This window comes from Vibrio sp. EA2 (assembly GCF_033042495.1).
GTDB lineage: Bacteria > Pseudomonadota > Gammaproteobacteria > Enterobacterales > Vibrionaceae > Vibrio.
The window spans coordinates 1-57,671 of sequence record NZ_JAWLID010000008.1 but is presented as its reverse complement, the minus strand read 5'-3'; the positions used below and the strand labels follow the sequence as shown (position 1 = coordinate 57,671).

The 57,671-nt window shown below is 44.6% G+C and carries 46 protein-coding genes and 2 pseudogenes; 27 read left to right on the top strand and 21 right to left on the bottom strand.

The genetic code is table 11. The annotated features are described in order from the left end of the window. Nucleotides 1–45 precede the first annotated feature (45 nt). The gene (locus RXX31_RS16230; RefSeq protein WP_317590643.1) at nt 46–1,425 is read left to right on the top strand and encodes a GntP family permease; all 1,380 of its coding nucleotides are present in this window, start codon (nt 46–48) and stop codon (nt 1,423–1,425) included. Between the two features lie 270 nt (nt 1,426–1,695). Here the strand turns inward: RXX31_RS16230 and RXX31_RS16225 are convergent, their stop codons facing one another. The 3 genes from RXX31_RS16225 to iolB all read right to left on the bottom strand — a co-directional run bounded on the left by RXX31_RS16225 (nt 1,696) and on the right by iolB (nt 4,589). Beyond that, nucleotides 1,696–2,151, bottom strand: coding sequence for a methylglyoxal synthase (locus RXX31_RS16225; protein ID WP_317590641.1), 456 nt, complete (start codon nt 2,149–2,151; stop codon nt 1,696–1,698). 41 nt (nt 2,152–2,192) lie between these two features. Next, nucleotides 2,193–3,647: an NAD-dependent succinate-semialdehyde dehydrogenase gene (locus tag RXX31_RS16220; protein ID WP_317590640.1), complete on the bottom strand. Its 1,455-nt coding sequence runs from the start codon at nt 3,645–3,647 to the stop codon at nt 2,193–2,195. Nucleotides 3,648–3,764: 117 nt separating this feature from the next. Further along, a complete protein-coding gene (iolB, locus tag RXX31_RS16215) occupies nt 3,765–4,589 on the bottom strand; it encodes a 5-deoxy-glucuronate isomerase (protein WP_317590638.1) in 825 nt (274 codons plus the stop codon). Nucleotides 4,590–5,613: 1,024 nt separating this feature from the next. On the opposite strand from iolB, the gene RXX31_RS16210 reads away from it, so the two are divergent. After that, the gene (locus tag RXX31_RS16210) at nt 5,614–7,089 is read left to right on the top strand and encodes a sugar porter family MFS transporter (protein ID WP_317590637.1); all 1,476 of its coding nucleotides are present in this window, start codon (nt 5,614–5,616) and stop codon (nt 7,087–7,089) included. A 124-nt stretch (nt 7,090–7,213) separates the two neighbouring features. Then, a complete protein-coding gene (locus RXX31_RS16205; protein WP_317590636.1) occupies nt 7,214–8,119 on the top strand; it encodes a sugar phosphate isomerase/epimerase in 906 nt (301 codons plus the stop codon). A 66-nt stretch (nt 8,120–8,185) separates the two neighbouring features. On the opposite strand, the gene RXX31_RS16200 is transcribed toward RXX31_RS16205, so the two are convergent. Beyond that, a complete protein-coding gene (locus RXX31_RS16200; protein WP_317590634.1) occupies nt 8,186–9,193 on the bottom strand; it encodes a LacI family DNA-binding transcriptional regulator in 1,008 nt (335 codons plus the stop codon). A gap of 367 nt (nt 9,194–9,560) precedes the next feature. Between RXX31_RS16200 and RXX31_RS16195 the strand changes: the two genes are divergently transcribed. The 6 genes from RXX31_RS16195 (at nt 9,561) to RXX31_RS16170 (ending at nt 20,909) form a co-directional block, all read left to right on the top strand. Next, complete coding sequence (locus RXX31_RS16195) at nt 9,561–9,833, top strand: hypothetical protein (RefSeq protein ID WP_317590633.1); 273 nt, start codon at nt 9,561–9,563, stop codon at nt 9,831–9,833. 336 nt (nt 9,834–10,169) lie between these two features. Beyond that, on the top strand, nt 10,170–12,077 hold the full coding sequence (locus tag RXX31_RS16190; RefSeq protein ID WP_317590631.1) for a bifunctional 5-dehydro-2-deoxygluconokinase/5-dehydro-2-deoxyphosphogluconate aldolase: 1,908 nt from the start codon (nt 10,170–10,172) through the stop codon (nt 12,075–12,077). 449 nt (nt 12,078–12,526) lie between these two features. Continuing rightward, complete coding sequence (adhE, locus tag RXX31_RS16185; RefSeq protein ID WP_317590629.1) at nt 12,527–15,223, top strand: bifunctional acetaldehyde-CoA/alcohol dehydrogenase; 2,697 nt, start codon at nt 12,527–12,529, stop codon at nt 15,221–15,223. A gap of 568 nt (nt 15,224–15,791) precedes the next feature. After that, entirely contained in the window at nt 15,792–17,723 is a 1,932-nt protein-coding gene (gene iolD, locus RXX31_RS16180; RefSeq protein ID WP_317590627.1) for a 3D-(3,5/4)-trihydroxycyclohexane-1,2-dione acylhydrolase (decyclizing), read from the top strand. 426 nt (nt 17,724–18,149) lie between these two features. Further along, on the top strand, nt 18,150–20,057 hold the full coding sequence (locus RXX31_RS16175) for a bifunctional 5-dehydro-2-deoxygluconokinase/5-dehydro-2-deoxyphosphogluconate aldolase (RefSeq protein WP_014232092.1): 1,908 nt from the start codon (nt 18,150–18,152) through the stop codon (nt 20,055–20,057). Nucleotides 20,058–20,168: 111 nt separating this feature from the next. Next, nucleotides 20,169–20,909, top strand: coding sequence for a sulfite exporter TauE/SafE family protein (locus RXX31_RS16170; protein WP_317590625.1), 741 nt, complete (start codon nt 20,169–20,171; stop codon nt 20,907–20,909). A gap of 96 nt (nt 20,910–21,005) precedes the next feature. On the opposite strand, the gene RXX31_RS16165 is transcribed toward RXX31_RS16170, so the two are convergent. Further along, nucleotides 21,006–22,346, bottom strand: a complete 1,341-nt coding sequence (locus RXX31_RS16165) for a GntP family permease (RefSeq protein ID WP_317590623.1) — start codon at nt 22,344–22,346, stop codon at nt 21,006–21,008. Nucleotides 22,347–22,769: 423 nt separating this feature from the next. Here RXX31_RS16165 and RXX31_RS16160 point away from each other — a divergent pair, with 423 nt between their 5' ends. Further along, nucleotides 22,770–23,612, top strand: a complete 843-nt coding sequence (locus RXX31_RS16160) for a MurR/RpiR family transcriptional regulator (protein ID WP_317590621.1) — start codon at nt 22,770–22,772, stop codon at nt 23,610–23,612. Nucleotides 23,613–23,781: 169 nt separating this feature from the next. After that, nucleotides 23,782–24,432 (top strand): glutaredoxin 2, encoded by a 651-nt coding sequence (grxB, locus tag RXX31_RS16155; protein WP_317590620.1) that lies wholly within the window; start codon nt 23,782–23,784, stop codon nt 24,430–24,432. Nucleotides 24,433–24,485: 53 nt separating this feature from the next. Here the strand turns inward: grxB and RXX31_RS16150 are convergent, their stop codons facing one another. After that, a complete protein-coding gene (locus RXX31_RS16150; RefSeq protein ID WP_317590618.1) occupies nt 24,486–25,373 on the bottom strand; it encodes a DMT family transporter in 888 nt (295 codons plus the stop codon). A gap of 38 nt (nt 25,374–25,411) precedes the next feature. After that, the gene (locus RXX31_RS16145) at nt 25,412–26,263 is read right to left on the bottom strand and encodes a MurR/RpiR family transcriptional regulator (RefSeq protein ID WP_317590617.1); all 852 of its coding nucleotides are present in this window, start codon (nt 26,261–26,263) and stop codon (nt 25,412–25,414) included. 211 nt (nt 26,264–26,474) lie between these two features. On the opposite strand from RXX31_RS16145, the pseudogene RXX31_RS16140 reads away from it, so the two are divergent. Further along, nucleotides 26,475–27,840: pseudogene (locus RXX31_RS16140) on the top strand (ISNCY family transposase); the annotation flags it as partial. Nucleotides 27,841–28,264: 424 nt separating this feature from the next. Here RXX31_RS16140 and RXX31_RS16135 read toward each other — a convergent pair. The 4 genes from RXX31_RS16135 to RXX31_RS16120 all read right to left on the bottom strand — a co-directional run bounded on the left by RXX31_RS16135 (nt 28,265) and on the right by RXX31_RS16120 (nt 30,564). Then, nucleotides 28,265–29,473, bottom strand: coding sequence for a replication initiation protein (locus RXX31_RS16135; protein WP_317590615.1), 1,209 nt, complete (start codon nt 29,471–29,473; stop codon nt 28,265–28,267). 202 nt (nt 29,474–29,675) lie between these two features. Further along, nucleotides 29,676–29,885 (bottom strand): hypothetical protein, encoded by a 210-nt coding sequence (locus RXX31_RS16130; RefSeq protein ID WP_118120609.1) that lies wholly within the window; start codon nt 29,883–29,885, stop codon nt 29,676–29,678. Beyond that, entirely contained in the window at nt 29,882–30,292 is a 411-nt protein-coding gene (locus tag RXX31_RS16125) for a hypothetical protein (protein WP_317590614.1), read from the bottom strand. The genes RXX31_RS16130 and RXX31_RS16125 overlap by 4 nt, the downstream gene beginning before the upstream one ends. Nucleotides 30,293–30,351: 59 nt before the next feature. Continuing rightward, nucleotides 30,352–30,564, bottom strand: coding sequence for a hypothetical protein (locus RXX31_RS16120; RefSeq protein ID WP_317590613.1), 213 nt, complete (start codon nt 30,562–30,564; stop codon nt 30,352–30,354). Between the two features lie 148 nt (nt 30,565–30,712). Between RXX31_RS16120 and RXX31_RS16115 the strand changes: the two genes are divergently transcribed. From RXX31_RS16115 to RXX31_RS16095, 5 genes and pseudogenes are all read left to right on the top strand, one after another. Continuing rightward, nucleotides 30,713–31,354, top strand: coding sequence for a phage repressor protein CI (locus RXX31_RS16115; protein WP_317590612.1), 642 nt, complete (start codon nt 30,713–30,715; stop codon nt 31,352–31,354). A 29-nt stretch (nt 31,355–31,383) separates the two neighbouring features. Beyond that, nucleotides 31,384–32,214, top strand: coding sequence for a hypothetical protein (locus RXX31_RS16110; RefSeq protein ID WP_317590611.1), 831 nt, complete (start codon nt 31,384–31,386; stop codon nt 32,212–32,214). A 22-nt stretch (nt 32,215–32,236) separates the two neighbouring features. After that, nucleotides 32,237–32,356, top strand: a pseudogene (locus RXX31_RS16105) (chromosome partitioning protein ParA); the annotation flags it as partial. Further along, nucleotides 32,353–33,873, top strand: coding sequence for a hypothetical protein (locus RXX31_RS16100; protein ID WP_317590609.1), 1,521 nt, complete (start codon nt 32,353–32,355; stop codon nt 33,871–33,873). The pseudogene RXX31_RS16105 and the gene RXX31_RS16100, both read left to right, overlap by 4 nt. Before the next feature lie 6 nt (nt 33,874–33,879). Next, nucleotides 33,880–34,941, top strand: a complete 1,062-nt coding sequence (locus RXX31_RS16095) for an N-acetyltransferase (RefSeq protein WP_317590608.1) — start codon at nt 33,880–33,882, stop codon at nt 34,939–34,941. A gap of 30 nt (nt 34,942–34,971) precedes the next feature. On the opposite strand, the gene RXX31_RS16090 is transcribed toward RXX31_RS16095, so the two are convergent. Then, entirely contained in the window at nt 34,972–35,484 is a 513-nt protein-coding gene (locus RXX31_RS16090; protein ID WP_317590606.1) for an ATP-binding protein, read from the bottom strand. A 46-nt stretch (nt 35,485–35,530) separates the two neighbouring features. Further along, nucleotides 35,531–35,929: an ASCH domain-containing protein gene (locus RXX31_RS16085; RefSeq protein WP_258479787.1), complete on the bottom strand. Its 399-nt coding sequence runs from the start codon at nt 35,927–35,929 to the stop codon at nt 35,531–35,533. Nucleotides 35,930–36,086: 157 nt separating this feature from the next. Between RXX31_RS16085 and RXX31_RS16080 the strand changes: the two genes are divergently transcribed. Continuing rightward, nucleotides 36,087–37,121, top strand: coding sequence for a tyrosine-type recombinase/integrase (locus RXX31_RS16080; protein ID WP_317590604.1), 1,035 nt, complete (start codon nt 36,087–36,089; stop codon nt 37,119–37,121). Nucleotides 37,122–37,242: 121 nt separating this feature from the next. On the opposite strand, the gene RXX31_RS16075 is transcribed toward RXX31_RS16080, so the two are convergent. The 3 genes from RXX31_RS16075 to RXX31_RS16065 all read right to left on the bottom strand — a co-directional run bounded on the left by RXX31_RS16075 (nt 37,243) and on the right by RXX31_RS16065 (nt 41,227). After that, a complete protein-coding gene (locus RXX31_RS16075) occupies nt 37,243–38,286 on the bottom strand; it encodes a GMP reductase (protein ID WP_317590602.1) in 1,044 nt (347 codons plus the stop codon). 412 nt (nt 38,287–38,698) lie between these two features. Next, nucleotides 38,699–40,225 carry an NAD(P)H-hydrate dehydratase gene (locus tag RXX31_RS16070; RefSeq protein WP_317590601.1) on the bottom strand — a complete coding sequence of 509 codons (1,527 nt, stop codon included), beginning with the start codon at nt 40,223–40,225 and terminating at the stop codon, nt 38,699–38,701. Between the two features lie 93 nt (nt 40,226–40,318). Further along, nucleotides 40,319–41,227 (bottom strand): aldo/keto reductase family oxidoreductase, encoded by a 909-nt coding sequence (locus tag RXX31_RS16065; protein ID WP_317590600.1) that lies wholly within the window; start codon nt 41,225–41,227, stop codon nt 40,319–40,321. Nucleotides 41,228–41,324: 97 nt separating this feature from the next. Here RXX31_RS16065 and RXX31_RS16060 point away from each other — a divergent pair, with 97 nt between their 5' ends. After that, nucleotides 41,325–41,750 (top strand): helix-turn-helix transcriptional regulator, encoded by a 426-nt coding sequence (locus RXX31_RS16060; protein ID WP_317590599.1) that lies wholly within the window; start codon nt 41,325–41,327, stop codon nt 41,748–41,750. On the opposite strand, the gene RXX31_RS16055 is transcribed toward RXX31_RS16060, so the two are convergent. Next, on the bottom strand, nt 41,737–42,225 hold the full coding sequence (locus RXX31_RS16055; protein WP_317590597.1) for a hypothetical protein: 489 nt from the start codon (nt 42,223–42,225) through the stop codon (nt 41,737–41,739). The genes RXX31_RS16060 and RXX31_RS16055 overlap by 14 nt on opposite strands. A gap of 595 nt (nt 42,226–42,820) precedes the next feature. On the opposite strand from RXX31_RS16055, the gene clcA reads away from it, so the two are divergent. Continuing rightward, the gene (clcA, locus tag RXX31_RS16050) at nt 42,821–44,224 is read left to right on the top strand and encodes a H(+)/Cl(-) exchange transporter ClcA (RefSeq protein ID WP_317590596.1); all 1,404 of its coding nucleotides are present in this window, start codon (nt 42,821–42,823) and stop codon (nt 44,222–44,224) included. Between the two features lie 377 nt (nt 44,225–44,601). Continuing rightward, complete coding sequence (locus RXX31_RS16045) at nt 44,602–45,567, top strand: TDT family transporter (protein ID WP_317590595.1); 966 nt, start codon at nt 44,602–44,604, stop codon at nt 45,565–45,567. Nucleotides 45,568–45,608: 41 nt separating this feature from the next. Here RXX31_RS16045 and folE read toward each other — a convergent pair whose 3' ends face one another. Then, nucleotides 45,609–46,262, bottom strand: a complete 654-nt coding sequence (gene folE, locus RXX31_RS16040; protein WP_317590594.1) for a GTP cyclohydrolase I FolE — start codon at nt 46,260–46,262, stop codon at nt 45,609–45,611. Between the two features lie 349 nt (nt 46,263–46,611). Here folE and moeA point away from each other — a divergent pair, with 349 nt between their 5' ends. From moeA to RXX31_RS16020, 4 genes are all read left to right on the top strand, one after another. Continuing rightward, entirely contained in the window at nt 46,612–47,847 is a 1,236-nt protein-coding gene (gene moeA, locus RXX31_RS16035; RefSeq protein ID WP_317590592.1) for a molybdopterin molybdotransferase MoeA, read from the top strand. 9 nt (nt 47,848–47,856) lie between these two features. Further along, nucleotides 47,857–48,606 carry a molybdopterin-synthase adenylyltransferase MoeB gene (moeB, locus tag RXX31_RS16030; protein WP_317590591.1) on the top strand — a complete coding sequence of 250 codons (750 nt, stop codon included), beginning with the start codon at nt 47,857–47,859 and terminating at the stop codon, nt 48,604–48,606. 150 nt (nt 48,607–48,756) lie between these two features. Then, nucleotides 48,757–49,053 (top strand): hypothetical protein, encoded by a 297-nt coding sequence (locus RXX31_RS16025; protein ID WP_317590589.1) that lies wholly within the window; start codon nt 48,757–48,759, stop codon nt 49,051–49,053. 42 nt (nt 49,054–49,095) lie between these two features. Continuing rightward, a complete protein-coding gene (locus tag RXX31_RS16020) occupies nt 49,096–49,926 on the top strand; it encodes a sulfurtransferase (RefSeq protein WP_317590587.1) in 831 nt (276 codons plus the stop codon). A gap of 262 nt (nt 49,927–50,188) precedes the next feature. Here the strand turns inward: RXX31_RS16020 and RXX31_RS16015 are convergent, their stop codons facing one another. The 3 genes from RXX31_RS16015 to RXX31_RS16005 form a co-directional block, all read right to left on the bottom strand. Further along, on the bottom strand, nt 50,189–52,084 hold the full coding sequence (locus tag RXX31_RS16015; RefSeq protein ID WP_317590586.1) for a TRAP transporter fused permease subunit: 1,896 nt from the start codon (nt 52,082–52,084) through the stop codon (nt 50,189–50,191). A 108-nt stretch (nt 52,085–52,192) separates the two neighbouring features. Next, entirely contained in the window at nt 52,193–53,122 is a 930-nt protein-coding gene (locus RXX31_RS16010; RefSeq protein ID WP_317590585.1) for a TAXI family TRAP transporter solute-binding subunit, read from the bottom strand. Between the two features lie 670 nt (nt 53,123–53,792). Further along, nucleotides 53,793–54,794 (bottom strand): sugar-binding transcriptional regulator, encoded by a 1,002-nt coding sequence (locus RXX31_RS16005; RefSeq protein WP_317590583.1) that lies wholly within the window; start codon nt 54,792–54,794, stop codon nt 53,793–53,795. A gap of 465 nt (nt 54,795–55,259) precedes the next feature. Here RXX31_RS16005 and tal point away from each other — a divergent pair, with 465 nt between their 5' ends. Then, the gene (tal, locus tag RXX31_RS16000; protein WP_317590582.1) at nt 55,260–56,210 is read left to right on the top strand and encodes a transaldolase; all 951 of its coding nucleotides are present in this window, start codon (nt 55,260–55,262) and stop codon (nt 56,208–56,210) included. 82 nt (nt 56,211–56,292) lie between these two features. Continuing rightward, on the top strand, nt 56,293–57,671 hold a 1,379-nt coding region (tkt, locus tag RXX31_RS15995; RefSeq protein WP_317590581.1), incomplete at its 3' end, for a transketolase.

Here is a 57,671-nt window from a genome sequence, read left to right as displayed (position 1 = left end):
CGAAACATTTTGGAAATTAAATTTGATTACATATTGGAGATTACCGTGGACGTTGGAATATTGGGCATATTGCTGTCGTTAGTTTTGTTGATGTACCTCGCGTACCGAGGAATGTCAGTCATTTGGTTAGCGCCTATTTTGGCATTAGTTGCTGCTCTGTTTTCTGCCGGGACCTACATGATGGCGAGTTATACAGAAGTCTTCATGTTAAGTGCAGCGAACTACGTAAAACTCTATTTTCCGGCGTTCTTACTTGGGGCGATTTTCGGCAAAGTAATGGATGACTCTGGTGCTGCAAAATCAATCGCTAAAGTCATTGTTAATAAGGTGGGAAGTAATAATGCGATCTTAGCCGTGGTACTCGCCGTATCGGTTTTGACCTACGGCGGTGTGTCGATGTTTGTGGTTGTATTTGCAGTATACCCTATTGCAGCACAGATATTTAAAGACAGTAATGTGCCTAAGCGCCTGATTCCTGGCACGATTGCGCTCGGTTCCTTCACATTTACCATGACCGCTTTACCAGGCTCACCACAAATCCAAAATACCATCGCGATGCCTTTTTTCGGTACCACAGCATACGCTGCGCCAGGTCTTGGGTTAGTCGGCGCCGCCGCCATGTTTGGCTTGGGCATGCTATGGCTGAAACGCCGAGAAGCTGTCGCCCGAACAAATGGTGAAGGTTATGGCATTCACGATGAATCAGAAAGTGATGAAAGCGATGAGAATAATAACATTCCTTCTGCGACTCTGGCCTTTATCCCAATTCTTATCGTTCTGGTTTTAAACTTTCTGATCGTGACTTTCTATTTCCCAAGTGTCGATACCAGTTACCTTGTTAACTACGATACAACGCTGCAAAAAGTAAATGGTATGTGGAGTCTTATCATCGCCCTAACCACCGCTATTGTTGTCGCACTTTTATTATTTAAGAAATACATGAAGGACATTCGCTTCTCTCTTAACGAAGGCGGTGAGAGCTCTATCATGCCAATCATGAATACCGCTGCAGCAGTTGGGTTTGGTAATGTAATCAAATCACTGTCCTCTTTTGAGTTAGTAAAAGAAGGCATACTTTCGATACCAGGAACTCCGCTTCTATCCTTTGCTATGTCGACCAGTTTGCTCGCTGGGATAACCGGATCTGCATCCGGCGGTCTGAGTATTGCTTTGGACGCTCTTGGTCAAGTGTATATTCAAAAAGCACTGGAGTTAGGCATTAGTCTGGAGTCTTTACACCGAATCGCCTCGATAGCTTGTGGAGGGTTAGATTCACTCCCTCATAATGGCGCGGTTATTACCCTACTTGGGATTTGTGGAATGACTCACCGTGATTCATACAAAGATATTTTTGTCTGTACTCTGGCGATTCCTATGGTTGCGACTGGTGTCGTGTTGATTTTCGCGTCCATGGGCGTGGTGTAAATCACCCTAGTCACCGATATAGATACATTTCGAGAGTCGTTCATTTCCCTTAAAGCAGAGTATCCGTACTCTGCTTTTTTTCGTTTCCTCCCATACCATTATCAACAACGCGGTGTCGTTCTATATCAACGGATGATGAGCGGTTTATTCTTAGCTAAAGAATCACTTGAAAGGCTATTTAACTTAAGAGAAGAGGGCCGCTCTGCATGGGGCAATCGGTTTTTCCAATAGCCCCATGGACGGTTTCTTTTTCAGGATTGAGGGAAGTGACTAGGTTCGGTTACTCAAATACTTTTCATAATCAGGAATGTCAATTTCCACTTCTCGCGACATGAATTCGGAAGCAAACAGAAAGTCCGCTGTTGCCTGGTTTGTCGCAACGGGAATATTCCATACACTAGCGATGCGGAGTAATGCCTTAACATCTGGATCGTGAGGAACGGAGTTCAAAGGATCCCAAAAGAAGATCAACATATCCAGGCTGCCTTGCGATATTAGGCTACCTATTTGCTGATCGCCACCCATTGGGCCGCTGATCATGCTGTTGATGGTTAAATCGGTATTTTTCTGGATCATATGACCCGTAGTGCCGGTGGCATAAAGTGTGTGAGATTTTAGCTGATTTTGTTTTCCACCAACCCACTTTAAAAGCTGGGCCTTGCAGTTATCATGTGCAACTAACGCAATATGTTTTCTCGCAGGTATGATTCGAGTTGTTGTTTCCATAAGAGTGCTCTTCTGATAATAAAAGGAAAGTGAAACAGGCGTTAGTTCAGCCCGCCCATCAAAATGTACTTAACTTCCATAAACTCGGTTAAGCCCATATGCGAGCCCTCACGACCTAACCCCGACTCTTTGACCCCACCAAAAGGTGCGACCGGGGTCGAAATCAACCCCTGATTTACTCCCACAATACCAGCTTCTAGTGCTTCACTTACTCGCCAAACTCGAGAGTGAGACTCAGTATAGAGGTAAGCACTCAATCCAAAATCGGTGTCATTAGCACGAGAGATCACTTCTTCTTCCGAGTCAAAGCGAAACAACGGAGCTACCGGGCCGAACGTTTCTTCTTGTGAAACCAACATTTCATCGGTGACATTCAGAAGAACATGGGGAATTACAAAATTATTACCAAGTGGATGGCTCTCCGTACCATAACCAACCTCTGCCCCTTTTGATACCGCATCCTCAATATGGCTCTTAACTTTATCTACAGCACTGTGATTGATAAGTGGACCGATCATTGTCTCTTTCTCAAAACCGTTTCCTACTTTTAGTTTGGAAACACGTTCGATGAGTTTTTGAGCAAAGGTATCATAGACTGAATCGTGTACATAAATACGGTTGGCACACACGCAGGTTTGCCCAGCATTACGGAACTTAGCGATCATAGTGCCTTCAACTGCGGCATCTAAATCAGCATCGTCAAACACGATGAAAGGCGCATTACCACCCAACTCGAGAGACAATTTTTTTATCGATGCTGCCGATTGCTGCATCAGTATTTTCCCGACACGTGTTGAGCCAGTAAACGAAACCTTCTTCACCCGCTTATTTTCTGTAAGTTCCTTCCCTATCTCTATCGCATCCCCGGTCACAACAGACAATACACCATCAGGAAAGCCTGCTTGCTTTGCAAGCTCTGCTAGTGCTAGTGCGGTAAAAGGAGTCTCCGGCGCAGGCTTCAGTACGACGGTGCAACCAGCCGCAAATGCTGGGGCACATTTGCGGGTAATCATAGCAATAGGGAAGTTCCAGGGAGTAATCGCAGCAACCACGCCTATCGGCTCTTGTGTGGTTACGATACGAGAATCACTGCGATGAGTTGGAACAATTTCGCCATATGCTCGCTTGGCTTCCTCAGCAAACCACTCAACAAAGCTGGCTGCGTACATCACCTCACCTTTTGCTTCCTCAAAAGGCTTGCCTAATTCAGTGGTAATGATCGTAGCGAGATCGTCTATGTTCTCAACGATAAGTTGGTACCATTTTTTTAACAGCAGTGAACGTTCACCAGCTAGTGTAATTTTCCATAACTTAAACGCCACTTGAGCCGATTTAATCGCCTCTGACGTTTCACTTCTACCCATTTTAGGAACCGAACCAATAATGGTGTTATCAAAAGGGTTGAGAACATCACTGGTCTCACCGTTTTCAGCGCTGAGCCATTTCCCGTTTATAAAGCATTGTTGTTTATATAAGTTTGGATTCGATAGCTTCATAGTGTCACCTCTGAATGGTAAGAAAAAAGAAGCCATGAAAAATCATGGCTTCTAAGGCGAACTTATCCTTCGCAGTGGAATTTTAGTCGAAACAAATAGGCCCTGCTCTGTTGCAGATTAAGCATGTTTTGCTTTGTACTCCGGGCCATTAACCCAATTGTGATCTTCTTCCCAGGTAAATAACCATTTGCGGGAAGGGCCTGCCATAACATTGAGGTAGTAGCTGTCATATCCCGCAATGGTTGCAACAGGATGGTATCCTTTCGGTGCTTTTACTACGTCTTTGTTGTATGCGGCCATACACTCATCAAGAGAACGGTCATCGGTATAAACACGTTGTAGAACAAACCCTTGCTCTGGGTTTAGTCGGTGGTAATAAGTTTCCTCAAGGTAAGTCTCATTAGGCTCGTTTGCGGTATCGTGTTTGTGACTCGGGAATGAACTTGTGCAGCCTTCATCGGTGTAAACTTCAACAACCAGCAGTGTATCTGCCTCTGCATAATCTGGAAGGATATTGTGAACATAGCGTTTATTGTTACCAACGCCTCTCGCTTCAGCATCAATATTTTCCGGCGCGATCAATCGCGTTGGGTATGTGCCTTTACCTGGAGAGGTACACACTGCCAGCTCAATATCGGTTAACGCCTGCACTTCACAGTTATCACTTGGTGTCACATAAACTGCATAAGGTTTTTTGCGCTCAAATGGACACATGCGATCACCAATATTCTCGTATGTTGCCGAGTCTGTCACCACTGTTGCCTTGCCAGCAACCAGTACCAGGCAAGTCTCTACTTCTGAAGCTGGCAGAGAAAGGCTTTCACCTGCTTTTAACTCATAAGCTTTAAATCCAACATATCCCCAATCAGCATTTTCTGGGGTAATGTTTTGAGTACAACCGTCAGATGGAGACGCTTGATATTTCGATAGTAGATTAGACATTCAACTGTTCCTTATGCGTATTAATGTGCACTTCCCAAATGGGCTTTACATTTCAATTTGACCCATAATATGAAATGAAGATTTCAAAAACAATGATAAAGATCGGCTAATACCCTTATGTAGAGTCTTCTTTAAGATTTTTCCCTTCACAACTGGACTTAGATCACAAAATGATGTTCATCCCGTCACTATGACAATATATGAAATATAGTTTTCATAATTAGAGGACGGGTCACAAGTAGTATTACAGCCCTGCCTACTCCATCGCTCCTGTGTAATTTAAGTAAACTATAGTGAAGTGTCGCTAAATAGCGCCTTATGTGTGCTGCCATTAGAACCGGAAATAATCATCTCTCTCACCTATACATACTAAAAACTCAAAATCCTAAACCTAAAGCACCATTACGCAATAGGGTGATTAATAGAAAGGGCACACAATCAGAATTTTCTTACTCTCTTTTCAGTTTAAGATCACATTTTGAACAGATGGTTTATTGATGAGAAGACCCTCCCCCATTACTCTGATTGCCTCGACAACGCCCGTCACTCTTAGTAATACGTTTAAATTTCTACGCTACGAATGTAATGAAATTTAAAATTCATGCATATCCAAACATAAAACAAAAATTTCATTTTAGGTTCTACTTCACATTTGCCTATTAGCTCGAGTGATATATTTGTATCCAGGTAATCGTGCAGTGAGTTGGTTACTGATCGACTCATTAATCAAAGTTTGAATGGTGAAGCAAAGATCACCGCCCTCAGAAAACTTAATTAAGGATGAATATCATGTCGTTAAACACTACTGATTTAAAGATAGACCCAATTGGTGTTGGAGCTATAGGTATAGGCAATGAGCACATCAAACGTGTAAATTACCCCACTGGCGCTCACCTATAATTAATGTATTAGAAACTAATAATAAGTAATACCCAAGTGTATCCAGGCGCAGTGAAATGCACTCGGTTGCAAAAACCAATTCTGTTGCCCTACACATAAAAATAATATTAATTTAGGAGGATTTATGTCCACTAATCCACAACCTGTAGATACAAGCTATAATTTGCGCTATATCCTCGTCATCTGTGCCGTAGCGGCTTTAGGTGGCTTATTACTAGGTTACGACACTGCAGTAATTTCTGGTGCAATCTCCCCGATTGCTACCTACTTTGAGTTGAGCTCCATCGGCGTTGGCTGGGCTGTGTCAAACGTTGCCATTGGTTGTATCATCGGTGCATTTTTATCGGGAAAAATCGCTGACAGGTATGGTCGTAAAAAAGCATTAATTTTATCCGCTTTTCTATTCACAGTTTCCGCAATTGGTGCAGCTGTTGTTGACACGTTCTTTTGGTTTATTGTATTTCGTTTGATCGGCGGACTGGCCGTCGGTATTGCCTCTTCTGTATCACCAATGTACATGTCAGAAGTGTCGCCGAAGAAAATCCGTGGTCGTGCGTTAAGTTCGCAAAACTTTGCCATCGTATTCGGTCAAGTGGTTATCTTTGTTGTTAACTTCTTAATCGCTCAAGGCATGACTCACGAATGGCTGGTTGATGTAGGCTGGCGTATCATGATTGGTTCTGAAGCTATCCCATGTGCGCTATTTGTACTTGCATCATTCTTCATTCCTGAGTCACCTCGCTGGCTAGTACTAGTTGGCCGTGAAGAAGAAGCACTACGAGTTACAGGTAAGATCTTCAACCCTTCATACGCACCTACTGTTATAAAATCAATTCATGACTCTATCCACGAAGAGCAAAAAAATCAGGCTAAAGTTGCAAAACTCCACGTTCATAAAGAGCGCCGTTTCTGGATATTCGTTTACATTGCAGCCGCGATTGTTATCTTCCAGCAAGCTAGTGGCGTAAACGTAATGATGTACTTCGCTCCGGTCGTACTTGAAAAAGTAACCGGAGACAGCCAAGTTGCACTCTTCCTAACAATTTGGGTTGGTGTTATTCAGTTAGTGGGTACTTTCATTGGTTCACTGCTAATGGACAAAGTTGGACGTAAACCATTGTTGAGAATTGGTTCTGTCGGTGCCACATTTGGACTTATTTTAACCTCTTACTTTATTTACCAGTCAGCAGGCCTGCAGGGTGAAGCAGCAATCCAAATGGGTTATTGGACACTCTTTGGCATGATGGTCTTTATGATTTGTTTTGCATTCTCATGGAGCTTGGGGGCTTGGATTGTAGTATCTGAAATCTTCCCTAACCGCTACCGTGGTCTTGGTATGTCGTTTGCGGTTGGTAGTCTGTGGGTGAGTAACTTCCTGATTGGCCTTGTTTTCCCAGTAATGAACGACAGCCCGTTACTCAATGAGATGTTCCGTGGCGCATTCCCTATGTGGGTATTCGCTTTCTTCATGATTGCTTCTTATTTCTTCGTAAGTCGCTACCTACCAGAAACCAATGGTGTGGCACTAGAGAAAATGGAAGAGCATGTTATGGCTAACTGGAATAGAAAACAGTCTAAAAAGGTCAACGTAACCGCTTAATAGGTCAAACTACTGGTAATTTGAAGTCGATGCTTAAAACAAGGCTACAAATTACCAGATTCACTAACTATTAAACGTGAAGTCATTAATAGGTTTATTGGCGTATACTTTTTTGGAGGTTTTTATGAAAATCGCATTCGACGTTGATGTACTAGCAAAACAAATGAGTATCCCGGATATGGTGCACAAAGTTGCAGATTGGGGTTACAAGTATATCGAGCAATCACCTCACCCACGTATCAACCCGTTCTACAAGCACCCACTATTTTCTCGTGAGTGTGAAAGAGAATACAAAACTGCCCTACGTCAGGCTGGCGTTGAACTCTCTTCTTTTATCGTTGTTTATCGTTGGTCAGGCCCAACTGAAGAACGACGTAAACATGCAGTAGCAAACTGGAAAAAAATCGTAGAAATCGCTGTTAACATGGGTGTAGAAGTAATCAACACAGAGCTGGCTGGCGATCCCAACCAACAAGAAATCTGTAACGGAATGTGGTTCCGCTCTATGGATGAATTACTACCTCTATTCGAAAGAGAAGGCATTCGTGTCGAAGTGCAATCGCATCCATGGGATTTCTGTGAACTGAATAATGAAACGTGTGACCTAGTTAAGTCCTACCGTTCGGACAATCTAAAGTACGTATACTCTGCGCCTCACGGTTTCTTCTATGATCAAGGCAAAGGTGACGTTCGCTCAATGTTAGAGTATGCAGGTGACGATCTTTCTCATGTATTGTTTGCGGATACCTTCAACCAAACATTGGATTGTCGTTATATCGCTAACCCTCCTTGGTTGAACAATCAAGGCCGTAGCGATGTCGCTATCCACCAGCACTTAGCGATGGGTGAAGGCGATGTAGATTTCGATACTATGTTCTCAACACTAAGAGATATGGATTTTGCGAATAAGAAATTCGCAGTCGGTGGTGATTCAATTGCTTGTGTTTCTTATTTTGGATTCCCAGAAAAGATGGACGTGCAAGCTCCAGCGGCAAGAGAGCGTTTAGAAAGAGAATTCTTACTTCGATAATATAATAGTTCTAACTATTATCTAGGTACGGGGAAATATTATTTGTCCCGTACCATTAGAATATTATTATTGTCGATTTATTAAATGTGATTGACGTGTTATTAGCGTTCCAGGCATAAGTATTTTGTTGTTACTATTAATATCAGAATTAAGTAGTTCAACAGATTTACTAACCAAAGGGATGAGTTCCTGCCTGAATGTTGTGAGTCTATATTTAGGGGATGACGCTAGATCTATATCGTCAAATCCTACAATAGCAATGGTGTTATCAATTTTGTGGTGATGTAATGCATCCAAAGCACCTATGGCTAAAATATCATTCTCACAAAAAATAGCGTCAACTCTCTGATTAACATCGGTTGTTTTTATGTAGTCAGAAAGGCAATTAAATGCGAGGTCTCTGGCATAGTGTTTGATATTAAATCTGTGCTCGAGTGGTATATCACACTCAGAAAGTTGACTGCTAAAACCTTGAAAGCGTAGCAACCCTGTTGATTTTTGTTCTGGGCCAGACATGTAAGCCATTCTTTTATAACCTAATTTCATAAAAAGATTGGCCACTTGCTGACCCGCTGATATGCCATCAGTACTGACAGAGTGAACGTTTGGCGTATCACAATGACGATAAAGTGAAATGAGAGGGATATGCTCAATATTTTTTTCAACGATTTCTTGGGGTAAGTCTGTACCAAGAAAGATGATACCGTCGACTTGCAGCTGACCTGCTAATGTGAGAGCGTTCTGATAGTCTTTTTTGGAATGAACATTGAGAACAATCGGAATTAACCCTTTATTTTGTAATTTTGATGTGAGTTCATCAAAAACAGTCAATACAACAGGAGAACCTAACTCTGAAATAAGTATGGCAACCATATTCGTTTTGTTTTTTGCCAAGCTTCTTGCAAGTAAGTTAGGTTTGTAACCAAGTTCATCAGCTGCTTGTAGAACTTTATTCAAACTCGAATCAGAAATTGAAGAACCCTGAGTAAATGCTCGGGAAACAGTCCATTTCGATACACCGGCAAGTTTTGCCACATCACGAGCTGTAATATTTTTTGTGACTTTTTCTTTCATTGGCTCAATATTTACATCGACGGCTTATTTTCACAGAATTAAAATATAATCATGGCCCAGTGACCATATCAAATCACGTAATACCACAGAGTATCACTTGTTCTCTGATTAATCGATATATTTGATTATTGACTTCAAAACCAACCATTTTCCCGTTTGTATTTTGGACTTGCTGCGATGCTCACTGTAAAAATGTGATACTCAGCAAATTGCGTGAGAAGCGCTTCTTAACTCTATGCTATGGAATGCATCAACACTGGTTAAAATTCCTAACGCATTGAGCAAATGAGCTACCCCATCACACTTGCTCATTCCTTGTACTATCTCAATTACAGCAGCTCTCACGCTAAAAGGCTGTATCTACCACGTGCACGGTAAAGATGCTCGTATCGAACGTGGTCTAGCTGACATTGATGGCCTACTGGAGCCACGCCCAGTTGAAGACAGTGCAGACCGCACCTGGAACTACGTTGCAGTAGGTTGTGGTCAAGATCTTCAGTGGTGGAAAGAGTTTTTCTCTGTGTGTCATATGATGGGCTACAACGGTGATGTATCACTAGAGATGGAAGACCTGACCATGACAGTGGATGCTGGTGTTGAAACCTCTATCGACGCTTTGAAAGCAACAATCAGCCAGTAATCGCTATTCTCTGTTTAGGTGCTAAGCTATCGAAGCCCAAGAAACACACTGAATGAAATGACATCGAATGGAGTAGCTCATACGAGTTGCTCCATTTTTGCGTAAGAGGGTTTCGAGCACTCATTTGGTCCCCTTCCCTAGCTGGCAGAAAGTAGTGAACCAATCTCTACTCCAACCTATTTGTACGATATGGAATAAAAATTTCATCATATAATTTGTGAATTCAACACCCATCACACAATAGGAGTTTAATTTCACTTACAATTAGTAATGAAATAAAAATTCCACAAATTTAAAGCAGTTCGCTTGTTAACGCGATACCGTGAGAGGCTCAAAGTGAAAACTGAAAAGAAATTAGACCTGATTTGTATGGGACGAATCGCTGTTGACCTTTACGGCCAACAAGTCGGCTCTCGCTTAGAAGATATGGGTACGTTCGCCAAGTATCTCGGTGGCTCTTCAGGTAACGTTGCTTATGGAACTACCGTTCAAGGCCTTAAATCTTCAATGCTTGCCCGCGTTGGCGATGAACATATGGGACGTTTCTTACGTGAAGAGCTGGAAAAAGTGGGTTGCGACACCAGCCACCTTATTACCGATAAAGAACGTCTTACTGGCCTAGTCATTTTAGGCATCAAAGACGAAGACACCTTTCCACTTATCTTCTACCGTGAAAACTGCGCTGACATGGCAATCAGCAAACAGGACTTTACAGAAGAGTACATCGCATCAGCGCGCTGTCTCGCTATCACTGGTACGCACTTATCAAACCCAAAAACGCGCGACGCTGTTTTAACTGCACTTGAATATGCCCGCCGTAACGGAGTTAAAACCGCGCTTGATATTGATTATCGTCCTGTGCTGTGGGGCCTAACTTCACTGGGTGACGGTGAAACCCGTTTTATCGCATCAGATAAAGTGACGGAAGAACTGCAAGACGTTTTGGGGTTATTCGATGTAATTGTCGGAACAGAAGAAGAGTTCCACATTTGTGGCGGCTCTACAGATACCGTTGAAGCACTCAAAGCCGTACGTAAGGTTTCTGGCGCAGAATTGGTTTGTAAACGCGGTGCTCTTGGTTGTTCTGTCTACACGGATTCAATCCCAGAAACTCTGGATGAAGGCATTACTGTACACGGTGTGCGTGTGGATGTGTTGAACGTGCTTGGCGCTGGTGACGCATTCATGTCTGGTCTTCTTCGTGGCTATCTCAACGGTGAAGGATGGGAAAAAGCGTGCACTTATGCCAACGCTTGTGGCGCACTGGTGGTATCTCGTCATGGCTGTGCTCCCGCAATGCCAACCAAAGTCGAGTTAGACAACTATTTAACTCGCGCTAACGATGTTAAGCGCCCTGATTTAGATCCTCAGCTTAACCACTTGCACAGAGTAACGACACGTAAAACAGGGGCATGGGACGAATTATGTATATTAGCGTTTGATCATCGCAGCCAATTGGTCGATATGGCGAAAGAAGTCGGTGCAGATGTTGGAAAAATTCCAGCGCTGAAAAAGCTCATTCTCGAAGCGAGTCGTCAGGTAAGTAGAGAAGCCGGTTTAAAAGGTCAGTCAGGACTCCTTTGTGATAGCACCTTCGGTCAGGATGTGCTTAATGACGTAACGGGTGACAATTGGTGGATCGGTCGTCCAATCGAAATGCCTGGCTCTCGCCCTCTAGAGTTCGAACACGGCAACATTGGATCGCAACTGATCGACTGGCCTTTAGAGCATGTGGTGAAATGCCTGGTGTTCTACAGCCCGGAAGACGATGAAAGCATGCGCACTCTGCAAGAGAAGAAAATAGCAGAAGCGTACCACGCCTGTCTTAAGTCTGGACATGAACTGCTACTCGAAGTCATCCTGCCTGACGGTGTAGTGAAAGAAGATCGCTTATACATTGAAGCTGTAATCCGCTTTTACTCTTTGGGCATTAAGCCAGATTGGTGGAAATTACCGGCACTTGAAAGCGATTCATGGAACACGATGAACAGCTTAATCATCGATCAAGATCCATATTGTCGTGGTGTGGTGATTCTCGGTCTGGATGCCCCTGTAGAAGAGCTTAAAAAAGGCTTTGACCAAACAACTGGCCACGACTTAGTTAAAGGTTTTATGGTTGGCCGAACTATATTTGGTGAACCATCTAAAGAATGGTTGTCTGGAAATATTAATGACCACGCGTTTATTAACAAAATAAAATCAAATTACCTAGAAATAATCCACCTTTGGAAAAACAGAAGATAATATTCCTGAAGATGATGTGCCCTAATATTGCACATCATCTTATCCAAACAGCTAGAGCGAAAAAGAATTGAACAAGTAAGTGGGAAAACAGGTGTGCAACTCAGACTACTCAGCACGAGGCGCGCCTGAACTTTTACAAGCTTAAGCCATTGTTATTATGATATTTAATGTGCAAACCCTACCCTTCAGCACATTTAAAGCATAAGGCTTCATAAGCTTAGTAAAATTGTACATTCGTTTTCCTGTAAACCGTGAATATTGATCACCCCATAACCTCTGTGAAAACAAGGCAAATTCCGTATGGGTAAAATAATTAAACAAACAGAAACTTTCTTATTTTAATTATTTATTTTTCTGAATTAAACAATGAATTAACGAGGTCTGAATGTTTAAGTTCGGGCCGGTCACATGATTCTTAGAAATGAAACCTTAAATTATTGGAGTAATCTATGCCAGTCACTAATATTAAAGAACTAGATGCCCTCGTCACTCGCGTTAAGAAAGCGCAAGAAGAGTTCTCTACTTACTCTCAGGAGCAAGTAGACAAAATCTTCCGTGCCGCTTCTCTTGCAGCTAACCAAGCTCGTATTCCTCTAGCGCAGCAAGCGGTTGAAGAATCTGGTATGGGTATTGTTGAAGATAAAGTAATCAAGAACCACTTCGCTTCTGAGTTTATCTACAACAAATACAAAGACGAAAAAACCTGTGGCGTCCTGGAAGAGGATGACAACCTAGGTACAATGACTATCGCTGAGCCTGTAGGCATCATCTGCGGTATCGTTCCAACCACTAACCCAACATCTACAGCGATCTTCAAATCTCTAATCTCTCTGAAGACTCGTAACGGTATCATCTTCTCACCACACCCACGTGCGAAAAACTCAACTAACGATGCGGCTAAACTGGTTCTAGATGCAGCAGTAGCAGCTGGCGCACCAAAAGACATCATCGGTTGGATTGACCAGCCTTCAGTTGAGCTTTCAAACGCGCTAATGAAGCACGAAGGTATTGCACTTATCCTAGCAACTGGTGGTCCAGGCATGGTTAAAGCGGCATACTCTTCTGGTAAGCCAGCAATCGGTGTAGGTGCAGGTAACGTTCCAGTTGTTATCGACGAAACGGCTGACATCAAACGTGCGGTTGCTTCTGTTCTTATGTCAAAAACATTCGATAACGGTGTTGTTTGTGCTTCAGAGCAGGCTGTAATCGTTCATAAAGACGTATACGACGAAGTGAAAGAGCGTTTCGCTTCTCACAAAGCTCACGTACTAAGCAAAGCTGACGCTGATAAAGTTCGTAAAACAATTCTTATCGACGGTGCGCTAAACGCGAAAATCGTTGGTCAGCCAGCAGCAGCTATCGCTGAAATGGCAGGTGTTAAAGTTCCTGCAGACACTAAAGTTCTTATCGGTGAAGGTCTGGGCAAAGTTGCTTACGAAGACGAATTCGCACACGAGAAACTATCTCCATGTCTAGGTATGTTTAAAGCAGACAGCTTTGAAGACGCGGTTGCTCAAGCGGTAACTATGGTTGAAATCGGCGGTATCGGCCACACTTCTGGTCTATACACTAACCAAGACGTTAACGCAGACCGCATCCGTTACTTCGGCGACAAGCTAAAAACAGCTCGTATCCTAATCAACATCCCGACTACTCACGGTGGTATCGGTGACTTGTACAACTTCAACGTTGCACCTTCTCTAACGCTAGGTTGTGGTTCATGGGGTGGTAACTCTATCTCTGAGAACGTAGGTCCTAAACACCTAATCAACAAGAAAACTGTTGCGAAGCGAGCTGAAAACATGTTGTGGCACAAACTACCTAAGTCAATCTACTTCCGTCGTGGTAGCCTTCCAATCGCGCTTGGCGACCTAGAAGGTAAAAAACGCGCATTCCTTGTAACTGACCGTTTCCTATTCAACAACGGTTACGCAGATGACGTAGTGAAACTACTGAAAGCACAAGGCATGGAAGTTCAAACGTTCTTCGACGTTGAAGCTGACCCAACGCTATCTGTAGTAGAAAAAGGTGCCGCTCAAATGGCGAGCTACCAACCAGACGTGATCCTAGCACTAGGTGGTGGTTCACCGATGGATGCTGCGAAAATCATGTGGGTAATGTACGAGCACCCAGAAACGCACTTCGAAGAACTAGCAATGCGCTTTATGGACATCCGTAAACGTATCTACAAGTTCCCTAAAATGGGTCAAAAAGCTGAGCTTGTTTGTATCACTACGACTTCAGGTACTGGTTCAGAAGTGACACCATTCGCGGTTGTTACTGACGACAAGACTGGCGCTAAATACCCACTGGCTGATTACGAGCTAACTCCTAACATGGCTATCGTTGATGCGAACCTTGTTATGAACATGCCTAAGTCTCTAACCGCGTTCGGTGGTTACGATGCAGTAACTCACGCTCTGGAAGCTTACGTATCAGTTCTTGCGAACGAATACTCAGATGGCCAAGCTCTACAAGCACTTAAGATGCTAAAAGAGTACCTACCATCTAGCTACGCGAACGGTGCAAACGACCCAATCGCTCGTGAGAAAGTACACAACGCAGCAACTATCGCTGGTGTGGCGTTTGCGAACGCATTCCTAGGTGTATGTCACTCAATGGCGCACAAACTGGGTGCTGAGTTCCACGTACCACACGGTTTGGCTAACGCACTGCTTATCTCTAACGTTGTACGTTACAACGCGAACGATAACCCAACTAAACAAACTGCGTTCTCTCAATACGACCGTCCACAAGCACGTCGTCGTTACGCTGAAGTTGCTGACCACCTAGGCCTAAGCCAAGCTGGTGACCGCACTGCTCAGAAGATTGAACGTCTACTAGCATGGATGGATGAGCTAAAAGCTAACCTAGACATCCCAATGTCTATTCAAGCGGCTGGGATTAATGAAGCCGACTTCCTGAATAAGGTCGAACAGCTAGCGATAGAGGCATTCGATGACCAATGTACTGGTGCCAACCCTCGCTACCCACTCATTGGTGAGTTAAGAGCAATTCTCAAAGACTCTTTCTACGGACGCGCTTATACCGAGTCAGAGACAGAAAACGGCGTGACCGATAAAGAGGCCGAAAAGAAACCCGCAAAGCGTAACGTAAAAGCAACCAGCAAAGCTGCGTTGGCATAGCCACCAAAACACGCCTCCTCTACGTCGGAGGGGGCGTTAGCCTCCGGCTACATACTCTCCATCAAAGTGGTCTCTCTGATACGTCACAGCTCCACCAAACATTCTTATCAATGTACATCATCGCTTGCTTCTAAATGTCCACCACACCTATACGTTACCTATCTCATTAAAAATCGATGCCTTGATACATGACACTATTGTCGTCGCTTTTAATGTAACTTTTTAACGGCTTCAATCGACTTTATTAATGCCTTAGGAGATCGATTTTTCACACGCTCTAACGGCAAGAAGTTGGCAAATGCAAATTTTCACTCTCTTTTATCTAATGAAATGAAAATTTCGCAATTTTGCAAAAAGTATCATCCATCACACCATTATTTTGTTTTTAGTGAATCAACACGCCACAATCTAATCAGGATCACAAAAGCTAACAACATTTCAGAAAAACATTGCAATGAAATAAATGTTCCATAATATCTAAATCATTAGATTTAATATGCTAGCAAGGCATCAGGTCACAAGTTTCGTCTCACCTGCTGTCGACTAAATTATCTGGAGTAAAGTGGTTATGAACACGATTAAAATGACAACCGCACAAGCGCTGGTTAAGTTTATGAATCAACAGTATGTTGAGTTCGATGGAATAGAACATAAGTTTATTCATGGCATCTTTACCATCTTTGGTCATGGCAATGTTGTCGGCCTGGGACAAGCACTAGAAGAAGACGCTGGCTCACTCGAGGTATACCAGGGTTGTAACGAACAAGGTATGGCTCATATCGCGATGGGTTACGCGAAACAAAACAAGCGCAAAAAGATCTATGCCGTCACCTCTTCTGTCGGCCCTGGCGCAGCAAACATGGTAACAGCAGCAGCGACAGCAACAGCGAACCGCATCCCAGTGCTTTTCCTACCGGGAGATACATACGCGACTCGTCAGCCAGATCCTGTTCTACAGCAAGTTGAGCAGTATCACGATGCATCAATCAGCACCAACGACTGCTTCAAACCCGTTTCACGTTACTGGGATCGCATTACTCGCCCAGAGCAACTGATGTCTGCAATGGTCAACGCGATGCGTGTATTGACGGATCCAGCCGACACTGGCGCAGTCACGATTTGTTTACCACAAGATGTGCAGGGTGAAGCTTACGACTTCCCAGAGTACTTCTTCAAAAAACGCGTACACCGCATTGAACGTCGTCCAGCGACTAACCCAATGATTGATGACGCGGTTGCTCTAATTAAGAGCAAGAAGAAACCGATGCTTATTTGTGGTGGTGGCGTACGTTATTCAGAAGCACACGATGCATTCCGTCAGTTTGCTGAGCGACACAATATTCCTTTCGGTGAAACTCAAGCGGGTAAGAGTGCGATTGTCCACGACCACGAACTTAACTTGGGTGGCGTAGGTACCACAGGTTGTCTTGCTGCTAACCGAATTGCGCGTGATACAGACTTAGTAATTGGTGTGGGTACTCGCTTTACCGATTTCACCACATGTTCTAAATCACTATTCCAGAACCCAGATGTGGATTTCTTAACTATCAACGTCTCTGAGTTTGATGCAAGCAAATTAGATGCAACTTCGGTTGTCGCTGACGCCCATATCGCTCTTGAAGCAATCGGTGAAAAGTTAGCTCAACTTGGCTATGTGAGTGGCTACAGCGACGAAATTAAAGCTGCGAAACAAGCTTGGGACAAAGAACTAACCCGCTTATTCAATGTTCAAATAGGCGAAGGTTTCGTTCCGGAAATCGGTGGTCACTTTGATGATGAGTTGGCGGAATACCGTGAAGCACTTAATACCGACTTAGCCCAAACTCGCGTACTAGGCTTGCTAGATGAACATCTTGAACCGGATGCCATTATTGTCGGTGCAGCTGGTTCACTCCCTGGCGATCTGCAGCGTGTTTGGCGACCAAAACGTCCGGACACTTACCACATGGAGTATGGCTATTCATGCATGGGTTACGAAGTGGCCGCGTCGATTGGTGCAAAAATTGCGAATCCAGAGCAACCTGTTTATACCATGGTCGGTGACGGTTCCTACATGATGCTGCATTCAGAGCTACAAACATCGATTCAAGAAGGGGTGAAAATCAACGTACTCTTGTTTGATAACGCGGCATTTGGCTGTATCAATAACTTGCAGATGAACCATAAAATGGGCAGCTTCGGCACCGAAAACCGTTTCAAAGACCCGAAAACAGGCAAGATGAGCGGTGGATTAGTGCCTGTTGATTTTGCAAAAAACGCAGAGAGTTACGGTTGTAAAGCCTACCGAGTACATACTGAAGAAGAGCTCATCGCCGCATTGGCCGATGCAAAACAGCAAACCGTATCAACCCTGATTGATATAAAAGTGCTACCAAAAACCATGACAAACGACTACGAGTCATGGTGGCGCTGTGGTACGGCTCAAGTCGCTGCGAAACCAGAGATTGAAGCTAAAGCTCTGGAAAACGTAGAGAAATTGAAAAAAGCGCGTCAGTACTAAACGATCCAGAGCTCGGGGTAAATAAAGTCTCACTCACTTCCTCACCCTGAGCTCAGGATAAATACTAACAATAAGTTTAATCGAGCGGTTTGCCCGTCCAGCGTGACTCCTGAGACGGGCTTTTTTATTTGTCGTAGTTCGAAATATCGTCTTGGCTAGAAAGAGCCACCAGCACTTAAACCCTATCTTTCAGCTGCACGAATCCATTTTTTCAACTTCCAATAACATTTGAAATTTATTTTCCGACTTGATCACAAAACGAATCAAATATCCCACTTTAAATTGAAAATGAAACAAATATTCCGTATAAAGGTTTTATTGAAACGTGAAACGCATATGGGCATTGCCTTAACGCAGACACAAAAACTTTAGCATTGGAACCATCCTAGTGATGACGGTAAGAGTTTAAGCTCTGAGGAGAAGAATGTGAGTATTGAGAAAAAGCTAGATGTCATTTGTATGGGCCGCATTGCGGTTGATCTTTACGGTCAACAGATCGGCGCTCGTTTAGAAGACATGGGATCTTTTAATAAGTACCTTGGTGGCTCATCAGGTAATGTGGCTTACGGCACAGCAGTACAAGGATTGAAATCATCAATGCTTGCACGCGTTGGTGACGAGCACATGGGCCGTTTCCTACGTGAAGAACTCGAGCGTGTTGGCTGTGATACTAGTCACTTGATCACTGACAAAGAGCGTTTGACGGGTCTGGTTATTCTGGGCATCAAAGACGAAGATACTTTCCCTCTGATCTTCTGCCGCGAAAACTGTGCTGACATGGCAATCAGCAAAGATGACTTTACTGAAGAGTACATCGCGTCTGCTCGCTGTCTGGCAATCACTGGTACTCACCTATCCAATCCAAAAACGCGCGAAGCCGTACTTACCGCATTGAAATACGCTCGTCGCAATGGTGTAAAAACGGCGCTAGACATCGACTACCGCCCAGTACTTTGGGGTCTGACTTCACTGGGTGATGGCGAAACTCGTTACATCGCTTCAGACAAAGTGACTCAAGAACTGCAAGAAGTACTTGGCCTGTTCGATGTTATTGTCGGCACAGAAGAAGAGTTCCATATTTGTGGTGGTACAGATAACACTATCGATGCACTAAAAGCCGTACGTAAAGTTTCTGATGCTGAACTAGTGTGCAAACGCGGTGCACTAGGCTGCTCTGTATACAGCGAAGAAGTGCCAAACGATCTTGATGACGGTCTGACTATTCACGGCGTTCGCGTTGATGTACTTAACGTTCTTGGCGCTGGCGACGCATTCATGTCTGGTTTGCTACGTGGCTACCTAAACGACGAAGGCTGGGAAAAAGCATGTGCATACGCTAACGCCTGTGGTGCATTGGTGGTTTCTCGTCACGGCTGTGCTCCGGCAATGCCAACTAAGTTAGAGCTTGATAATTACATCACTCGCGCTGCTGATGTTAAACGCCCTGACCTGGATGTAGAGCTCAACCACTTACACCGCGTTACGACACGTAAAGCTCCTCAGTGGGATGAGTTATGTGTAATGGCATTTGACCACCGAAGCCAACTTGAAGACATGGCTCGTGAAGCAGGTACAGACACGGCACGTATCAAGACGCTGAAAAAACTTATCTTTAAAGCAAGCCAACAAGTCGCACAAGAAGCGAACTTAGCGGGTAAAGCAGGTTTACTGTGTGATAGCACATTCGGCCAAGATGTACTCAATGAAGTGACAGGACAAGGTTGGTGGATTGGCCGTCCTATCGAGTTACCGGGTTCACGTCCACTGCGCTTAGAGCACGGTAACATCGGTTCACAATTAATCGACTGGCCACTAGAACACGTTGTGAAATGTTTGGTGTTCTACAGCCCAGAAGACGAGCTAGATATCCGTACAGAGCAAGAAGAACTGGTTCAAGAAGTCTACCAGGCATGTTGTAAATCTGGTCATGAGTTGCTACTGGAAGTCATCCTGCCTGCTGGCGTGAAGAAAGAAGACAGACTTTACATTCAGGCTTTGGAGCGTTTCTACGACCTGGGTATCAAGCCAGACTGGTGGAAACTGCCTGCTCTTGAAGCCGATAGCTGGGACACGGTCAGCTCAGTAGTCACAGAGCGCGATGCATTCTGCCGTGGCGTAGTCATCCTAGGCCTAGATGCACCTCAGGAAGAGCTACAAAAAGGCTTTAATGCAACTGCGGGTAAAGAGATCGTAAAAGGGTTCGCGGTTGGTCGTACGCTATTTGGTGAGCCATCACGTCAATGGCTGGCGAATAGCATTAACGATGAAACGCTGATCGAAAATATCAAGCAGAACTACCACAACCTGATTGCACTTTGGCGTCAGCGTGGTTAATTCCCAATAAAAACGCTAGATAGGTATGAGAGCTTTTTCTGTTGGGCTTAAGTACCTGTTCTTAGCAACCCCAAAGCGCCCATCTGGGCGCTTTTTACATGGAGCGAAGAAATGATCATCACAGACCCTTGGTTTTATATCGTATCCATACCCGCAGTCCTCATTTACGGAATCGGTAAAGGGGGACTCGGTGGCGCATTAGGTGTCATTTCAGTACCACTAATGGCTTGGACCATCTCACCAACCCAAGCCGCTGCGATACTGCTGCCGATCTTATGTGTTATGGATTTCTTTGCCGTTAAACACCACCGCCATTTTGCAGATGTTCGGGTGATAAAACGCATGTTGCCAGCATCGGCCCTCGGAGTAGCTCTGGCTGCGTTGTATTTAGGAAGTATGACTGAGTCTAGCGTAAAGCTGATTGTTGGGCTGTTATCAGTACTATTCTTCTTTATGCACCTGTTTCAGCGCAAACAACCAAAACCCGGAGGAACGTTTTCAGCTTGGTTCTGGAGTACGTTATGCGGCTTTTCCAGTACCGCCATTCATGCTGGAGGTGGCCCTGCCAGTCTTTACCTGCTCCCGCTACGGCTCGAAAAAACCACATTGATCGCAACGATGGCCGTTCTGTTTGCCATTATCAATCTGTTTAAACTGGTGCCATTTACTTTACTTGGCACCTTCGACAGCACCAACTTGCTGACCTCTCTGGTTCTCATGCCATTGGCACCATTAGGCGTAAAAATCGGTGTGTGGTTACTGGATAAAGTCCCTCAACAGACGATCTACCAACTGTGTTACGGCTTCTTACTCTTATCCGGAACAAAATTGCTCGTTGAAGGGATAAGCTAAAACTGTTCTTTCACCCGATAATTCTTATTACAAAACGAAATGACAAAGGGAGCCAGTTTGGCTCCCTTCTATAGTATCGGCGAGAAATAAAGACGATTAACTCACGCCCATCAAGCCCAGTATAATGATGGCGACAACCGATGCTGCGGGTGCTGCGCACGTAGCCATAAACACTGGCATATAACTTTCTCGGTAAGAGCACTGAGAAACCGCCAGTACCGTAATGACCAGCCCCGAGTGTGGTAACGTATCAAGAAGGCTGCATCCAAACAGTACTAAACGATGGATCAAGCCGTGATCAATCTGATGTTCAGCCGCCAGACGCAAAAAATCATCGCCAAACACTTCCATTATGATCCCAGTTCCACCCGATACCGACCCCACCACACCAGCTAGCAAAGCCGAAGTAACAGTAATAGTTAGTAGCTTCGTCCCAGGTATTGCAAGTAGAAACCCTTTTATCAGAGCGAATGCTGACAAACTCTGGATAACATTACCGTAGCCAACCTGAACCGCCGTATTGAAGATTGCCAGCAAGGAGTCTACCGCTCCTTTCGACAGCGTGTGTAATGTCGATCGCAAATAACGGCGCATCATATAAATACTGACCACTAAAGAAGCACTAATTGAAATTGTGATTGGCCAAATTCCTTTAACGCCACCATATGGCGCGTAATACTCAATTATCTCTGGGCGAGAGAAATACTGAGTAAGCAAAAAGTTACCCACGATAACCATGATGATCGGAAAAAATGATGTAAACACGCCCGGTAGATCAGCGCTCTCTGTCTGCTCACTTTCGAATGGGTACCCTTCCCCATTGCCCTTCGCTTTGGCAATGGCTCGGTTTAAATACACGTTTGCAATCAACACCCATATCACGACCGCAATAATGCCAGGAATAATCGCGGCATAAATCGTCGTACCTAACACCGGAATTGGAATGGTATTGGAAAACTGAGCCGAGCCTGGTGCCACATAAGCAGGCATGGCACCAGCAAGAATCGCAGCTGGAATAAAACGTCTCGGCAAATTAGCCATTGCAAACAAGTTTTGCGCCACAGGAAAAGCAGCAAAGATAACAACGTATACCGCTACGCCTCCGTAAACCAATAAGAAAGAAGCGAAAATCACAGCCAAACACGCTCGAGACTCTCCCATATAAGCAGAGATAGAGTTAGCGACGGTTTTCGCAGCGCCAGAAGCGTTCATTACCACGCCAAATATCGCCCCAACCAGAAAGACCGGATAGTAAGCTTGAACAAAGTGCGCACTTCCCTCCATCAGAGGGCCCGTCCAAGCGGTCAGTACCGGCATATCATCACTGAAACTAACCGCAAGCATTGCCATTAATGGTGAAACAACCAATACCGAAAAACCGCGATAAATCATCACAATAAGTAGTATCAATGACAGAATAATGCCTAAGAGATCCATTCTAAACTCCATGAAAACGTAATGACTCTCCTATATCGCTAAAGCCCTAGCCGTATAGAAAGAAGTAAGTAGTTAGAGAAAAAGCAGGGGCCCGCACTCATTGCTCAGTTAGTGCGTCCTGCGTGGTGTATAGATGACATTGTATTTCATTTCAAAAACAAAATGAAATTATTATTTCATTTCTTTTGAGTTAGAGGAAATGAAAATTCATCAGAGAGTAAATGGATGCGAACAAGGTTTGTGTCATCAAGAAACTTATCTAAAAACTATCAACGAGCCGCAAAGATGATTTGAATTGATTCATTAGAAGTAAATGAGAAATAGATCGAATTTGTCAGATATGACAGCTATATGAACGATTTCATTTTTAAGCTAAAATGAAACACTTAAAGCAAGTCACAGAATGAATCTATGGAGAACATAATGTCAGCACCAACCACACTAAGTGAATTGCAAGACCAAATCAGGAATCGCTACGGTGATTTAAGTAAACGTCTTCAACAAGTTGCAGCTTATGTACTTGATAATAAGAGCAGTGTCGCGTTTGAAACTGTTTCTGTTATTGCTGAACAAGCCGATGTTCCGCCATCGACATTGATTCGTTTTGCCAGCGCTTTCGGCTACAGTGGCTTTAACGAAATGAAACAACTATTTCGTACAAACTTACTTGAAGAGACGTCCAGCTACACTGATCGAGTGAAACTTTCAAAAAGCATGGATGCCGACGAAGAGCCACCAGAGCGCCCTATTGATATTCTGCAAGCTTTTGCACGTGCCAACATCAGTGCAATACAACAACTTTCGACTCAAATAGACGAAGAAAGCCTTAACAAAGCGGTAAAACTGCTCTCTGAAGCAGACAATATTTACGTCATCGGCCTTGGACGCTCATTCAGTATCTCTTCATACTTAACGTACGCATTCCGTCACCTTAACAAACGTGCGTTTCTTATTGATGGGCTTGGTGGCATGTTCAAAGAGCAAATCAACATGATTCGAGAGAATGATGTTGTGGTGGCGATCAGTTTCTATCCATACGCACAAGACACCACAGACGTGAGTGATGCGTTGGCAAACACGGGCACAAAACAGATCATTCTTACCGACAGCCAGATCAGTCCGCTTGCAACCTTTAGCGATGTCTGTTTTGTTGTAAAAGAAGGCAAGGTAGATGCGTTCCGTTCTCAGGTGGCGTCACTATGCCTTGCGCAAACGTTAGCGGTTTCACTTGCTTTTCAGGAAAGCAACAACAATTCAGCAGCATAATCTAACGAGTCTGGGCGTATTAAGTTACGTCCAGCCGTCCCCCCTCTTCCTGTTTTAACTTAGTTTTTGACCTCTCACACAAACAAACAATAATAACGAAAAATTTATTTCATTTTGTTCTATAATTGAATTTTAATTCCCTGAAAAATTTTCAATAGGTAGGAGAAAGATGAAGTTATTTGTTTTTGAACATTGTCCATTTTGCATCAAGGCAATGATGCTCGCGAATCTTAAAAACATGCCTGTCGAGTTTGTGTATTTACAAAACCACGATGTGGATGCACGTATAGACAAAGTTGGCGCAAATATGGTTCCTATCCTTGAAAAAGAAGATGGTAGCTATATGGCAGAAAGCCTCGATATTGTGAAATATTTAGATGAATGGGATGGCAACCCTGTATTATCAGAGGCTGTACATCAAACTGATATCGACCGTTACAATCAGGCAGTCAAAAGTGTTGAAGGTCCACTTGTACATCCACGCTGGATGGAAATCACTTTGCCCGAGTTTGGTAGTGCAGAGGCCAAAGCATGGTTTACCACCAATAAATCAAAAATGATCGGTATGCCATTTGACCAAGCGATGGCACAAAGTAAAGAGCTTCTAGTTCAACTGAATCAGGCTCTGCTTACTCTGGAGTGGCTAACGCTACCTTCAAGTCGCGACGACGTACTCAGTTACGATGACATTAATTTCTACCCGACTCTGAGAAACCTTACTGTCATTAAAGACGTGGCGTTACCAGCAAACGTTCGTCGCTATATCGATGAAGTCACGGCGTTAACCAATATCCCGCTTTATGACCACGTAGCGGTATAACTAACGTAGCGCCCAATCACACGGGCGCTAATAATGTTAAAAAGCACATTGTTTTAAAAAGCGCGCAGCCTCTTCACCTTCACCCGCACTAAGTCCCAGCACCGATACACCATTAAAGCGGCCAGAATAAGCACAATACCGAGTATTTTATTGGTCGACATAACCTCATTTAGCCACACCACACTAATCAATACAGTCCATAAAGGCTCTAATGTCATCAGAAGCGCCGCATTCGTTGCATTGGTACCACTTTGTCCTTTAATTTGAATAAAGAAACGCAGACATGTCGCCGGAATGACACTGGCGGTAAACCACCCCAACGTACTCATACTAATTGAGGTTGGCCAGGTTTCTATACAGACTGAAAAAAGAATCGCCAACAAACCGCCAGTAAAAAACTGAACACAGGTGAGATATAGCACAGGAATGCTCTGAGAATAATGACTGTTGCAAATGAAGTGTAAAGCTACAAAGGCCGCCGCAATAAAAAAGAACAGCTCACCTGTAGACATTGAAAAGCTACCTGAGAGCGAGAGAAAATACAGTCCCGCGCTGACGAATGGAAGAGAAGCCCAAAAAGGGCGTGTTGGCCGCTGTTTAAACAGCATCCATCCCCAGATAGGTACAAATAGCATAGAAAGGCTCATGATAAATGCGCCCACACCCAGTTCATCACTGACTGAGACGGCATAAATCCACAAAGATAAAGACAAACCTTGCAGCAGCCCTATCCATCCCGCTGTGACAAACTGCTGGCGATCTCCACGAACCAGCTGCTTCATGCCGAATGGCGCGATAATCACAGCGGCACAAACAAACCGAAATCCAATAAACGCGAGTGGTGGTAACTCCGCAACAGCCTGCTTAGAAAACAACCACCCCAAACCCGCTAATATGGTGGCAGAAAACAGATACAGTTCCGCTTTTTTATTTGAAGTCATTACCGCCTCTACGTTTGTGGAAAACCAGCTACACCCTATTAAATATCCAGAGCGTCGACCTGCGTCTCTTCATTTGTGTTGTAAATAAGTGCAACCACAAGTGACTGAATCAAACATTGGGTTGCGGATAAAGTCCGATACTTTTCTAACTGCGACTCTTTCATCACAAAGCAAGCGTCACTATTGGTCGCAATAGGGCTCACCTGGCTATCAGTTATGGCTATCTTTTTGACGTTTTTTTCCGTTACGGCTTCACTAACCATGACCGATTCATCAGAATAAGGCTCACTACTGATGATAACGACCACATCACCTCTGTGGATGGTCTGCATTTGCTGCAGGTAAATTGCCCCCAACCCATCAACAAGAAACACGCGCTGGTCGATACGTCTAAGTGCGTAAACAAGGTATGATGCCATGCCAAAGCTTTGCCCGAAGCCAACCACATATATGCTATTCGCCTCGTTAAGTAACGTTACCGCGACTTGCAGTGTGTCGTGCTCAATTTGCACGTTTAAGTCTTCAAGTGAGCTGATGTTTGCCTTAGCTAACCGAGCAAGAATATTAGCAGGCGTCTCGGTATTTTCGTCATCATTGGAGCCAGTCACAAGACGGGCATACGGTGCGTAACTCTCAGTCTGTTCAGCTAAATTAATACGAAACACTTTCTTGATGTCATTGAAACCGCGATAGTGGAATGCGTGCGCAAATCGAGTCAGCGTCGACGGGGGAACGTCTGCATTACGGGCAATCTCCGACACCGAGTCAAACGCGATACTTTGCGGCTTTTCAATGACATACTTCGCAACCTGCTGTAACCGTTGACTCAAGTCTTCATACTTTGTGTATATGTCCCTTTGCAGGTCTGTCACGCTTGTTGCTGCATTCATATTCCCTCCTTGGAATACGCCCTGTTTATGAAAAAGACAACCATCAGCCATTCGGTGCAACAAATACAATCCCAGTAAGAAAAAGCCATTGTCGAAGAGAGTATCGGGATTAACACAAAAGATGATGAGGCAAGATCACATCAGTTTCATAAATAATTAATTGGAAAATTTATTCCATTTTAAAACAAAAACGAAATAACAGTCAATAAGAGAGCGTTATCTTCACCGCTATCGCCGTAAAGGCATACGCTTTGTTGTCCACGGAAATCAAGGTCGTGAGCCTGTCAATAAAACCCTTATTCACTAAAAGGACGGGGGCAGCTACTGATCCAAACTAAGTACTTCGATTTCAATTTTCAGCATCTCGCCGAATTGCTCACGGTCAATGAAGGCTTGACCATCAAGCGTGAAACCTTGCGAAAGTGGGCGCACGCTATCCATCATGTGAAGCGATCAAAGCGTCGTCTTAGCCGTGTAAGAAAACACAGAGAGCGGATGGAGCAGCCTGGACTGATGCTGCAAATGGACGGCAGTCCGCATCAATGGTTTGGTGAGCATCGCTCATGCTTGATTGCCATCATCGACGATGCGACCAGTGATATCCATGCCGAGTTCTTCCCTTCCGAAACCACGGAAGGCTGTATGAAAGTCATGAAGGCGTATATCGAAAAGCGTGGGCTGTTTAAGACGCTCTATGTCGATAGAGCGGGTATATTCGGTGGCCCAAAACGCAGTAACTTCTCTCAGCAACGCGCTTGTGAAGAGCTAGGGATCGAAATCATCTTTTCGAACTCGCCCCAAGGCAAAGGACGGGTCGAACGGGCATTCGATACGTTCCAAGACAGGCTGGTTCCAGAGCTTCGGCTGCATCATATTACCGATATTCAAAGCGCCAACGAGTATCTTCAAAACCAATTCATTCCACTGTACTGGCAACAGAAAATCGCGGTACAGGCGAAGAACCCGAGGTCGGCGTTCAAGGTTGTACCTGAACATATCAACCTTGATACGGTCTGTGTTCACAAGGAATATCGTAAGGTTCGCCGAGATCATACCTTCAGTTATAACAACAAATATATCTCATCGACTCGCCCATACGGCACTCCATCGTCAATCAGAAACTAGAAATACGCTGCCAGTTCGATGGCGCATTCTCAGCCTATTTTGGTCACCGCAAACTGCATATTACCGAGTTAGAAGAGCCTCCAAAAGCTAGTGAGTATGGGATGGAAGTCCAGCGCAAGTTGGATGTCATCGAGCTTGCCGACCGCTTGGGTAATGCGACGGAAGCCGCTCGGATCAGCGGTTGCTCACGCCGAAGTATCTATAACTATCAAAAGGTCTTAGCCGAGGAAGGCATACTTGGCCTTAAGCGCATTAACAAACCGCTACACCGCAGCAAAAACAGCATACCTGAGGAAGCCGAACACAAAATTATCGAGCTGACCTTAAACAACCCGTATCAAACCTCAGTACAGTTGAGAACCATGCTAAAGAAGGAGTACAACATCACCGTCAGCAGTTTCACGATACGAAATATCTGGAAGCGCGAGGCACTGAATACCAGAGACCGGTGAATACAGCGCTCAACGCCATTAAATAAAGAAGTCTAGCCTGTGGGCTAGACTTAAAGATGAACGACAAAGTCGCTTGGGATTTATCCCGTCAGGCTCCCTTGGTAATCACAGCTTGTGGTCTAATCTTGTGATCTAATCTGGTATGAAGAAAATGTAAGCCAGTAGTAATGACTACTGGCGTATCAATTCAGATCAATTTCATGAGAAGCGGAAAGTTATACTTTCATACCAAAGCAATGGCCATCTGGTATATCAATATTAATGCGTAATTAACCACCTAGTGCTTCTACATAACACTTTAGGGAAAGTAATTTTACATCTTTGCCATTCTTTTCTGGCTGGCAACAGTAGGTTGCTTTATACCCATAGTTTTCGCAACTTGTGCTTGTGACATTTGAACGCTTTAGCGAATCTACGAATCACGCTAGCCATCAATGACATTCAAATAAGCAGCCCACTTCTGAGGAGCTCGACTTGAACTGATGGCCTTACATTTCTCACTAGTGTCGACCAATGGGTCTTTCTCAACTGCAGTTATCTGATGTACAGCATAAGGACCACTTTTCATCAAACGTAGCAACGATGAAATGGGGAGTATCCCTACACCTTCACTGGGCTTAACGAACGAATGAATGTCATAAAAATAGCGGCGCACTGTTTTTCGGCAAAAGCGTGTAGCTTTTGCGACTGTGGTAATATTAAGTTCTTCACCTTTCTGCAATAAAAGTCGACACGCATTAATGATGCGTTCTTTTGTTTTTTCACGCCTTATTTGATGTGTTCTCGCCGCAGCTAAGCTTTGTCGTTGTTTAGTATTCAAGTCACTCGGTAAATTCATTACTCCGCGTTTAACCTTTGAACCAGCGTAATACTTATCCCAGGTCCACCGAGAGACGCTCTTAACCACAGACATGACTTCGCTATGCCTCAAAGGAGTCTTGCCTTCAAACGAGTAGTTCTTGTAGGTGGCATAATGACAGATCCGACGCTTGAAACTCTCATAGCTCCCTTCCCTGCGCTCTCCCCTGATGATCGAATAGGCATAGTGACGAGAATGTTCAAATAAGGTGCAATTCCGGGAGTGAGATACATCATTTAGGTATGCTGCCTCACCCCAAGGTAGAGGTGTTTCTAGATCTACAGAATCAGCTAACTCTCCAAGCTCATAGACTTGAGAATGAAGCTCTGTCGTTTGCCACCAAGGGTGAAAAGGTGTTTTAGCCACAGGCCCTGAATAAGCCTGATCAGCTTTCATACGCAAAGCCATGGCCTGATACACAGCTTTCAGATATTGGATGGGCTGACTTCTCGCATTGTCACTAGTACAAACAGAAACAATCGCGTAGTACAGATGAGCTTTATTATCGTGCCGATTTCGAACGATGAGATTGGGAGCTGGTAATCCTTCATCTTGCCAAATGTAAGGATTAGGAAATTCTTGGTCTTCATGGTCAATGTCGAACACTAACCAAGAGCACATATCTTTACGATTGACCTGCATATAGGGCCAACGGACAGCATAATGCCTTGGACGAACAAGCATCGCCGTTTTGTTATCGCTACATCTGGACAAGTAAGGGGCTTCACCAAGCAACCGCTGAAACGAATTGCTCGTTGTTTTTAGAGGGAGCATGACAACCTGCCTAAATGTTATTTAGTCATGATTAGGAATCAATGGAAAACCTTGACAGGCGTACACTAGCCATAGCTATCGATGGATTTTGTCACAAACAAAAATTACCACCGAGCCTAAAGCAACTGTGTTGGGAATAACGTTAAGGGGTACTATGACTTAAAGGGGCTCTTGCGTGCGCCCCTCAGCACAAATACACGAATCATTCTTCTATCTCGCTAGAGAATTTCGTTAGTGCAGCGCCCGCTTGACTGTGCACATCATGCCAAATGCGAATCAAGTTACTTTGACACGCCTCCAGCCCCTCTACCTGATTGTCTCGGTACTTAGCAATGTTTAACGCTGCTACATTTTGAAGGTGAAGTGCTTCATCAACATTAGAGATAGGGATCTGAACCGATAAATAACTCATGATTTTACTCCCATGACATCCAGACAATATTGTGCAAACTGATATAACTCTTCGTCGTCGAAGTGGCCGAAATCTCGAAGCGTCAGCATTTCAAGGAACAAACTGCGATTACTAAAATCCAAATAAGACCAGTGATGAAGTTGCGGGACACATTTGGCATTTCCAGAGCGGTACCAACTGACAAACGAATGAGAGAAGAATACACGGGCGCGGTCTCCTTCCATTGCTTCACGTATGTCAGCCAAAATATCTGATTGAGGTCGATGTACCTCAGGGGGAGACTGTTTCTTTGCAATAGCCTCTAAGTATTGCAATATCGTACGCTGCTCTTCGGCGCCTATTTGCTTAAAGCGCTGTTGTATCTGTTCTATTGATTGATTTAATAGAAATGATTCTAAGTTTTCCATACTAACCTCCTCGCAAAATCGAAAGAGTTCGTATCCGAATTTAAGTTCATTCGACCGACTCAACCTAAAACGGCAATGGCTTCACGAGCCGCCAACTCATGCATGGCGACCATGTTAATGAGCGGCTTATCGCGACGTTTGTCTTTTGGCTTGGTAATAATTCGGCCCTGCTCGACATACTGTTTGATGGTTCCCATAGCCAAACCTGAAATGCGGGAGTATTCCTCGTAAGTCACATATGGACTTAGTGGAGGTATCTTGTACGTTAACATAGTGATATCCTTGATTTTATGTCTATCTTCTTCGGCTGTCTCTTGCTTTGGTCGGCGTGACTTCCGAAACACACAAGAATTATCGATCGTCATTCCCGAACTTTCAACCATAAATGACAAATCAATTCGCAAATGAGAACTTTAAGTCATGAGCATTCGTAAAATAGAACCTTTCGATTACTTGAAAGGCACTGATTTCACAGAAAATTTGAAGCATCTGACAGGATGTAAGAACTTTCAAGAAATGGCGTTCGTATATGGCGTGCCAAAAAGCACTTTCAGCACTTGGAATACTCATAATCGAACTTCTCATGAACTCATGGTTAGAGCTCATTTAGCTTTGGGAATTCCAATGGTGGAGTTGGCGTTAAAGCCAGAGGATCGGTTTAAGGCTCACTCAGCGACAAAATGTACTGCCGAAGAAGCAAGCGCTACAGCTTCACCGCAACACAACTCAGTCCAGATCAAAAGCTATTGCCTAACCAATGGGGAGCTTCTAGATACTGGTGAGTTACCTTACGCTATCCGCAGGTTTAACAGCTTTAACCTCAATGCTGACGCGACGATTGAAGTTGAAACTAATGAAGCTTTATATCTCGTTGACAAAAGCTCTACGAACCCAGCTTCGGGCAAATATTTAATCGATATTGACGGTACTTTGTCGATCAACCATATCCAGCGCTTACCAGGCAAAAAACTGGCTGTTGTGTTTGGTGACAGCACCGTTGAAGTTTCAGAAAAAGATATAAAAGTAATTGGTCGCGTGGCGGTGACATTAAGAAAAGAATAATTATTAAATTGGTTGTCTAGGAGAACACAATGGAATTCATTGGCTTAGGTTTAGTAGCAATTATTGCAATAGGTGTTTATTTCGTTCAGTCGTCTAAAAAAGCGATGAGAGACCCCGAAAAATTTCGGGAATATGTTAATAGCAAAGGTTACGACGTCGAACAACAGAAAGACTTCTGCAAACGACTTGGTATTGATTACGAAAAGGTCGCGTTAACACCTAGCAGAAAGGCTTCACCAACGCCTACTGCAAAAGTAGCACCTCAAAAATCAATCGCATCTGAAAGCTCTGAAGTTGAAACACTAACACCACGCAGAGAAAAAGCGCTCTACAACCTAGCCGATAAGATTCTAGAAGATGACGTTGTAGATCTAGAAGAATCGAAAAAGCTTCGCGCATGGTTTAAGAGTTACCCTGAATCGAAAGAAGACTCTAAAACCAAAGAGCTGGCAGCAACAGTTGAACTTTACTTAGAAGACAAAGTACTCGACAACGATGAAGCTCTTCATCTATTCGCCCTTCTTACCGATTTCTGTGATGGATTCGAGGAACGCGAACAAGCCAACCAAAAACCGAAGAAGAAGCCAGCTCCGAAATCAGGAACGCGAATCAATGTAGATGAGTCGTCTGGCCTCTCATTCCTTAATGAGTTGGAGTTAGGCGCTCAATACTTTATGAATTACAAGGACGCGGCTGGGAAAGTATCTGACCGCGAGATTGTTTTGAGAAAAATAGAGCAAAACGCTAGTGGCGATACATACGTCAAAGCTTTCTGTTTGATGAGAAATTCCATTCGCACGTTCAGAGCAGACCGAATCACTGGTATTTGCAGTGTAGAGACTGGCGAGGCGTTTGTTTAGTATGAATGGGCTAATGCATATTAACGATATTCAACGATTACAAAATAAATTAGCAGTCGTGTTTGGTAAGTCGACAGTTGAAGTATCAGAAGAAAATATAAAAGTGATTGGCCGCGTAGCGGTAGCGTTGGAGAAGAAATGATGCAGCAACTAATTCTAATAAAGGCACTTCTCGAAGATTTCTTGCAAACCCTCAGCAGTACTTCAAATGAGCATGGCCCCAGAAAGGTTAGCTATGATATAAAAAAAGTATTAGAGAAAATGAGCGACCCTTTCATTCTTTGGGGAGATTTGAAAGATAGCGAGTTACTTGAAGATTTGTATTCTATACGCCAGAGATTACAATTGCTTTACGCAGAACCTGACACAGAGATCCACAGACAAAGAAAAAAAATAATTAATGCAATCAACACCCTGAATAAAGATAACGAAATAACGATTCAGTACCTGCCTTCCGACGCAGAAACCAGTGGCTTGATAAATCAGCTTTCAGTTCGCCAGAAAGAGTTGAACGAGGCAATTGCAGAGAGCCTTCAAAAAGTTGATGAGCGAACAGGGGCTGCAGAGCGTCAAGTAGAAAGAGTACAACGACAAGCAATAAATGCTATTCGGCAGGAAACGAGTGAACTAAAAGAAGTTCACTCTGATGAACTTAAAAACGAAGTTCTTCATGGAGTAAGCGAAATAGAATCGACGGTGGAAAAAGCTAGTTCTAGGCTATCACTTAGTCTCCGCGAAGCTACCGACAGTCTCATAAAAAAACATCAAGACGATTATGACAGTTTATACAACGAGTTACGAAATAAGACATTAGACCAAATCAAGCAGACGGATGAAGGACGAGCTGACTTCGATAGAAAAATTGATGCGTTGAACTCTGCCTTTGAACAACAAGCAAGTGCCCTCAACTCTCGCTTCGATCAAGAACAAGAGTCTTTTAAGCGAGCTTTCCAAGAGTCGGTAAAGCAAGAAGTTACTAACTATAAAACGGTACGACAACTTCTTAAAGAACAGCTAGATGAAGCAAAAGAGGTTGTAGGTACATTATCCAAAAAGGCACTAGCTCACGAGCATCTCAAACAAGCCGAGCGAGAAGCATTCGCTTATTGGGGTTTTCAGGGTGCCGGATTATTATTCCTGTTTACGGCAATACTAATGAGTGTTGCAATATTCGGTGACTCTCTTGGTCTAAAACTTCCGTGGCTCACATGGCTCGTTGAATTTTCCGAAACAAATGGTGCAATACAAATCCAAGGCTCCGCGACAGTTGGAAGTGTTTCTGAAGCCACTTGGTTTTTCAAGAGAATATCGATAGTTGTATTACTGACTGCTCCGGGCCTATATCTGCTAAAAGAAGCAGCAAACCACCGCGCAAAAGAAAACCTTTATCGCCAACGCGGTGTACAACTGGCTTCCATCACTCCATACCTTAAAGAGCTGGAAGAAACTGAACGCAATGCCATCAAGAAAGAACTTGTTCAGTCCTTTTTCTCATTCCACGACGGAAAAGCAGACACACAGAACGTACCTGATTTCTTACGTGATCTTAAAGAAACGACTAAAATTATACGTTCAATTGATAGAGCAACTCAGCCAACAAATAACAAACGTGCGTTCACTCAACGCCGTAAGCGTGCAACTCAGTCAGTAGAAGGCTAATAGAATATGGAAAATTTAGTTATCCAAAAGTTTGCGGACATCAACTTAAATGATCCGTTCTTTGATACCTTAAAGAACGACTATGAAGAGTTTGAACGATGGTTCGCACGTAAATCAGATAACAACGCTTTAGTTCTTTACAATAATTCCGGCCAAATAGAAGGATTTCTATACTGCAAGTACGAGAAAGGTCCCGGTGATGACACTGATCCGCTACTGCCAAACACTCAACATATGAAAGTTGGTACCTTCAAGTTTAATCCTAAACAAACAAGACGCGGCGATCGTTATTTAAAGAAAATTTTTGACTATGCGTTAGCATACCAACCGAATGTAGATGATATTTACGTAACCGTATTTGGGGACAAGCATCCCTACTTAGTAGAACTTTTTCAACGCTACGGCTTTAAAAAATATGCTAGGAAGGTCACCCCTAATGGTACAGAAGATGTGTTGCTTCGTGACCTCAATAGCTTTTCTGGTGATGTTGATATGGATTATCCGTTCATAAATACGAATGGAAATAACAAGTACTTACTTAGTATTTTTCCACATTTTCATACGAAACTATTCCCCGATTCAAAGTTACTTACAGAAAGTCCTAATATTGTTCGTGATATTTCTCACTCTAACAGCATTCATAAAATCTACATATGTGGTATGGCAGATGTGATGAAATTTCAACGTGGAGATACTATCGTTATCTACCGTACAAGTGACGGGCAAGGGGCAGCAGAGTTTAGGTCTGTCGCAACATCGTTATGCGTTGTGGAAAATGTCCATACTATTGACCAATATGAGAATGAAGATGCTTTCGTAGACTATTGCTCTAAATTTAGTGTTTTCACAAAAGATGAGTTACGTACTATCTACAAGCAGAAAAAGTACCCTTATATAATCAATTTTACTTACAATACCGCTTTACCAAAACGCCCGATTCGACAAAAACTGGCCGATTACGCTGGCTTAAATCGAGACGACTACTGGGGCGTTTTGAAGTTAACGGACAAGCAGTTCGACAACATTATTGAACTATCAGAGCTTGATACAAGAATACTGATTAAATAAAAAAAGAAGCACTTAGGTGCTTCTTTCTCTTCAACCTTTTATAAATGCTTCGATAGTATCTGTCGAAGTTCCTGATTGATAGATATGATGCTCAATACCTTTCAATTGAGCATATTCTAGTGCTCGATGCCTCTCTTGATTCTGCAATTCAGACAACACTTCTTGGTTCAAAGCGTGACCATCACGTGCGTGTAAGCGTTCAAAGATCGTCTTTATTTCAGCTGAGACCAATACAATTGAGCTCGGCTTTATTTCATCAAAAACATCATAGCTCAACGAAATGATGTCTTGGCTCTTACCGACTAAGCAAAAGTGTCCATCAAGCAAAAACTCACTATCTTCTATCTTAGATAAACCGTTTATTAATGCTCTTTGGTTTCGTTCTGCCGTCGTGACTTCCTTCGTTTCCTCAATATAGTCAGAATTTTGTTTAATTAAATCACTGCATGAGTAAGTAGGGATGTTTAACGACTGTTGTAAATGTTTACAAAGCGTCCCCTTTCCGACGCCATGAACACCTGCCACAAAGTGAATTTTTTTCATCTTTTACGTCCTGTAATAAAAAAGCCGAGCATCAGCCCAGCTTCAATCAATTCATACACAAGTTCGAGTTACTATCTAAGTACTTGAACGACTGAGGTGCCTTAAAGTTTGGTTCTACCTCGTATGGGTCTATCGGATTATCATACTTCACTAAGTTTTTGATTTCGATAGCGTAAGCAACTTCTCTACCATCAAAGTACGCATCAAAGAACTCTTTATTTATACCAGAAGCTTGTTGGGTTTCATTCCATAACTCTTCTGGTGACTTCGCCAAAATATGGCCAATAGTGAACTCGCCTATGATTTTGCCTTCTGGCATTGTCGAGTAGATAACTACAGACCTTACCTCCGGTCTTTTGAAGACTGCTTTCCGGTACTCAAACAATTTTTCTTTAGAGAGTATTTTATCAACAAACTCCGGTTTAATAGACAATAGTGCTTTCATGAAAGTGCTCTTAAATCTTTGTAACCACAAATTCTAAACTCATACACTCAATATTTCATCAGAAATTCTGACGATGTGCGAAGTTTATTCATCTAAACATTGAACCGTTCACCTTAAGTGATACTGTATAAGTATACAGTTATACGTGTAAATTTCCATGTCTATCCGAAACTTAAAAGACGGCTCAAAGAAGCCTTGGCTTTGCGAATGCTACCCGCAGGGTCGAGCTGGTAAACGCGTTCGTAAACGCTTCGCGACCAAAGGAGAAGCTACGGCATTTGAGCTTCATCTAATGAAAGAGGTGGACGATAAACCGTGGTTAGGAAGCAAGCCTGACAATAGACGTTTGTCAGAACTAGTTGAGCTGTGGTTCACGCACTACGGCCAAACGTTGGTAAATGGTGAAGTCATACACAACAAATTTAACCACATGGTTCGAGCTATGCGTAACCCTGTGGCATCGACATTTAATTCAAAGATTTACGCTGAATATCGCAGTAAACGAATATCTGGTGAACTGGTCTTTGTAGATGAGTCGCGCTGGAACCGTGGTAAACCAAGTGTATCTACGCTCAACTCTGAGTTAGCTCGTTTTAAGGCGGTGTTTAATAAGCTTAAAGAGTTAGGAGAATGGAAGCTTCCGAACCCTTTAGAAGATGTGAAGCCATTTAAAGAATCAGAACGTGATATGGCTTTCCTGACTAAAGAGCAAATCCGCGATTTACTCTCACTCGTAGGCCAACACGAACGAACTGACATGCTGAAGATTGTTAAGCTGTGCTTATCAACGGGTGCGCGTTGGAACGAAGCGGCTCAGTTAAAAGGCAGCCAACTGTCCCAATACAAAGTTACCTTCACGAACACCAAAACCAAAAAGAACCGCACTGTGCCTATTTCTAAAGACCTCTATGAAGAGATCATTAAGCCCACCTCAGGTTCTTTGTTTGAAGAGTGTTACACGCCGTTTTGCTACATTCTTAAAAATAAACTCGGCATTACCCTGCCTTCTGGACAAGCATCACACGTGTTACGCCATACTTTCGCTAGTCATTTTATGATGAACGGCGGCAACATTCTGGTTCTGCGCGACGTATTAGGCCATGCTGATATCTCGATGACAATGCGCTACGCGCACTTCGCACCCGATCATTTATCTGAAGCGATTACCCGTAACCCTCTTAGCAATTTATAACCTGTCGCCACAAAATTTTTATAGCTCTGTCGCCACTTTGTCGCCACTAGCCAAATTTAGAGCAAAAAAGAGCCGCTATATGCGGCTCTTAATTATTCGAATTTTCCGATATTCAGTCGACTTACTCTTTGCCGAACACGTTGTTCTCTTGCTCTTGTACGCGGATGAAAGTTGTTCGCTTGGTTAGCTCTTTAAGCTTTGCTGCGCCTACGTATGTACAGGTTGAACGTACGCCGCCAAGAATGTCCTGGATCGTGCCGTGAACACTGCCACGGTATGGCAATAGGACGGTTTTTCCTTCAGCTGCGCGGTACTTAGCCACACCACCTGAGTGCTTATTCATAGCAGACTGAGAAGACATGCCGTAGAATTTCATGAAGGTTTTGCCATCTTGCTCGATGACTTCACCGCCTGACTCTTCGTGGCCAGCTAGCATACCACCAAGCATAACGAAGTCTGCACCGCCACCGAACGCTTTAGAAACGTCACCAGCACATGAACAACCACCGTCACCAATGATCATGCCGCCAAGGCCGTGCGCTGCGTCACCACACTCAATGATTGCAGAAAGCTGTGGGTAACCAACACCGGTTTTAACGCGTGTTGTACATACTGAGCCTGGGCCAATGCCTACTTTAACGATGTCTGCACCAGCAAGGATCAACTCTTCACACATGTCACCAGTAACAACGTTACCAGCAGAGATAACTTTGTCTGGGAATTCTGCTCGTACGCGTTCTACATACTCGACTAGGTGCTCTGAGTAACCATTTGCGATATCAACGCAGATGAAGATGAACTCGTCTGAAAGCGCCATGATGTCTTTGGTTTTTTGGAAGTCTGCATCAGACGTACCCGTAGACACCATCACGTTGTTTAGCGTTGTTTTGTTTGCTGATTTCGCAAACTCTGCCCAATCTTCCACTGTGTAGTGCTTGTGCACTGCTGTCATTACACCATGCTCAGCTAAGGCAGTAGCCATTTCAAAGCTACCTACAGAATCCATATTAGCTGCAATTACAGGCACACCAGACCATTGACGACCACTATGCTTGAATGTAAAATCGCGGGTTAAATTTACTTGAGAACGGCTTTTAAGGGTAGAACGTTTCGGGCGAAACAGTACATCTTTGAAACCTAACTTAAGTTCTTGTTCGATACGCATTGTGTAATTCCTTGATTCATATATCTATGTGTCATCTCAGAGTGCGTAGTGAAGCCGTTGGCAGACGAGTTCACTGTTCTTCGGACACAAAAAAACCGGAGCGTTGGCAGACGCTCCGGTTTTCAGCATTATAGGCTGTGATTTATTTCCTACAAGTCTGATATTTGAATTTTTTTTGTGTTACCATCTTGATAATCGCATATCAAAAACACCTCTAATTTCTTCACGCGTTCGTATTACCTAACAAATTCAACAAGTTAAGTTTGCACCCAGCTTAAACGATTACGCAAACCGTTGCGTCGCGATATTCAGATTCAATCGTTTCATATCTCAAATACGCTAAACACCTCTCAAGTAATGCCTTGATCTTACCGTCTAAATAGAAGAAATTTTGCTAAATGAGAGCAAATTTTCATGGATTCATGGCAGATCTGAGCGTCTCTACGACATTACTGGCCAATAACCCGCGCTCTCCATATTGTTTCGCATTGATATCCGCTGCGTGACTATGAATCATCACGCCTAATCTGGCAGCAATAGAGATTGGTATATTTTTAGCCAACAACGCACCAATCACGCCAGAGAGGACATCTCCCATCCCGCCGCTAGCCATGCCTGGGTTACCCGCGAGACAGACATACATCCGAATGCCATCATAAATTAGCGTACCGGCTCCCTTCAGCACCACAACGCCACCAAATCGTTCCTGCAATTGCCGAGCGGCTGAATAGCGATCACGCTCAACGTCTTGTGTGGTAACATTTAACAAACGCGCGGCTTCGCCCGGATGTGGTGTCATGACACGTTGATTGTCACACACTAATGTCCCGTCATAACGCTGACTAAGCATCGCCAGTATATTTAGTCCGTCGGCATCAACGACTTTCGGCTTATGTGGCTGTGACAAATATTGATACGCTTGATAAGCCCATTCATCATCGCCAAACCCAGGGCCAAACACTAATGCATCTGCCCAGCGAATGCGCTTAGTCAGTTCATTTTCGGTATTCCGCAATTCATCAGCTGTGATGCTTTGGCTCATCACTTCAGGACAGGCTATTTGCAGTGATATCCGGCTATCAGGGTGTGTTATTGCTGCTGTTAAGCCAGCGCCACTGCGTATTGCTGCCGATGCGCAGAAACGAATGGCACCCGACATCCCCAGGTTGCCACCGACGCAAAGCAGTTTCCCATTGTCGCCTTTGTGAGCCGTTGCTTTTAATGGCGGTAAAAGTCGTGGAATCACGTTGTGATCGATTCCTAACGCACTCTCTTGTTCTATTGACTCAAATTCCACATTGACGCCCAAGCCACAAAAGTGCAATTCTCCCACATGACTTCTCGCCTGTGCAGTGACTAAACCTTGTTTGACACCAATAAAAGTAATGGTGTGGTTGGCATAGATCGCATCCCCCAACACAGAGCCAGTGTTAGCACATAAACCAGAGGGAATGTCGACCGCGATGACCGGGCAACGAATCTGGTTAATTTGTTCTATATACCGTCGGTATTCTTTTCTCACTTCACCACTTAAACCTGTCCCCAGAATAGCGTCGATAATGACGTCTGCTTCAAGTAACGCCGTATTCCAGTCATCCCAACTGCTATTTTGGCCATCGACAGTTTGCCAATCTTCATAAGCACAACGGGCATCGCCAGTGAGTGAGGCCGTATCACCAAGCTGAAATACACTCACATTGAGCTGGGCCTGCTTAGCAAGAGAAGCAAAGATATAGCCATCTCCGCCATTATTGCCTTTTCCACAAACGACCAAGACATTCTTTGCTCTGGGGTAAAGGTGAAGAAAGCGTTCATAAACGGCCATTCCAGCACGTTGCATCAAACTATACATTGATACGCCCGCCATCTGAGCAGCCATCACTTCACCATTTTTGACTTGTTCTGCTGTGTAAAGTTTTAAAGCGAGATTAAAGTCCATAACTATATTCTTCGTAACAAACACACAAAATAAGTATACAAAAAAGCACCCGATGTGGGTGCTTAATACAATGATTGATGTAATGAGGGTGCTCTATGGCACACCATGCCCTTTGGATGCCACCCAAACGCGGTACCACTGTTCACGGGTTAATTCGATATTCAGTGCATCAACGGCAGTTTGAACGCGCTCAATCTTACCAGAACCAATGATTGGAACTGGATTCGATGGTAGGCGACGTACCCAAGCGTAAATCACCTGATCAATACTGGCTGCACCAACTTCTTCACGAATTGCTTCTAACTCGTTACGTACACGAACCGCCTGCTCACTATCACCGATAAAGATAGAGCCGCCACCTAAACATGACCACGCCATTGGACGCGTACGTAGCATTTGCATCTGATCCAGTGTGCCATCGTGCGCTACGTCAAAGTTAAGTGGGTTGATTTCCACTTGGTTTGTCACAAGTGGTTTGCTCAGACGGGATTGCAGCAGTTCAAACTGACGCGGCGTAAAGTTTGAAACACCAAAATGCTTCACTTTACCCACTTTATGCAGTTCCGAAAACGCTTCTGCCACTTCATCGGCGTCCATCAAAACATCAGGGCGATGGATAAGCAGAACGTCGATTTCATCTACATTTAAACGCTCAAGCGAGTTATTCACCGATTGGTAAATGTGAGCTGAACTCGTGTCATAATGGTTGATTTTACGCTCTGGCGTTTTATCACCGCATAAGTTGATATCACATTTGGTGACGATCTGAATTTGCTCACGAACGCTTTTATCCAGCGTTAACGCCTCGCCAAACAGTGATTCACACTCGTAGTTTCCATAAATGTCAGCGTGGTCAACCGTCGTAATACCTAACTCAATATGTTGCTTAAGGAAGGTTAAGCGCTCTTTCGCCGTCATTCCCCAATCCACAGTACGCCAGTAGCCTTGTACCAATTCAGAAAATTCTGGGCCACTTGGTGCAGTCACAACTTTTGCAACCATTGGTTCTCTCCTTTATTTAATCTGTTTTCATCCTAGTCTTGTTTTCGCACGGTCTCAACGGGTAAACTTTCGCAATTCGAACTGGAGTACGAAAAATATGTCTTTTGCCCAACGATTATCGACTTTAATTGGCGAAGAAAGCATCAGTGGTTTTGCGCGCCGTGTTGATGTTTCAGAAGCATTGATTCGAAAGTATTTAAAAGGTAGTGAACCTAGTTTACAAAAAGCGAATCAAATCGCGATGCGAGCGAACTGCTCGCTTGAATGGTTGGCAACGGGTTGCGGCTATCTTTATCGTCGCGCGGAAGTTGTGGATTTGGAGGCGTATAAGCTCGCTTTCCAATACGTGATGAATGAAACCTTGCCAGAAGATCAGCAAGAACTGCATCGCAAACTCGTCGCGGGTTATCAGTATCTGCGCTCGCACAAAAAAGCAGATGGCTTTTTAGATGAATCGGCAATGGCAACGTTTCTTTCATTGCATCATGAAACGAAAGAGCAACACGAATCTAAAAGCGCGTAACCTGTAGCGTCATCATTTCACCATCACTTATCAGCGACACTTCTAAACTCGGAGAGGTCGCTTGAAACTCACTGGCTCTTACCCACTGTATTGTCCGACTGGCCTCTGGTGGGTAACGATTCATCATTAAGATGACGTCTTTATCGACCTCTTGCGCTGACTTGTGCTCGAGTGACCGAAGCACATCATAGTGTTCGCTCTCAAAATGGACACTTCTCATCACAAGGCCATCTTTTCTTAAGTTCAGGATCAGGTTATTCCAGCGCTGCCATTGGAATTCAGCCAAAAAAGAAAAATCAGCGTTTTCTTGACGTAAAATAACTTCACCATAAAGAGATTGATGGTAGTAGTTAAACTCGTCTAAGCAAAACGTATCGACGGGCGGGACTGAATCGCTCCATTCAGTATCGCATCGATACCAAAGCCCGTCATTTTGTATTGTACGTTTTAACTGATTTAGAGGTATCTCGGACAAAACGCTTTGCCACCAATTATCATCGAGCGCTAATGAGGAACTTGAAAACAGGACACTACAAGCAGAAAGTAAGACAAGGGATAAGAGACGCATCTGGTTAATTCAAGGTAGTCACAAATGGCAAAACAATAGCGTGGAATGGAAAATGATCAAGTGGAGAGTATGGACTGCACTCAAATTATTCTGAAATAACAGACATTAAGAAGGCGCACGTTTCAAGTGCGCCTCTACCTCGTTACTCAATCGTGAGTTTGCGAATTGGGAAGTCTATAGATGCATCCCAAACTAAAAACGAGGAATTACCGTAGGGTTTGAATCCATCCAAATTGTGAGTAAAACGTCACATCCCTCCTTCTCAGCAGTCATGTTGCTTTACACTTAAAGCATGGTTCATTTTTCTCAGAAAACAAGGTTTCCACGTAAAAAAACAACACTCGATATGTGCTCAATAGCACAAAATAGGTGAATACCAGAGAAGCAACATCTTTAACGCACCAATAGTGAAAAGCTAAATTGCAACTTTGCCGATTAGGTCTAGACTCTTCCAGGCGTATAATTTCCTCCGTCCTTCAATCAGAAACAGGAGAAACCGTTAATGACCAAGAGAGAGAGAATTGTGAAGTCTGTGTTAGCGCACGTACCGAAAGATGCGATTAACCAGTTTATCTCTCGAGGGTCAACGCCAGTATCGGTTTTGTTAATGGCCGCGATCGTAGGCATCCTTGCAGGCCTTGTAGGAACTTACTTTGAACATGCCGTTCACCTTGTTTCAGAAACTCGTACTGAATGGTTAAAGAGTGAGATAGGTAACATACTTCCACTATGGCTAGCCGCGGTATTGATCAGTGCTTTTCTTGCTTTTGTCGGCTACTTTCTTGTTCACCGTTTTGCTCCCGAAGCCGCTGGTTCAGGCATTCCTGAAATTGAAGGCGCTATGGATAACATCCGCCCGGTCCGTTGGTGGCGTGTTTTACCCGTTAAGTTTTTTGGCGGTATGGGTGCGCTAGGCTCAGGTATGGTGTTAGGTCGTGAAGGCCCTACGGTGCAAATGGGTGGTGCAGTTGGCCGTATGGTCACCGACATATTCCGAGTAAAGGATGATGATACTCGCCACTCTCTGCTAGCTTCTGGCGCAGCTGGCGGGTTAGCAGCAGCGTTTAATGCACCGTTAGCCGGTATCATGTTTGTCGTTGAGGAGATGCGACCTCAATTTCGCTATTCGTTAATTTCCATTCGCGCAGTGATCATCTCAGCCATTATGGCCAATATTGTGTTTCGAGCAATTAATGGCCAGGACGCTGTGATCACAATGCCTCAGTACCAGCCACCAGCGCTACAATCACTGTGGTTGTTTCTGCTTCTTGGTGCTCTATTTGGCGTATTCGGGGTTATCTTCAATAAACTGATCACCATTGCTCAGGATAGTTTTGTCGCCATTCATAAAAACGACCGTAAGCGTTATCTTATTACAGGTTCTATTTTGGGTGGCGTTTTCGGCTTGTTGCTCTTATACGTCCCGCAGTTGACTGGTGGCGGCATCGCGATCATCCCCGATATAACCAATGGAAACTACTCAATCACGCTGTTGGTGTTGTTATTCGTTGGCCGTGTGGTTACGACATTACTCTGTTTCGGCTCTGGTGCTCCGGGAGGCATCTTCGCCCCGATGCTTGCTCTTGGCACCTTATTTGGTTATGCATTTGGTGCGAGTGCCGAAGTGTTACTGCCTACCCTCACTATTGAGCCAGGGATGTTTGCTATCGCAGGCATGGGCGCTTTATTCGCAGCAACCGTACGCGCTCCAATCACAGGTATTCTGCTGGTTATCGAGATGACCAATAACTACTACCTTATTTTACCGCTTATCATTACCTGTCTTGGTGCGGTGATTATCGCGCAGTTACTTGGCGGACAACCAATATACAGCCAATTACTTCGTCGTACGCTTAAAAATGACAAGCTGCGCCAGCAAGATCTCCCTGAAAATCAGGCTTCCTAAACGTTCACTTATCTCCACGCTCCAAATAATCTTATAATCAAAAGCATTATTTGGAGCGGTTAATCTTCTCCTTTTACATCTTTTCCCAAATATTCGATACCAAACTCACAAAGTTGCTATTCTCTAGCTGTTACTTGCTAGCTTTATGAGTAACGGCGAATAAAACTTGCTAGTATTCGCGCCTGATAGAGTCATTATTCCATGACTTTTCGCTTACTTGATATCCCTACCAGTAACTCAATGCTTAGATAAATGCTGGAATTGGTATTTTACCTATCCTGATAAATAGGCATTAAAGAGAGTTGTCAGACAAAACGTTTTCATCAAACCTAGTAGGGATTATCGTTTGATTAGAACAGCATCGTTTCGGAGTAGATTTGAACTGGAGAAGACTTGTACAGTTTTATAGTGTCCCGCCCTCTCAGGCAGCGTTGGCACTCGGTATTATTGGTTTAGGGCAAGCCTGGGCGCTTTACGTTCCAGATATCGGTGAACCAATTCGACCATTTCTCTCGACACTTGGGGCGTTATTACTTGCTCCGGTTCTGATCAAGTATGCGACCAATCCTCGCCTGTTCATAAAAGATATTCGCCATCCATTAAGCGGGAGTTTAATGGCACCGATGAGTATGGCACTGCTTATCCTGACCGATTACCTGGCATCAGTTTCAACAATTATTGCTTATCCACTCTGGTTTATGGCGCTTTTGCTCCACTTTTCAATGATGGTGCTTTTTTTCGGTTTTCAACTGACCAACTTTAAAATGTCGAATATTGTTCCCAGCTGGTTCTTATACCCTGTAGGGATCATCAGTAGCTCGCTGGCCGGCTCTCAATTTGGACATAATGTGTTCTCAGAAACTGTCGCCCTGATGTGCATCGGCATTTATTTCTTTATGTTGCCGCTGGTTTTATACCGTTTAGTCTTTTTTGGATCTCTGCCACGACAAGCCAGGCCAACACTCGCGATTATGGCAGCACCCGTTAACTTATCTCTCGCGGCCTATTTGGTAAACTTCCCAACACCAGACCCTATCCTTACTGGTGCATTAGCCGGCATCGCCATTACGATGACGTTACTGATTTACCTGTGCTACTTCCGCCTCATGAGATTAAAGTTCCAACCGTCCATCGCAGCGGTGACGTTTCCTTCCGTCATCAGTGCAATTGCCATGCATCGATTAACCACCTTTTTCGCACAATCACACCCACAATGGCATTGGCTGCATGACTTTGGCTTTTTCGAGCTGAGCATCGCGACCGTACTCGTGGTTTGGGTGTCTGCAGGATACGTGAGGATGTACTGGCCAGAAATTATCAGCTCTCGTTCTAAACAAGCATAAAAAAAGGATGGCGTCGGCCATCCTTTTTCCTTTGATTCGGTTTATCGTAACCCGTGCAGAAATTCAGCACGGGTTGCAGGGTTGCTCTTGAAGATCCCCCCCAGCGCTGTTGTTGTCGTTTCACTGGTCGCATCCATCACACCACGTGATTTAACGCAGTAATGTGTCGCATCAAGAGTCACAGCCACATCGTCAGATTCCAACAGCGTTTGTAATGCAATTAAGATCTGCTGTGTCATGCGCTCCTGCACCTGTGGACGCTGCGCAAAGAAGCGAACAATTCGGTTTATCTTCGACAGACCAATGATTTTACCGCGAGGGATATAAGCAACGGCAGCTTTGCCATCGATCGTGACAAGATGGTGCTCACAAGTGCTGGTCACAGTGATATCTTTAACACGAACCATTTCACTGACGTTCATCTTGTTTTCGATAACGGTGATTTTAGGAAAGTTAGAATAATCCAGACCAGAGAAAATTTCGTCCACATACATTTTTGCAATGCGGTGTGGTGTTTCTTCTAAACTGTCATCCGTAAGGTCAAGCTGAAGGAGGCCTAAGATCTCACGCATGTGGTACTCGATCTTTTCCTTTTTCTCTTCACGGCTTACGTTATTAGGACGCATTGGCGTTTCTAATCCACGTTGCTCTAGCGCTTCTTTTACTAACTTCGCTGACTCGCTAAGACCTGACATTACACTTCCTCTTTCATAACTGCCGCTCTCAGATTGAAACACATTTCTCTTTGATTCATTCCGTTTGCGCTTCGGTCGCTCAGTTTAGTGATTGATAACCAAAACACTTAAAAAGAATAGACTGAGCGGTTTCTCTCACTCCACGAGGCGTTTTACCTCTTTTGGATGGTCGACAAGGATACTCGGATTTTTGAATAATTACACCCATATTTTATCGGTGGACATTTGTAAACCGAATGACTATGAGATGTTTGATTCAGAGCGTCCCAAGTTATTTGGGTGTACCACACTATCAACGACTCTTTTATGATAAAGTTGCCTCAAAACATAAGAACATAGGATACTCTCAATGGGCTGCTGCGACGCACCTGGCTTGATGCCAATTGAAGAAGCGATGGAGAAAATGCTATCGCAAATCAAACCAATCCAAACAACGCTGTCTCTTCCACTCGCCGAAGCTTTGGGTTTTGTACTTGCCGAAGACATTTTATCTCCAATTCATGTGCCGCCATTCGACAACTCAGCGATGGATGGATACGCAATTCGTATCCAGGATCTGGAGACGTCAACAGTGTTGCCTTTAGCTGGAAAGTCATTTGCAGGCCAGCCTTTTGAAGGTGAGTGGCCGCACGGTACCTGTGTTCGTATCATGACCGGCGCACAGATCCCGCAAGGCTGTGATGCCGTCATCATGCAAGAAAACACCGAAGTCACGGATTCTGGTATCCAGTTCAATCAAACCGATGTTGAGCCGCAAAACAATATTCGCCCTACAGGTGATGACATCAAACAGGGTGACATCGTACTTGCCAAAGGCGCGCGTCTGACACCTCGTGATATTCCGATGATTGCCTCTTTAGGTGTCAGTCATGTGACAGTGGTACGAAAGCCGAAAGTTGCCTTTTTCTCTACCGGTGACGAGCTCAAACCATTGGGTGAGCCACTTGAAGCAGGTCAAATCTACGACAGCAACCGTTACGGTATAAAACCGCTGATTGAGAACTTTGGTTGTGAGCCAGTAGACCTAGGTATCGTTCCAGATTGTCCAGAAACCCTTAAAGCGACATTTGAGCAAGCACAAACACTGGCTGATGTGGTTGTTACCTCTGGCGGTGTGAGTGTGGGCGAAGCCGACTACACCAAAGATATTCTCGAAGAGCTTGGGGAAATTGGCTTCTGGAAGCTGGCGATCAAACCGGGTAAACCCTTTGCTTTTGGTAAACTTTCCACGGCATGGTTTTGTGGGCTTCCTGGCAATCCGGTTTCGTCAATGATGACGATGTACGTATTAGTGCAACCGATGCTGGCAAAATTAGCTGGCCACACCGAATGGCAAGAACCGTTATCCATCCCTGCTGTCACTAAGACTGCTTTTAAGAAAGTACCGGGACGAGCGGACTACCAACGCGGAATCTATTCGCTAGAAAACGGCAAGTTCGTCGTAGAAACAACAGGAAACCAAAGCTCCGGAGCATTCCGCTCAATGAGTTTAGCCAATTGCTTTGTTGTGCTGGAGCGCGAACGTGGCCGGGTTGAGATTGGTGAGACCGTGAACATCCAACTGTTCAACTCAACACTTTACTAGGATTGCATTGTGGATATTCTTTCGGATCAAGAGATGCTGCGCTACAACCGTCAGATCATCCTGCGCCAGTTTGATTTTGACGGACAGGAAGCGCTTAAGCAGAGCTCAGTGCTGATTCTTGGTGCTGGCGGGCTGGGTTGTGCGTCGAGCCAGTACCTTGCTACTGCTGGTGTGGGCAAGCTGACGTTAGTTGATGATGACATTGTTGAGCTTTCTAACCTGCAGCGTCAGGTGCTGCATCATGATGCGGATATCGGCCGTAAGAAAGTAGATTCTGCCTGCGACGCATTACGAGAGCTTAATCCTCACATAGAACTTGGGACCATTGATAAACGTCTTGATGACGCTGAAATGCTAGCGTTGATTGAGCAGCACACCCTTGTAGTGGATGCATCAGATAACGTCGATACACGTAATCAGCTCAACCGCCTTTGCTTCGCGACCAAAACGCCTTTAGTCTCCGGCGCAGCAATACGTATGGAAGGTCAGGTAAGTGTATTCACCTACGACGACCCAGCCCAACCGTGTTACCAGTGCTTAAGTGCTCTGTTTGGCAGTGATGCGTTGAGCTGTGTAGAGGCAGGTGTTATGGCACCAGTGGTTGGTATTGTCGGCGCAGTGCAAGCGATGGAAGCAATCAAAGTGATCGCGAATTATGGTCGGCCAATAAAAGGCAAGATACTCATACTTGACGCCCTAAGCATGTCCTGGCGAGAGATGAATTTAATGAAAATGCCATCTTGCCCGGTATGCAATTAACCTAACGACACGTAAAAGCTCAACACTCCGTTGAGCTTTTTACTTTGTGGTGGAATCCATTTTAGCGCAAAAGCGACATCCCGCTTTGAACAGACAATTCTTTTATTGTAAAACAGTCATACGATTCACGTTTAATGCGCGGAACCAACCTTGGACAATCCAAAGCACTACATCCTGGTTTTAGTCAGCTTAGTCGCGCTGCTGCTTGTCCTATGGTTAAACGCCTCAAAGACAGAGAAAACCGTAACTGCAAAAGTAATCAGTAACACGTTAACAAAGTCGTTAGACGGTCAGCGTCGTTATCTGACCATCAATTCACCAGAGACTGGCCAGCAACGCGTTTCGGTTCCAGCTTCGGCCTCCTGCCCAGTTGGTTCAACCGTGACATTAAGCCGAGCCACAGAAACAACCATCGAGCAGTCATTCTCTTTTGTAAGCTGCGAATAGAGTATCTCAAAGCCATTTGGTATTTATAATAAGGATTTAACCATGCAGACATTGATTGACACAACAGAACTCAGTGCCCTATTAGGTCAACCCAATGTGAAAGTTTTGGATGCGAGTATTAGTTTCCAAATCCCTTCAGAAGGAAAGAAAATCACCGATAAGTGGATTCCTGGGTCACTGAGATTCGACTATGACAATGACTTTTGTCTGCCAGGCTCCACGTTGCCACATATGATGCCAACTGAAGAGGGTTTTAATGCCAGTGCACAACAACTTGGTCTGCACAAAGACGACCTTATTGTCGTCTACGACAACTCTGGTACGCTCGCTTCACCCCGAGCATGGTGGATGTTCAAAGCGATGGGACACGATAACGTAAAAGTGCTCAATGGTGGGTTACCTGCGTGGATCGCGTCAGGCTTACCCGTCGCAGATTCACTCTCTGCACCGACTGAACAAGGTACATTTGTCGGGGCTTTATTAGAAGACGCATTTTTAGACGCGCAAACCGTACTTGAACACTCAAACAACCAAAGCGCCAATATCATTGATGCTCGTTCACGAGCCCGCTTTTTGGGTGAAGTGCCAGAACCACGCGCAGGCCTTCGCAGCGGACGCATTCCAGCCTCGATCTGCTTGCCATTTCAGGAGCTGATGACCGATGGTCGCATCAAGCCCGTTTCTGAGTTGGAGCAAGTGTTCAGTGAACTGGCCCTACAAGACGATAAGCGTCTCGTTTTCAGTTGTGGTTCAGGCGTCACTGCCTGCATTTTGTTATTAGCAGCGCATCAACTGGGCATACGCAATGTGTCTGTGTATGACGGTTCTTGGACAGAATGGGGCTCGAGCCTTCACTTACCAGTTGAAATTTAGGTTTAAAAGGTAAGTTTTAATCACTGCCGTCATTCCAGCGAGCCATAGCGAGACTAGGAATCTAACATCAGAGTGTTGAGAAGTTTTATGAATTGCCCTGGTAACAAAGCGCTAGGGGAGTAGATTCTGAATCTCGCTCGTACCTCGCCGTTCAGAATGACCGGGTGGTTTGAACTTGTCGCTCGCTGCTAAGCGAGCGACATAACTCAATTAAAGACGTTTTTAGTCTGTTTTACCCTGTGGGTTTATCATCACTGACGGATCATGATGCCTGAGAAGCTGGCTCATCCGGCTGACGATAGTTAATCAGACAAATGATGACGATCACGGCCAGTGCCACCAGTCGATAGATGTCCGACATAAACAGCACACCTAACGCCATCACCAGTAAAACAGCACGTTGCCACTGTTGTAATGGCGCGAACAGGCGTCCTTCGATACCACCTGCGAAAGCGACAAACAGGCTGATTGTCGAAATCACACCAATAACGAAGTGCATCGGTTCACCATCAATCCAGATTAGACCAGAAAAGGCCATCATTGCCGGAATGAGGAAGAAACCCTGAGCGAGCTTAAATGCCTGAACCGCAGAACGCATTGGTGACGCATTCGCAATCCCTGCCCCGGCAAATGCAGCTAGTGCAATTGGTGGCGTCACGTTTGAAGTCTGTGATAGCCAGAACACAATCATATGCGCCGTCAGAACGCCGAGCCCAAAGTCCATCAGTGCTGGCACAGCCATGATTGATAAAACAATGTAGGCCGCCGTTACAGGTAACCCCATACCTAACACTACCGCAGCAACCGCTATAAGTGCTAATACCGACCACAAGTAGCCTCCCGACATAGCAATCAGGAACTGAGTAAACTGAAGACCAATCCCCGTCTGACCAACAACACCTACTACAATACCGGCAGTTGCACAGGCGACAGAAATTGGGATGGCGAGAAACGCACCTTCTCTCAAGCCTTCGATAAACAGTTTTACTGTAATACGGCTATGCTTACGCGTCATAGCCGCAAGTAGGATTGCCACACACCCGATAACGCCGACGAGCACTGGAGAGTAACTCATCATCAGCAATGCGGTGATGAGGATAAGCGGCAGCAAATAGTGCCAGCCATCTTTCAACACCTTAGAAATCTGCTCGGTCACAGACATCCCCTGGAGGCCCAGCTTACAGGCCATCAGGTGTACATAAAGCAAGGTACAGGCAAAATACAAAATCGCCGGTGCAATCGAGACCAATAAAATGTCGCTGTATGGGATACCGGTAAACTGCGCCATGACGAACGCGCCCGCCCCCATAACTGGCGGCATGATCTGCCCCCCCGTCGATGCTGCCGCCTCGATCCCTGCAGCTTGCTCAGGCTTATAGCCGAGCTTTTTCATCATTGGTATGGTTAATGCGCCCGTCGTTACGGTGTTTGCAATCGCCGACCCAGAAATGGAGCCAAGCGCTGCAGAGGCGACCACACTCGCTTTAGCTGGACCACCTCGGTATTTGCCAGCCAACGCAAATGCCATATCAATAAAGAACTGGCCTGCCCCCGTGACCTGCAAAAAAGCGCCAAACAGAACGAACATAAAGACCACACCAGCAGCAATGGCAAGTGGCGCACCATAGACACCATTGGTCGAATAGATGTGGAAGCGAACAATCTCTTCTACAGAGAACCCTTTACTCGCCACGTTATCCGGTAATACATCACCAAACATGGCGTAGGCTAAGAATAGCGCAGCGATCGCTACCATCACGAGCCCGACTGTACGCCTTGTCGCTTCTAATAACATGACAATCAAGACGACGCCAGCCAGTTGTTCAGTCGTTCCTAGCCCATCAAGCAGAAAGCTAATGTCGTCGTAGTCGAACAGAGCAATGGTGGTTGAAGCCCAACACGTTAGCGCAACGAGAACAAAATCAATCACTCTTCCTGTCAGGTAAACGGGTACAGAATGTCGGGACTTGAAGGTTGGGTAAACCAAGAAAGCAATCGCTAAGACCCAACTAACGTGAACTGGGCGAAATACTGGCGCCGATAGGCTGGCAACAATACCCTGCCAAACTTGAAAGACAGATAAAGCGATAGCCGCAACGGCGGCTATCGAGAGTATCACGTCGGTAATTTTCTGGTTACTCGGATGAATCTGACTCATCACTTACTCCATGTAACTTTATCTCAATCCACTTAAGCAATTGTTCATCAGATCAAATTGAAAACTGACAAGTGCCGCCATGGATTGATTTTACTTCTTTAATACGAATTACTTGGTTTGTTCCTGAAAGTATTTCTCAGAACCTGGGTGTAGAGGAACACCATCCAGTTTGGTCATGTTTTCGATAGTCGTGAACTTAGTTACGCCCAGTACCTGACGAATCTCGTCGATATGTTCAAAGGTCGTTTTTGTCATCTCATAAGCCATATCTTCGCTCATGTTTTTATTCACAACCAAAACGTTCCAAACCGCTGGCACCTTGAATGCTGGCACTTTGTTGTAGGCATCAGCAGGTACATCAAGCTCTAGATAAGAAGGGTAATCTGCCGCAATTTTCTTCAGCTCTTCATCGCTGAAACTTAGTACGCGAATGTCACGAGTCAGAGCCAGTTCTGTGATTGCACCTACACCGACACTACCAACGATAACACCTGCATCAATCTGGTTGTTCGCGATAGCACTGGTGGTTGCAGTGTAGTTCAAAGACTGAGCTTTGATGTCGTCTTCTGTCACACCCAATGTGTTAAGGATATTGATCGCACTTACACGAGTGCCTGAGCCAGGAGCACCAAGAGAAACGCGCTTGCCTTTGAGATCAGCAACAGATTTGATGTCAGAGTTAGCAGGCACAATGAACTGCACTGCATTTGGATAAAGCGCAAACAGAACCGCAACGTCCATTTTACGAGGGAATGGTTTCGTACCTTCATAAGCTTGAAGAACAACGTTACCCTGAGCAATGCCTGCCAACTGTTTGTTTGTAGACACTTTAATCGTGTTTTCAACGGAGGCCGCTGTGACTTCAGCGCGCATATTGAAATCAGATAGATTCTCACTCCAGATCTTCGCCAACATGCCACCTAGCGGGTAATAAGTACCACTCTGACTGCCGGTACCAATAGTGTAATTTTCTGCCATGGTTGAAGCCGAAAATACGACAGCAAGTGCCACTAACCCATTCCTTAGTGCTTGGTACATAAATGCTCCTTGTTCTTTTAGATTGGTTGTTATAGCCAAATAACCTTCGATGCTCAGACACGGACGCAACTGTGTTCCGAACTCTGTAATTTGAAGTCATTTGGATATACTTCATAAAGTTATGGTGTGCTCAGGGAGAAATAGCAAACGAGAATGAGATGAAATGAGAGCTTTGTGCGCTATTTGTGTGCTACTCAGACACGGATTGAAACTTTTCCCTGTAATCTATATCAGCCAGAAACCGTGGGAGAACACGACTAAAAACCTGACTGAATTCGCAACAAAACAATGAGAATTGTTCTTCCTCCCTACCCTGGAGAACTGCGAGTGCGAGCTAATATTTATATACTTTGCTTCAATTTGCAATCTTAAAAAATGCAGCCCTCAACCGATTTTATTCCACCAGAGAGAGTAAGGCATAAGTTTCACCAATAAGCATTGTTACATTTAAAATCAATATATTATGCTTTTATTACTGTTTTAAATATCATTAAAACAGTGATTGAAAATGGAGCAAACAAAAAAGCTCAAATGAATACAAAATCATCAAAAAAGAATAACAAACCAACAGTACAACAGACTGTTTTGATTAAAGATTGCTTGGTTTTGACGTGCTACTAGGCTGCGAGTGATTGACCAACACCCGCAACCCCATTGCATCAATTACACATTAAACTTCTGATGTTGCTTTACCATGCATTTGCTCATCGAGGTTGAGTACGGTTAACGCGTTACTTACACTGGTCGCGATGACATCAATTGCGCCGGTTCTTAATGCCCCAAGTAAAGCGAGTGGTTTACTGTTTTCGGCGGCAATAGCGATTACTTCAGAAACCGAACGAAACTCATCAATGCCAAGACCAATGATTCGATCACTCATGACAGTCTTTGCAGATGCGCCATTTATATCGAAAAAATCGTAACCTGCGAAGTCACCTACCACACCTTGCATCATACGTGACTGCACTACCTCTTCAGCGGTAAACCAACCGAGGTCGACCATGTAGCTGTTCTCACTCATGTCACCAATGCCGACTAAAGCCACATCAGCTTTACGTGCAAGATCCAAAGTCTGCTTTACGGTTGCGTTTTGCATAAAAGCGAGTTTCTGCTCTCGGTTTTCTGCGTAAGCCGGTGCGTATAAGGTCTCTGATGTTCCGCCATAGCTTTTCGCAAACTGACGGCAAATATGGTCGGCGTTAAACATGCCGCCACGTGGGTGGATACCGCCAATACCACAAACAAACTTCACATCCTTTTGTGGAATAACGCCGACATGGTGCGCGACTGCTGATACGTTACGGCCTTGGCCCACGGTTACCACCGTGCCATTTTGTAGCGTATTCGCCATGTACTTAGATACCAACCCCGCGACTTGCAACCTTTGCTGCTCCTCACTTGGCTGGTCTAACGCGACCAAGGCGCGCTTTACGCCAAAACGTTCGATCAGTCTTTGCTCAATCTTAGCGCTAAATACCGGGTGATATTTAACTGTGATCTCCACAATACCTTCATCTCTGGCCTGCTTTAGCATTCTTCCCACTTTAGCGCGGGAGACAGCAAACTTTTTCGAGATCTCTTCTTGCGTCGCTCCATCCTGGTAGTAGGCCACCGAGATTTCAGTCAGAAGATCGGTACTTTCATCAGATACATCGTTAATAGATTTACTCATATTCAACCTGATTTGTATTTTATCTGTGCTCTTTACTCGAGCAAATACTCAACACTATTACAAGCGCTCACAGGCGTAGCATATGTCACACCCATGCCTCACTTCAACATTTGCTCATCACAAAAACAAATTCTCAGCTTAAGTACAGACCTTATTAATCCCCTTATAAGCCATATTCTATATAGGCAAACGTTTATTTATGTAACGTTGAGAGAGGGATGGAAAAAATAATTGATGAATGTCACTTTCCCCCCAGATCAACAATTGACTTTTCGCACAGTTCAGATAATTATGGAGCCATCATTTACTCAACGTTAGAGCAAATGTTCACGACAAATGTTCAAACGCTGAAAAGTTAAAAGTTAGCGAGCAGAGCAGATTTCTACTTCCGCTGGCTAACGCGCTTGCAATTGCACTTTTCATACTGAAAGAAAAGTATGAGCCCAATGAAATAGGATGATCGGAATGAGCAACAAATTAGAGCAACTTCGTAAACTGACGACTGTAGTCGCTGACACTGGTGAAATCGAAGCAATCAAAAAATACCAGCCAGAAGACGCAACAACTAACCCTTCTCTTATTCTGAAAGCCGCTCAAATTGCTGAGTACGCACCTCTAATCGATGCTTCAATCGAGTACGCTAAAGCACAGAGCGACGACAAAGCTCAACAAGTTCAAGATACTTGTGACATGCTTGCAGTAAGCATCGGTAAAGAAATCCTAAAAACTATCCCTGGCCGTATCTCTACAGAAGTTGACGCACGTCTTTCTTACGATATGGAAGGCAGCGTAGCAAAAGCGCGTCAGCTAGTTAAAATGTATAACGATGCTGGCATCTCTAACGACCGCATCCTTATCAAACTAGCGTCTACGTGGGAAGGTATCCGCGCAGCAGAAATCCTAGAAAAAGAAGGCATCAACTGTAACCTGACGCTTCTATTCTCATTCGCTCAGGCACGCGCATGTGCTGAAGCTGGCGTATTCCTGATCTCTCCATTCGTTGGTCGTATCATGGACTGGTACAAAGCGAAAGAAGGTCGTGACTTCGAAGCTTCAGAAGATCCAGGCGTACTGTCTGTCACTAAGATCTACGACTACTACAAAGCGTACGGCTACGAAACAGTAGTAATGGGCGCAAGCTTCCGTAACATCGGTGAGATCCTAGAGCTAGCAGGCTGTGACCGTCTGACTATCGCTCCAGCTCTACTTGCAGAGCTAGAAGCAGCTGAAGGTGAAGTGGTTGAGAAACTTGTTGACTCTAAAGGCACGCAAGAGCGTCCTGCGCCTATGACTCACTCTGAGTTCCTATGGGATCACAACCAAGACCCAATGGCGGTAGAGAAGCTGGCGGAAGGCATCCGCAACTTCGCAATTGACCAAGGCAAACTTGAAGACATGATCGCAGCGAAACTGTAATCGCACAGAATCACAAGAGGGGAACGTTTGCGTTCCCCTCTTAATTTTCCTTTCTTAGAATTTAAACTATTCGGTAACTATTATGGATCGTAAGCAATTAGCAAATGCAATCCGTGCGCTAAGCATGGATGGTGTTCAACAAGCTAACTCTGGTCACCCAGGTGCACCTATGGGTATGGCTGACATCGCTGAAGTTCTTTGGCGCTCTCACCTAAACCACAACCCAGCCAACCCAGAATGGGCTGATCGCGACCGTTTTGTACTTTCAAATGGTCATGGTTCAATGTTGATTTACTCGCTACTACACCTAACGGGTTACGAGCTATCAATCGATGATCTGAAAAACTTCCGTCAGCTTCATTCAAAAACTCCGGGCCACCCAGAGTACGGTTACGCGCCGGGCATTGAGACAACAACAGGTCCTCTAGGCCAAGGCATTACTAACGCTGTTGGTATGGCAATGGCTGAAAAAGCACTGGCTGCACAGTTCAACAAAGAAGGCCACGAGATCGTAGACCACTTCACTTATGCATTCATGGGTGATGGCTGTCTGATGGAAGGTATCTCTCACGAGGCATGTTCTCTTGCGGGTACTCTAGGTCTAGGTAAACTGATCGCATTCTGGGATGATAACGGCATCTCTATCGATGGCCATCTTGAAGGTTGGTTCTCGGACGATACGCCTAAGCGTTTTGAAGCGTACGGCTGGCACGTAATCCCAGCGGTAGATGGTCACGATCCTGAAGCGATCAACGCTGCTATTGAAGCGGCAAAAGCAGACCCTCGCCCTACGCTAATCTGTACTAAGACAATCATCGGTTTTGGTTCTCCAAACAAGTCGGGCTCTCATGACTGTCACGGTGCACCTCTAGGTGCAGAAGAAATCACAGCAACACGTAAAGAACTAGGTTGGGAGTACGGTCCTTTTGAAATACCGCAGGAAATCTACGCAGAATGGTCAGCGATCGAGACAGGCACAGCTAAGGAAGCAGCGTGGAACGAGAAATTTGCAGCTTATGAAGCAGCGTACCCTGAGCTGGCAGCTGAATTTAAACGCCGCGTAAACGGTGAGCTACCTGCACAGTGGGAAGAGAAAGCAAACCAAATCATTGCCGATCTTCAAGCTAACCCAGCCAACATTGCGTCACGTAAAGCCTCTCAAAATGCGTTAGAAGCGTTTGGTCAAATGCTTCCTGAATTCATGGGTGGCTCTGCTGACCTTGCTCCTTCAAACCTAACTATGTGGTCTGGCTCTAAATCTCTAGAAGCAGAAGACTTCTCAGGTAACTACATCCACTACGGTGTTCGCGAGTTCGGTATGACAGCGATCATGAACGGTATCGCGTTACACGGCGGTTTCGTTCCTTACGGCGCAACATTCCTAATGTTCATGGAATACGCTCGTAACGCGATGCGCATGGCTGCTCTGATGAAAGTTCAGAACATCCAGGTTTACACGCA

What these genes read in the sequence shown, in the direction of transcription:
- RXX31_RS16225 (WP_317590641.1), bottom strand. Translation starts at nt 2,151, where the DNA reads ATGGAAACAACAACTCGAATCATACCTGCGAGAAAACATATTGCGTTA.
- RXX31_RS16220 (WP_317590640.1), bottom strand. Translation starts at nt 3,647, where the DNA reads ATGAAGCTATCGAATCCAAACTTATATAAACAACAATGCTTTATAAAC.
- iolB (WP_317590638.1), bottom strand. Translation starts at nt 4,589, where the DNA reads ATGTCTAATCTACTATCGAAATATCAAGCGTCTCCATCTGACGGTTGT.
- RXX31_RS16210 (WP_317590637.1), top strand. Translation starts at nt 5,614, where the DNA reads ATGTCCACTAATCCACAACCTGTAGATACAAGCTATAATTTGCGCTAT.
- RXX31_RS16205 (WP_317590636.1), top strand. Translation starts at nt 7,214, where the DNA reads ATGAAAATCGCATTCGACGTTGATGTACTAGCAAAACAAATGAGTATC.
- RXX31_RS16200 (WP_317590634.1), bottom strand. Translation starts at nt 9,193, where the DNA reads ATGAAAGAAAAAGTCACAAAAAATATTACAGCTCGTGATGTGGCAAAA.
- adhE (WP_317590629.1), top strand. Translation starts at nt 12,527, where the DNA reads ATGCCAGTCACTAATATTAAAGAACTAGATGCCCTCGTCACTCGCGTT.
- iolD (WP_317590627.1), top strand. Translation starts at nt 15,792, where the DNA reads ATGAACACGATTAAAATGACAACCGCACAAGCGCTGGTTAAGTTTATG.
- RXX31_RS16170 (WP_317590625.1), top strand. Translation starts at nt 20,169, where the DNA reads ATGATCATCACAGACCCTTGGTTTTATATCGTATCCATACCCGCAGTC.
- RXX31_RS16165 (WP_317590623.1), bottom strand. Translation starts at nt 22,346, where the DNA reads ATGGATCTCTTAGGCATTATTCTGTCATTGATACTACTTATTGTGATG.
- RXX31_RS16160 (WP_317590621.1), top strand. Translation starts at nt 22,770, where the DNA reads ATGTCAGCACCAACCACACTAAGTGAATTGCAAGACCAAATCAGGAAT.
- grxB (WP_317590620.1), top strand. Translation starts at nt 23,782, where the DNA reads ATGAAGTTATTTGTTTTTGAACATTGTCCATTTTGCATCAAGGCAATG.
- RXX31_RS16150 (WP_317590618.1), bottom strand. Translation starts at nt 25,373, where the DNA reads ATGACTTCAAATAAAAAAGCGGAACTGTATCTGTTTTCTGCCACCATA.
- RXX31_RS16145 (WP_317590617.1), bottom strand. Translation starts at nt 26,263, where the DNA reads ATGAATGCAGCAACAAGCGTGACAGACCTGCAAAGGGACATATACACA.
- RXX31_RS16135 (WP_317590615.1), bottom strand. Translation starts at nt 29,473, where the DNA reads ATGCTCCCTCTAAAAACAACGAGCAATTCGTTTCAGCGGTTGCTTGGT.
- RXX31_RS16130 (WP_118120609.1), bottom strand. Translation starts at nt 29,885, where the DNA reads ATGAGTTATTTATCGGTTCAGATCCCTATCTCTAATGTTGATGAAGCA.
- RXX31_RS16125 (WP_317590614.1), bottom strand. Translation starts at nt 30,292, where the DNA reads ATGGAAAACTTAGAATCATTTCTATTAAATCAATCAATAGAACAGATA.
- RXX31_RS16120 (WP_317590613.1), bottom strand. Translation starts at nt 30,564, where the DNA reads ATGTTAACGTACAAGATACCTCCACTAAGTCCATATGTGACTTACGAG.
- RXX31_RS16115 (WP_317590612.1), top strand. Translation starts at nt 30,713, where the DNA reads ATGAGCATTCGTAAAATAGAACCTTTCGATTACTTGAAAGGCACTGAT.
- RXX31_RS16110 (WP_317590611.1), top strand. Translation starts at nt 31,384, where the DNA reads ATGGAATTCATTGGCTTAGGTTTAGTAGCAATTATTGCAATAGGTGTT.
- RXX31_RS16100 (WP_317590609.1), top strand. Translation starts at nt 32,353, where the DNA reads ATGATGCAGCAACTAATTCTAATAAAGGCACTTCTCGAAGATTTCTTG.
- RXX31_RS16095 (WP_317590608.1), top strand. Translation starts at nt 33,880, where the DNA reads ATGGAAAATTTAGTTATCCAAAAGTTTGCGGACATCAACTTAAATGAT.
- RXX31_RS16090 (WP_317590606.1), bottom strand. Translation starts at nt 35,484, where the DNA reads ATGAAAAAAATTCACTTTGTGGCAGGTGTTCATGGCGTCGGAAAGGGG.
- RXX31_RS16085 (WP_258479787.1), bottom strand. Translation starts at nt 35,929, where the DNA reads ATGAAAGCACTATTGTCTATTAAACCGGAGTTTGTTGATAAAATACTC.
- RXX31_RS16080 (WP_317590604.1), top strand. Translation starts at nt 36,087, where the DNA reads ATGTCTATCCGAAACTTAAAAGACGGCTCAAAGAAGCCTTGGCTTTGC.
- RXX31_RS16075 (WP_317590602.1), bottom strand. Translation starts at nt 38,286, where the DNA reads ATGCGTATCGAACAAGAACTTAAGTTAGGTTTCAAAGATGTACTGTTT.
- RXX31_RS16070 (WP_317590601.1), bottom strand. Translation starts at nt 40,225, where the DNA reads ATGGACTTTAATCTCGCTTTAAAACTTTACACAGCAGAACAAGTCAAA.
- RXX31_RS16065 (WP_317590600.1), bottom strand. Translation starts at nt 41,227, where the DNA reads ATGGTTGCAAAAGTTGTGACTGCACCAAGTGGCCCAGAATTTTCTGAA.
- RXX31_RS16060 (WP_317590599.1), top strand. Translation starts at nt 41,325, where the DNA reads ATGTCTTTTGCCCAACGATTATCGACTTTAATTGGCGAAGAAAGCATC.
- clcA (WP_317590596.1), top strand. Translation starts at nt 42,821, where the DNA reads ATGACCAAGAGAGAGAGAATTGTGAAGTCTGTGTTAGCGCACGTACCG.
- folE (WP_317590594.1), bottom strand. Translation starts at nt 46,262, where the DNA reads ATGTCAGGTCTTAGCGAGTCAGCGAAGTTAGTAAAAGAAGCGCTAGAG.
- moeA (WP_317590592.1), top strand. Translation starts at nt 46,612, where the DNA reads ATGGGCTGCTGCGACGCACCTGGCTTGATGCCAATTGAAGAAGCGATG.
- RXX31_RS16020 (WP_317590587.1), top strand. Translation starts at nt 49,096, where the DNA reads ATGCAGACATTGATTGACACAACAGAACTCAGTGCCCTATTAGGTCAA.
- RXX31_RS16015 (WP_317590586.1), bottom strand. Translation starts at nt 52,084, where the DNA reads ATGAGTCAGATTCATCCGAGTAACCAGAAAATTACCGACGTGATACTC.
- RXX31_RS16010 (WP_317590585.1), bottom strand. Translation starts at nt 53,122, where the DNA reads ATGTACCAAGCACTAAGGAATGGGTTAGTGGCACTTGCTGTCGTATTT.
- RXX31_RS16005 (WP_317590583.1), bottom strand. Translation starts at nt 54,794, where the DNA reads ATGAGTAAATCTATTAACGATGTATCTGATGAAAGTACCGATCTTCTG.
- tal (WP_317590582.1), top strand. Translation starts at nt 55,260, where the DNA reads ATGAGCAACAAATTAGAGCAACTTCGTAAACTGACGACTGTAGTCGCT.